This is a genomic window from Bacillus cereus, from assembly GCF_002567495.1.
GTDB classification, from domain to species: Bacteria; Bacillota; Bacilli; order Bacillales; family Bacillaceae_G; genus Bacillus_A; species Bacillus_A cereus_AQ.
In genome coordinates, this window is sequence record NZ_NVAP01000017.1 from 1 (window position 1) to 57671 (window position 57671).

Here is a 57671-nt window from a genome sequence, read left to right on the forward strand (position 1 = left end):
ACTATTCGGGTTCACTTCACATTGACTTTAGCGTGTTGTTTTTTTCTTTTTCAAATACTTTAAACCGAAGTATAGAGCAATAAAAAGAACTGCTCCTATAATTATGTAATGTGTATAATCAGATGCGTACTCTTTAATTTGTCGCCAATTCCCACCAAGTTTTTCACCTAAGTATATAAATAGAATTGACCATGGAATGATCGCTACAACCGTATAAAGTGTAAATAGTTTTAATGGCATCTTAGCTAGTCCTGCTGGAATAGAGATCGCATGACGTACTACTGGGATAAAACGTGCCGAAAAGATTACTCCCGCTCCGTAACGCTTAAACCAACCTTCCGCTATGTCTAAATGGTGTTTATTAATAAGTAGATATTTCCCATATTTCTCTACAACCGGACGCCCTCCGTAGTATCCAAGCCAGTATAAAAAGATTTGCGCTAAAGTACCACCAATAGTTCCGGCGATAACCGCACCCACAAAACTAATTTTACCATCTGCTACTAAAAAGCCAGCATACGAAAGTACAATTTCACTCGGGATAACTTCAATCATTAAAGCTAAAGCCACTCCGAAGTAACCTAAGCTTGCAAAAAATTGCAATAACTGATCTATTATATTTGCTAACATGTTCTTTTCTATCTCCTTTTTTCTTCACATACCATCCCATTATTACATAAAGGCTGCAATCTGCCAATATCTTCATTTCAACAATATGTACAATTGAAGCAGGATTAATCTATTATTTTTTCTTTCTGTGGGTCTTTCATGTAGGCAAACATTTCTTTAATTTGATTTTCTGTATTTCTAGCAATTGATAAATTAGGTAATTCATTTTCACCAAAAAACTCCACATCTTCTGTTTCAATGCTAGTTTTCTTTTCTCCACCAATAATCTCGCATCCAATGAAAATCTTATATACATGCGTCGCCGATGGAGATGGTTGATTTTTTTCTTTATCAAATATAGATAATAACTTAAAATGATCTACTTCATAGCCTGTCTCTTCTAAAACTTCTTTCGCTGCAACTTCTGTTGGCGTATAACCGACATCAGCCCATCCACCTGGCAATGCCCATTTCCCATCACTTTTTTCTTTCACAAATAATAGCTTTTCATTTTGAAAAACAACCGCTCTTATATCAACTTTAGGTGTTTGATAGCCTGTCTCACTTGCAAATAAGTTCTCTACAACTTCCCAATCTGTTTTCGTGTAATGTGACATCATTGAAATTGAAATATCCCGTAATTGTTGGAAACGTTCTATATCGTACACATCCTTAGAATACATTAAACCTGCTTGGGCTATAGATTGTATTTGTTTTACCCAATCAATCCATTTAATCGTCATCTCTACACAACCCCATTCTCTATCAAATAAATATTATTTCACTTTTTTGGTACACCTTTATTATACAAAAAAAGAGATTGATAATGTTCCAATCTCTTTCAAATTTAATCCAATTCATGTAAGTGGTCTTGTATATACTTTCTTCTTTTATTTATATATTCACAAATCATATCAGCCTCTTGATCAAATGTTTCTAATTTTTCTTTCATATATGGATCTTGTAGTAAATATGGACGAATCAACTCACACAACCCTTCTACTTTCGGTCTCATAAACGAAACTGTAAATTGGTCTTCTAATATTTCTTCTAAAATACTTCGATACTGCTTTCTAAATACAGGTATGTCTAACAACCTTGCACTTAACGTGTTATACCCTTGAATGCGAATATATTCATGATTAAGCGGTCTCCCTTGTACATCTCGCCCCCAAGTCGCATCATAATCCCACGGTATAACTTCAAATAAATTTGTCTCATCGTTATGATATAGTGCATAGTTATGAACGAAACCATCAAAGTTTTGCGTAAAAATAACTCCGGCTAACCATCGTAAATATTTATCTACATGTAGAAACTTCCCAATTTCTTTTTCATAATCTTCCCTCGACAAAGTATTCGCTTGAAATACAAATTCACTCAGTTGTTCTTCACTATTTTTATTCGAATATTTAAATTCATAACCCGCAAAGAGCTCTGTCTTAACATCTTTATCTCGCTCACTCATTAATGAAAAATTCGCATCATCATCTATCGCATAATAAATAGAACCACTCGGTAATCCTCTATTTTTCAAAAAGTTTTCATCAACCGATTCTAACTGTAAATACACACCTTGAATTTGACCATTAATTTTTATAAATACATGTTGTGATTTTGGTGAAAGTACACCAATATCATGAAAAAAATCTAAAGATAATTTATTTCGTATGAGAGACGGATCCATAAACTCCGAATTCAAATGAAACTCTTTCGCGCCTTGAAATTTTCTCGGTTTATAAAACATAACATGATAAGACTTTTTCTCAAATTCGCGAATATGAGCCCCTCGGTATACGATATCAATGTCATACTTCTTTTTTCCATAAGTTAATTTTGCTGGCACTGGACTATCTGACCAAATGTCCTTTTTCAATTCCACTAAGTACATTGGATGAACAAAAAAATCATATGAAGGCAGCATGTTTTCTCATCCCTTCTCAGTTCTCTTCCTTCAATGTATGCGCCTTGTCTTGTCCATACATCCGCTATCATCTATTTATATAAAATTACACTCTTGTCCTGTTCAGAAAGTCTTCATCTCTCATATCATGTTAAGGAAAAAGAATACCTTTTCACTTTAATACATGATAAGGAGGATTTCTATGAAACGTGATATTAGAAAAGCTGTCGAAGAAATCAAAAGTGCTGGGATGGAGGATTTCTTACACCAAGATCCAAGTACTTTTGAATGCGATGATGATAAATTCACTCATCATAATTGTACAACTGGATGTAAATGTACAACTGGGGGTAAATGTCCAAGAACAAGATGTACTCGCGTGAAACATTGTACTTTCGTTACAAAATGTACGCATGTAAAAAAATGGACATTTGTTACAAAATGTACTCGTGTACGTGTTCAAAAATGGACGTTCGTTACGAAAGTAACACGTAGAAAAGAATGCGTTTTAGTTACAAAACGTACTCGCAGAAAACATTGTACATTCATTACAAAATGCATACGCTTTGAAAAGAAATTTTTCTGGACAAAACGAAGTTTCTGTAAAAAATGCGAATTCTTCCCTAACAGACACGGTCACTCTTGTGATGACTCATGTGATCATGGTAAGGGTTGTCACGATGGCGGACATAAATTCCCATCTTGCAAAAATAAGAAATTCGATCACTTCTGGTATAAAAAACGTAATTGCTAGTTTTTATACCTACAAAAAAAGGCCGCTTTGCGGTCTTTTTTACATTTATTGAAAATGACTGATATCTGCAAATTGTTTTACTTCACCACAATCGTCATCAAACTCAATCACACTAAGACTAGCGCTATGCATAAATGGATCACCCCACACATTTTCTATTTCAATACCCGCAAAATGCCCTACAAGTAATTTCGCTGCCGCCGCATGGGAAACAATTAATATCTTATCTCCTTTATGCTTTTCTAAAAGAAGCTGCATCCCCTCAATTACTCTTTTATGAACGGCCTCAAAATTTTCTCCTGATGTTGATTGAAACAAATGTGGCTCATACCAAAACAATTGTATTTCTTCTGGGTATTGCCTTTCTATTTCATCGATTGTTTGTCCTTCCCATATACCCATGTTAATTTCATAAAAATGCTCATCCGCTATTATCGGTATATCACGTTCTCCCTTTATTAACTTTGCAGTATGAAGTGTCCTTTCACTCGGACTACTATAGATTACATGGATAGGTACGTCTTTCATTCGCTCTCCTAATTGTTTTGCTTGTAACATACCATTTTCAGTTAAAGCTGAATTTTTTCGTCCTTGCATTCGCTTCGCCACATTCCATTCTGTTTCACCGTGCCTTGTTACATATACAGTAGTTTTCATTTCTTATTCCCCCTTATTAGTTTGGTCTTAATTCCCATGGTTCTATTTGCCCCACAATCCATTCCGCTCGTTTACTTTCAATTCCTTTTATAATTCCATCCGCTATCTCTTCATTGGTAAGCCATCTTCCATATGTATCTTCTAAAATAAAACCTAATATAATTCTATAATAACTACATCGTGTATCACCTATTTTTTGTGCAGTCATACGCGATGCTTTACTTCCTAAAATATGAAATAGACGATATGTTTCAGACGACAATACTAGTTCTTTACAAATAATTGGTAACGCATGCTTTGCGCTTGAGTGTATCCATGCGACAACTAATGTTATCGGACCATTTTCCTCAACTGTACTTTTAATTGCTAGCTTTACATCGTCATCATTATGATAATCTAACGAAAGAGATGTGATATTTTCTGGTGTAGCACTCGCACGTTTAACATTTCCTAATTTCACTTCATCTCTTCCAATAATAGAAACATGATACCCTTGCTCACAAAGCCAAATAGAAACCTTTTTTAACATTCCTGTTCCACCAATTACAAGTGCATGCACATGCTATCCCTCCCTCCCTATTAAAGTGAAACTTTAATCAACTCGCACCAATCGTGCTTTTACAGGCAAGCTTTTCTCTCCCACCTACCACCAAATTACAAGTTGGGATTCTTACTGCCTGTTACAGCGGGATAAAATGTCATATGAGGTTTCTCATCTCTATAATAATTTAAACGGTCTTGCAGTGTCCCTGAATGAAACTCAAATTTATGACCGTCAGGATCAACAAAGTATATAGATTCGCAATCTCTTACATCGCGTTCTCTTCCTTTTAAAATAGGAACATCATTTTCTTCTAATCGCCGCATTAGACATTCAAAATCTTCTTGTTCAACAGAGAATGCCATGTGCGTATAAGATTGATGAATCTCATTTCTCGGAATATGTGTCTCTTCATTAAGTGCTATCCACACTCCACATATGTTAAAATACGCTAGTTTTCTTCCTTTAACTAATAATTCCCCTTCTAATACTTTTTCATAAAACATAATAGAGTTTTCTAAATTAGATACTGAAAAACAAAGATGATTGATTCCCCTCAACAAATATAATTCCTCCTTACACAAATAAAAGATGAGCGAAAATTCACTCATCTTTTATTATACTATTTTTTTGTAATATATGCCCATTTATAACTGAAGTCCCCACCAAACGTATGGTTAGCAATGCCTTTTACAAACGGCTTCTCTAAATAAGCTGTACTTTGTTGGTACGTTGGAGAAATTGCTGCATCTTGACCAATTAAGATTTTTTCAGCTTCTGCAAGTGCCTTCCAGCGTGCTGCGTCATCTTTTAATAGTTCTCCTTTTGATTTCGCTACTAAATCGTCATACTTTTGATTAGAATAATCCATTTCATTAAATGAGCTTCCTGTTACGAACATATCAATATAAGTCATTGGATCTGGATAATCAGGGCTCCATGCAGATAATGAGAATTCATATTGGAATTTCTTTTCTAAATCTAACTTCTGCTTGTATGGTTGTTGTTTCAAATTCACTTTAATACCTGGTAAGTTTTTCTCTAGTTCTTCTTTAATAAAGTCGCCCACTTTTTTACGGCTACCGTTATCATCGTTTAGTAATTCAACCGTAATTGTATCTTGACCAAGCTCTTTCTTCGCTTCTTCCCATAATTTTTTTGCTTTCTCTGCATTATCTTTACTATCACGGAAGTTTTTATTTACAGAGCGGAAGTCTTTACCATCCGGACCTGTCGTGAATTTTTCAGGTACTAAGAAATATGCTGGCAATGAACCGTCATTTAAAATGACATCAGCAATTCCTTTTTTATCGTATGCTAAATCAATCGCTTCACGAACCTTTTGATTTTTAAATGTTGCATTTTTTTGATTAAAGCGCAAGAAATACATACGCGGGTCTAACTTTGTTTTAAATTCATCTGGTTTATTCTTTTTATATTTATCAACAAATTCAGAAGTTAAAATAACTCGATCTGCTTGATCACTATCATATAAATTTACTCCCGTGCTTGTTTCCTTCACAATGCTTACATTAATTTCTTCTAACTTCACAGTATCTTTATCCCAATAATTAGGGTTTTTCTTTAACTGATAATTTTGTTCATGTTTCCATTGACTCATTGTAAATGGTCCATTATATAATAATTTATCTGCTTCTAATCCGTATTTATCTCCTTGTCCTTTCACATATTTTTCATTTAATGGGAAAAATGTAGGGAAGGACGTAAGTTCAAGAAAATAAGGTGCTGGTTGCTCTAATTCTACTACTAACGTTTTATCATCCTTCGCTTTAACACCCAATTGATCTAATGGTAATTCTCCTTTATTTACTTTCTGTGCATTTTTCACATCAAATAAAATGAATGCATATTCTGCCGCTGTTGCTTTATCTAATGTACGTTGCCATGCATATACAAAATCTTGCGCTCGAACTGGATCACCATTTGACCATTTCGCATCACGTAATTCAAATGTATATGTCTTTTTATCTTCACTAATCTTCACATCTTTTGCCATACCTGGTGTTGGTTTATTATCTTTATCTAGACGATATAAACCTTCCATTGCATTTACAAATACACGGAAAGATACAGAATCCGTTGATTTAGACGTATCCATTGAAGGAATTTCAGCTGTTTCTAGCAAATTTAAAACTTGTTTATCTGCCATTCCCTTATTCGATTCTTTCTGCGTTGTCGAAGCCTTCTCACCATTCCCACATCCTGCAACCAATACACTCGTCGTTAATGCAAGTGCAGCAATTGTTGTTGTCTTTCTCTTCATTCTTACTTCCCCCAATCTATATGTATAAGTTAAATCCTATATAATATATTTTATTATACAAAAGATTCTGATTATTTTAAATATTTATTTTAACAAACATAGGAAAAAGCGGTCAGAAATTTCTTTCCAGCCGCTTTGTTGAATAGCATTTACTTGTAATCCATCCTCTATATCAAATGGATTTTGGACCTTAAATATTTCTTCCATCATCTTCAAAAACTCTTCTTCATTTTTAGATTCACCGTTAACCGTAAGTGAGTATGGTTCCACTTCACCCAATTTATAATCGACAACAAATTGAATATTCACCTTTTGCCTTGGCGTCCCAGCGTTATATCCTTGAAATTCTACTAATTCTAATCCTTCCGTTCCACGATAATATATCCAACCTGAATTTTGAAAATAATTTTCGAAAGATTCACCTATTGAAAAGAAAGGATATTCATAAAGCGAGCTTGTACGAACTTTTTGAATAACATCTCGATCAGTCGGAAAAAAGAAATGGCTAAAAAATATGCTAGCAACTGCTAAAATAGTAACAATTGTCGCTCCCATTTTGCTCGTTCCGCCACTATCATGGATGAGATAGTTTGCAACTGATTCATCTTTTATTTCTCTTGCTTTTATTCGATATATACGTCTTTCCGCAAATTGATAGTATAATCCATTTGCAAAAATCCCCATTCCAAACAGAATAAAAATAAGTAATAAAAACGTAAGAGGTACCATATTAATGATTGGCAACGCTACATTAAATCCCATATAATACGAAAATGCATCACACGCTACTAATAACAACATAAATAAAGTAGCTGGTACATAATACTTACGATATCCTAGCCAACCTATATTGAAAATAGCAGCCCAACCATTCCAGCTCCACCTAGCAATCCGCTTATTCTCAAGCTCCCATTTCCTTTTGTAATACGGATATTGTCTCCCTACATATACTTCTAATTCTTTATCTATTAACGAGCTAGCTTCATCATGTTCATTATCCAAATTCCGCTGACAGCTTGCACAATTTAACTGTTCCTCCTCGCAAGGTTTTCCACAATTTATACATTTCAAAACAATCCCTCTTCCCATCCATACGTCATTTCAAAATACCTTCGTGTTTTAATAACCACTCTTTCCTCCATAAACCACCAGCATATCCAACAAGCTTTCCACTCTTCCCTATTACACGGTGACATGGAACGATTATTGAAATTGGATTCCGACTATTTGCCCCTCCTATCGCTCGTACAGCTTTTGTATTTCCAACCTTCTCTGCAATATCTAAATATGAAGCACTTACGCCGTACGGAATAGTATAGAGTGCATCCCATACATTTTTTTGAAATGCTGTTCCCTCAGCTGACAGTGGGACTGTAAACTCTTTTCTTTTTCCTTTAAAATATTCATCTAACTCATTTATACATTGTTCTATTATTTCATTTTTATTTTCTTCTTGTCGCTCATCAACAAATATAACAGACGTAATTCCTTCTTGATTCGCTTTAATTTCTAGCAAACCTAATTCGCTTTCATAATAAGCCTGGTACATATGTCATCCTCCAATTCAGTTCATATTAGTCATTGTAACATGAATAGACAAAATTTTTCGTATAAGCGTTTTATTAGAGAGACAAAAAAGAGAATGATAAAATATAAGAAAATTCAATCAAGGGGGCTATTTGATGAATTCCAAACTTTTTTCATCTTATACAATTAAGGACGTTACACTAAAAAATCGTATCGTTATGTCGCCTATGTGCATGTATTCATCGGAGAATGCGGATGGGCGCATTACGGATTTTCATCTCATTCATTACGGAACTCGCGCTGCTGGCCAAGTAGGTTTAGTTATGATTGAAGCAACTGCGGTGTTAGCTGAAGGACGAATTTCTAACAAAGACTTAGGCATCTGGGATGACAACCTAATTGAAGGCTTACATAAAACGACTACATTTATACATGGTAACGGTGCAAAAGCTGCCATTCAACTCGCTCACGCCGGAAGAAAGGCTGAATTAGATACGAAAGCTTTCGCACCTTCTGCAATCCCTTTTAATGATAGGATGAAAATACCAGTAGAAATGAATATACAGCAAATCAAAGAGACCATATTAGCTTTTCAGAAGGCCGCGTTACGTTCAAAACAAGCCGGATTTGATGTTATCGAACTACATGGCGCTCACGGTTACCTTATCAATGAATTCCTATCACCACTTACTAATAAACGATCGGATGAATACGGTGGCTCACCTGAAAACCGCTATCGTTTCTTACGCGAAATCATCGACTCTGTAAATGAAGTTTGGGACGGACCAATATTCGTTCGTATTTCAGCAAACGATTATCACCCTAACGGGCTAACGGTTCAAGATTACGTTCAGTATACAAAATGGATGAAAGAACAAGGAATTGATTTAATCGATTGTAGTTCTGGTGCAGTTGTACCAGCACATATTGATGTGTATCCTGGTTACCAAGTACAATATGCCAAACATATTAAAGAACATACTAAAATTGCAACTGGTGCAGTTGGATTGATTACGACTGGGTCACAAGCAGAGCAAATTTTAAATAATAACGAAGCGGATTTAATTTTCATCGGACGTGAGTTACTTCGCAATCCGTACTTCCCAAGAATAGCGGCTAATGAACTTGGCTTTGAATTACAAGAACCATATCAATACAAGCGAGCGCCCGGAAAAATCCATACGAATAAATAACACCAGGAATAATATGTAATACTGAATCTACAATCATTAAAGATATACTACAAGACAACTTATATTGTCTGATACGCCTATTTTCTTATATTTTTTATCACTACATTCAGTAAAACGCCAAATATATTGTTTCTATAATATTGAAAGAAATAATATAATTTTATTTTGATAGTTAAAACAACTATTATCCTTTTTTTAAATGTGCGACAGGATTGAAATCACACTCCATAATTAGGATATTAAGCAGAGTGACGAAAAAAAAACAATTTCTCAATTCAACTGAGAAATTGTTTTTTTATTAGTTTATTACCTCTGAAATTCAAGCGACTCTAAACATCTTTTATAAATACGAACGATGCGTTGGCCATGAACCTTGCAGTTTGCGAAGTTGTATAATTTGTCCTGTATGATATGCATCGTGCAAAAAGATATTCATATATTGTTGCCAAACTGGTAGAGAAGGCTTTGGTTGATCTAGTTCTGCTTCTTGAAGGAATTTTAATTCAGATTGTAAGGCATCATGTACTTGAAGTGTTCGCATCACCGTTTGTTGCCAAGCATCATCATCATCATTAAATCCGCCCTGGACAAAAGTGTCATCATTATTTTGTGGAGCAACAAAAGTGTCATCTTGACGTAAGCGAGAGAGTAACCGCTCTTTAAAGATTAGTAAATGGTTTACATTTTCCCAAATCGTATTACTGGTCTTTCCTTCTGGTTGCCAACATGCTTGTGCAGCAGTAAGATCCTTTAACGCTTCTGATATTGGTGGATACCACTCTTCTTCATAAAAAACTTGCTTAACTCCATTTTGCAACATTTCTTTTTTACTCATAAGTATAGCCTCCTTTTTACGCTCTCCTAAAAAATGCAGAAATATGATAGTAGTGTATTTTTAAATGAGCTAAAAAATTCTTATGAAACGAAAACATGCGATCGTATAACGTTGTAGCAAATGAGATCAATAACAACTTAGAAATGAAGAGTATTTGAGACGTATGAGGGATAAAAATAGACGTGATAAATTATCATGATAAAAGGAGTGGGATCCCCACTCCTTTTATCACTTTCCAATAATTATGAAAAAACATATATTTACTGTTCATTCACGACTTTATTTCTTTCGTTTTTCAGTAAAAATTATCCTTCTCGGTTATATTTATTCTATCGTTGTAATTTCATTTGAATTATAAGTATGGATACCCGATTCTTCTCGCAATGCAGTTATATACATCCCTTTTGCCACATCTTTAGCTGAAATTGGTTTATACTTTTTGAAAGCCCCTTTAAAGATAAACGGAATAATACGAGATAACTTTTCAGCCATTCGTTCGCCGAAACGAAACTCTTGTCGATTTCCTACTAATAATGATGGTCTAAAAATGTGAATACCACCAATCACTAACTTTTGCAATTCCTCTTCCATTTTCCCTTTCACTTGTGAATAAAAGAAAAATGATTTAGGATTCGCCCCCATAGAAGACACAACAAGGAAATTTTGCACCCCTTGTTTTTCAGCTAAACAAGCAGCTCGTAACGTATATTCATAATCTACTTTTTTAAAATTCGCCTTTGTTTTTGCTTTTTTTATTGTTGTTCCTAGGCAACTGAAAACATCATCCACAGCAAAGTACTCTTTATATTCCTCTAATACCGAAAAATCAACTTGTTTCTGCTGTAACTTCTCATGCTGCCATTGCATTGGTTCTCTTACAAAAATAGTAACCGAATCGTAGTAATCTGATTCAAGTAATAGACGCGTTATCTCTTGTCCAACTAAACCACTTGCACCAAGTATTAACGCTGTTCGCTTATTCATATATGCATATACCTCTTATTTTACTTTTCTCTCCTTAAGCAAAATAAAACTTCTAGGAGTTTCCTGTTCTTATTTTACCACAAGTAAAGCACTATGCGTACGCATAGTGCTTTACTCACTCTTTTTTCTCATCTCTCTCTCGTAATTTCGTTATTGTTGTAGCGTCCCCTAAATTACTTATTAATCTTCTTAAAAAAATTAACACAAAAGATAATGGCAATACTACCGCTAATATTAATAAAATAGCTTCCATTAAGTAATCCAAGCGCTCATCTCCCTCTTTACCCTCCTTTCAAATATATGAAAACAGCGTTGTCACATATGCATGCATTTGAAAAAATAATACACCTATATTTGACAACTTTATAACAAAAACAAATCGGAATGATTATTATTTATTGCAACTTTATTAAAGATGTATTATACTAGGTTCGCAAACTAAAACGTAATTATTCCGTTTTGTATTAAAATGATATTTTTCTTCCATAATTGGGGAAGATATATCCGTAAAAAAGAAAAGAGGAGAACTTCATGCCTAAAAGATTGACTATATTTTCATTCTTACTTATTTTTACCTTAATTTTCGCTGGCTGCTCAAATAAAAAAGAAAGTAATGCCAAGAAAGATGGAAAGCTAACAGTTTATACAACGATTTTCCCACTTGCTGATTTCGCAAAAAAAATCGGTGGCGACTATGTAAATGTTGAAGCAATTTACCCACCTGGTGCAGATTCACATACATTTGAACCGAGCCAAAAACAAACAGTACAAGTTGCAAAAGCCGATTTATTCGTTTATAACGGCGCTGAATTAGAACCATTTGCTGAAAAAATGGAGAAAACATTACAAAAAGAAAATGTTAAAATTGTAAATGCATCTAAAGGTATTGAGCTTCGCGCTTCTACTGAAGAAGAGCATCATGATCACGGAGATGGCCATAAAGAAGATGAACATCACCATGATAAAGACCCACACGTTTGGTTAGACCCTACTCTAGCAATGAAACAGGCGGAAAAAATTAAAAATGCACTTGTAGAATTACAACCTGATCATAAACAAGAGTTCGAAAAAAACTTCGCAGCACTTCAAACAAAATTTACTGATTTAGATGATCAATTTAAAGCAGCTGTTGCGAATGCAAAAACAAAAGAAATTTTAGTTTCTCATGCGGCTTATGGATACTGGGAACAACGCTATGGCCTGAAACAAATTGCTATCGCCGGTATTTCAGCTTCTGATGAACCATCTCAAAAACAGCTTGCTGACATTACGAAAACAGTAAAAGAACATAATCTAAAATATATTTTATTTGAAACATTCTCTACTCCAAAAGTAGCATCCGTAATTCAAAAAGAAACGGGTACAAACGTTTTACGCTTAAATCATCTTGCTACTATTTCTGAAGATGATGCGAAAAATAATAAAGATTACTTCACTTTAATGGAAGAAAACGTAAACACATTGAAAGAAGCAACAAACTAATCCATTATATTTTCTAGGCAGCTGAACCTGTTATTCAGCTGCCTTTTTATGTATTTCTCCTTGACTTGACCAAAATAACAAGTAAAATTATCCATATTAGCTTTAAGCTATACTATTTTAGAAGGTGAGTTGGAATTATGAATCTTCACATTTGTGAAGTAACAGCAAAAAATTGGCGTTCAGTAGTTGCTTTAAACGTCGCAAAAGATCAGCAACAATTTATTGAAAGTAACGCGTTTTCTTTAGCAGAATCATTATATGAAGGAAACGGAACGTCAGTAGGTTTATATGATGGAGAAACACTTGTTGGATACGCAATGTATGGGTGGTATTCAGAAAAACATAAAAGCGTATGGCTCGATCGCTTTATGATTGACCAACAATATCAAGGAAAAGGATACGCAAAACGTTTCCTACGCTTACTCATTCAGTTTTTACAACAACAATTTACATGTAAAATAATTTACTTAAGTTTACATCCAGACAACAAACATGCAATGGGACTATATGAATCATTCGGCTTCCGCTTAAATGGCGATATTGACGATGAAGGCCCAGTTGTAGGTGTTGTAATGGAATTACTTATAGATAAAATGAAACTTTAATCAATTTTACTACCCATTAACGTGGAATGAAAACAAAAGCCTGTGAAAACAGGCTTTTTATTATATATTTATCAATGTTATTCTATTTTTTATTTCTTTTCCTTATGTGCTTCGTCTTTACAATCCAGTATTATCGCCATACAGTGCTCATAAAAAAATAGGCCTGCAATTTACGCAGACTTATTTCACACACTCTTCAAAATGTTCTTGGAACCACTCTTTATTAATATCTCTTCCGATGAAAACAACTTCACTTACTCGCTCTTCTCCCTCTTGCCACTCTCTATCGTACGAAGCTGCAAATAACGTATGTACGCCTTGGAAAACGATACGTTTATCTACTCCGTCTATCGATAAAATTCCTTTGTAACGATATAAATGTTCCCCTAGCTCTTGGACGACAGCTGACATCCACTCATTAAGCTTTTGTAAATCTAGCGGACGTTCTTCACGTAACACAAACGATTTTACACCTTCTAGGTGGTTATGTTCTTTATGAGGGTAAATTTGCAACGTATCTCTCGTTTTAAACGTTTGAATTTGTAATAAAGATGGTATATCTACGTCACAGTTAGTTGCCTCGATTAACTTTGCAGTCGGGTTAATCCCTTGAATTTCATGCAAGAGATTTTCTTTCTTGCTCTCTTCAATTAAGTCTAATTTATTTACTAAAACGACATCAGCAAACGCAATTTGCTCTTTTGCTTCCAGCCCTTTTTCAAAATGTTTATGTATATGATAACTATCTACCACCGTTACAACACCGTTAATTTGGTATGCAGATTGAATGACTGGATCTAAAAAGAATGTTTGAATAATCGGCCCTGGATTTGCAAGGCCAGTCGTTTCAATTACTAAACCATCAAAATCCATTTTCCCTTCTGCTTTTACGTCCAGTAATTGTTTTAAAGCAACAAGTAAATCTTCACGTACAGTACAACATAGACAACCGTTTGTCATTTCCATAATTTCTTCTTCCACATTCATAATTAACTGATTATCAATGCCAATTTGTCCTATTTCATTTACAATCACCGCTAATTTCTTACCGTGATTTTCTGATAAAATACGATTTAATAAAGTCGTTTTCCCTGACCCAAGAAAACCCGTTAATATTGTTACTGGAATCATTTCGTACATCTCCTTATGGCTATATGTTTCTACATTATAGCATATAGAGAAAATCGTTTTTGTAGCAAAACATATTTATTGTATGTACGTCCCTCAAACTATATAATAATACGTAGTAAGAAAGCCTTTTCAAAATAATAATCATTCATCAAGGGGGTACTTATAATGGAACGAGTTCAAATGGCTGAAACGCTAGAATTCTCTCGTATTATTCAAGGATTTTGGCGTTTAGCAGAATGGAATATGACGAAACAAGAATTACTTTCTTTCATTGAAGATTGTATGGATATGGGAATTACTACTTTTGATCACGCTGATATTTATGGCGGATATACGTGTGAAGGGTTGTTTGGAGAAGCTTTACAATTAAAGCCTTCCTTACGTGAAAACATGCAAATTATTACAAAGTGTGGAATCGCTCCCCCATCACCGAAATTTCCAGAGCGATATGTTGCTCACTACAATACGAGTGCAGAGCACATTATTCAAAGTGCAGAAGCATCACTAAAAAATTTACATACAGATTATATTGACGTATTACTTATTCATCGTCCCGATCCTTTTATGGATCCAAATGAAGTGGCAAAGGCATTTTCACAATTAAAACAAGAAGGAAAAGTTCGTCACTTCGGTGTATCTAACTTCTTACCTTCACAATTTAATATGTTAAGTTCGTACTTAGATTTCCCGCTTATTACGAACCAAATTGAAGTTTCTGCATTGCAGCTTGAGCATTTTGAAAAAGGGACAATTGATTTATGCCAAGAAAAACGAATCAATCCAATGATTTGGTCACCTCTTGCTGGTGGGGAAATCTTTACTGGTCAATCAGAACGCGCCGTACGTGTACGTGAAACTGTGCAAAAAGTTGCTACTGAGCTAGGTGTTACTAGTATCGATACGGTTATGTATGCTTGGTTACTTGCGCATCCAGCTAACATGATGCCAATCGTTGGATCTGGTAAATTAGATCGTGTAAAAACGGCCGCTCTTGCTACAAACGTTAACTTAGATCGTCAACAATGGTTTACAATTTTCGAAAGCTCTAATGGACATCCTGTACCATAATACACAAAAAGAAGAGCTGTTTCTTTACAGCTCTTCTTTTTCATATGTATTTCTAGTCATGGCAAATACACACATATCCCTTAATCCATTTCCATCTACCGCTACACTCGCACTTTCAAATGTACCTTCTAACTTAAAGCCTAATTTCTCAGGTATTGCCCTACTCTTCTTATTTAAAGAATCACATCGAATTTCTACGCGATTTGCTTTTAGTTCAGAAAAAGCATAATCCGTTATACCCTTTGCAGCCTCTACCATATAGCCTTTTCCACTAAACCTTGAATCAATCCAATACCCAATTTCAAATTGAGGTATATCCCAATTAATACGATGCAATCCAGCGGATGCAATAAATTCACCTGTTTCTTTCGAAAATACTAGTAATCTTAAATCCTCACGTTGCAAAAATTGAATATGCGATTTTCTAATACTCTCTTCTATTTCTCCCTCTGTTTGCTCTTTTTGTGCAAAAACCATCCAAGGTTTTAGTTCTTGTATTGAAGCTTGAATTGCATCATATACAAATTTTCCATCTCCTGGTTTCGGCATTCGAATAAAAAGCCTGTCAGTATAAAATTCAGAAGGAAAATCGAATAATAACGGATTCACTGTAAACACTCCCTATAATTCTTTTATATATAATAATATCCATCTCAAGTTATATAGTAAAGAATTTTCTGAATTGAAAGCATTTTACTCATTCACTTCCATCGCTACACGAATTCCAGATTCAATCGCACCTTGAATCCATCCGTGATATAGCGTTGTATGATCTCCAGCGAAGAATATTCTCCCCTCTGGTTTGACAATCGCTGGCTGTAGCTCAGATTCTTGACCTGCTTGAAAAAGCGCAAATCCTCCAAGCGCATATGGATCCAATGTCCAACTTTTTGATATTCCAGATATGAACTCATCATACACTTGACCACCTAATATTGTTGCTAAGTTGTGTAATGCATAATAAATACGATCACCTTTTGATAAACCATCCCATAACAAAGCATCATAAGACCATGTATAACTACCTAACATCATAGCAGGTCCTTTTTCTCCAATCCCATGACTTGGATAATAGGCATAACGAATTGGCAAATCTGTTATAATCCTGCCACCTAATTGCCCTTGTTCTTCCCAAAATCGGCTTTTAAATTGAATTCCTATTTTCGTCGCAGGCATGTAATGCAATTCACGAATTGCTTTCCACTTTTCATGTGATATAGAATCAAACGGATCTACTTCTACAAAACGCATTGTCGAAAACGGGATGGTAACAATAACTAAATCTCCTGTAATACTACTATATTCAAAAGTTTCCTCGTTCCGATAGAAAGCTGTCACACCATTATCGTGTTGATGTAGCTTCATTAATTTTTGATTATATATAATATTTTCTTCTAATTGCGGTAAAAATGACTTTGGTAATCTATCATTCCCGCCCATAATTTCACAAAATCCGCTCTCCTCTTGCATAATGTATAGAAAGCGTAAAGTCTCTACAAACGACCGTTCCAAAAAACCTTCTAAATCTAATAGAACACCGATCATCTCAATTGTCACTGGCGAAAAGTAAGTATTATACTGATAAGGATGATACTTTAAAAATTGTCCTGTGGAATATCTCCCAAAATCCTTCACTACAATATCCCAATTTTTCTCTGGATTTCTTTTAATAAAATTTATTATCGGCTGTACTGCTAATAACAATAGTTCTTCAGACGTTTTCCCCACTTCGTTCATTTCCACAGGATACCTTAAAATGCTTGGATCCTTTTCATATTGTTTCAACGTCGTTTTCCGTCCATTTACATAGATAATATCCGCCTCATTCCTATTAATAAAAGGACTCACCTGTAGCCCAAATTTTCTTATATATGCCATCGTTAATTTATGCGAATACGGAATTCTCATTGCTCCAACATCTAAATATAATCCGGTATCTTCCACTCTGACTGTCTCTATACGACCACCTACCCGATTGTTGGCTTCAAAAATTTTCACATCATGTCCTGCAGCCTTTAATAAAGATGCTGAAACTAACCCAGCCATACCAGCCCCCACTACAATAATTTGTTTTGGACTTATCGTCTTCTTCAATCCTTTATTTATAACTTTTAACGCTTCACCCATTTCTGTGTTATACATTATATCTTTCTGCACAATTCCACCCCTTACTTCATCAAATGGACGTTAGTGGTTTAGTGCATTTTATTCATAAATCCCCATAAACATAACACCATTGCAATTTGAATATTCACTAAAAGTACATAAGAGACAGATTTCACATTTCTTTACGCTTCGTATAATATAGCAACTGCAAAGAAGGAGTGACTAAAAAATGAAACATACTTACGACTACCACGCTACAAAAAAGCATTTAGAATTAAAGAAACAAAACTTATGTAATAAACTTAGCAATACGAAACTATCTGAAACAGAACGCGAACAAATAAAACGTGAAATTGACAACTATGAATATATTTTAAATCTAGTCGAAATGAATCATTATGAACGAGGATTTTCTCGTTAAAAGCGGAAATGGGATTATCCACTTTTCATTTTGAGCATTTCACTACGCATTTTTCATAAGTAAATATATAATAGGATGTACATTAAGATTGAGAGGTATATTCTATGATCAAGTTAAGTGTATTAGACCAATCGCCTATTTCAGATGGTAGCACAGCAATCCAAGCTTTTTCACATACAGTTACGCTTGCACAAGAAGTTGAAAAACTCGGATTTACACGTTTTTGGGTATCCGAACATCATAATTCCGTAAGCTTAGCTGGTTCAAGTCCAGAAATACTTATTTCTCATATTGCCGCGAAAACGGACCGTATTAGAGTCGGTTCAGGTGGTGTTATGTTACCACATTATAGCCCATATAAAGTTGCTGAGAATTTCCGCGTTTTAGAAGCACTGTATCCAAATCGTATCGATCTCGGTGTTGGTAGAGCCCCTGGTGGTATGCCAATAGCAACTCGCGCACTTCAAGAAGGGAAAATGGTCTCACTTGATCAATATCCAGAACAAATTGCAGACGTTGCAATGTACATACATGATCAAGTACCAGAAAACCATCACTATGCAAACTTAAAAGCCACTCCAGTTATCCCAACATCTCCTGAAATGTGGATGCTCGGTTCTAGTGGAGAGAGCGCTAAAATTGCTGCAAACAACGGAGCTTCTTTCGCATTTGCGCAATTTATTAATGGCTTCGGAGGCCCTGAAGTTATGAGGGCTTACCAAGAACAATATCAGCCTTCATTTTTAGGAGATAAACCAAAGTCAATCGTTGCTATTTTTGTTATTTGCGGAGAAACAAATGAAGAAGCAGAAAAAATTGCTTCTAGTTTAGATTTATCAATCTTATTACTAGAGCAAGGAAAACGAACTACTGGTACACCTTCTATCGAAACTGCTCAAAATTATTCATACAGTGCTTATGATTTATTCCGTATAAAAGAAAATCGTCAACGTATGATTGTTGGTGATCCGTCTTCTGTAAAAGGAAAAATAATAAACTTAAGCAAAGCATACAATACTGACGAATTTATGATTGTCACGATTACTCATCAATTTGAACATAAATTAAATTCTTATCGCTTACTAGCAAATGCTTTTAATTTATAAATGTAAAAGGGAGATACATCAACTATGATGCATCTCCCTCTCTTATTACTTATTGTTTTCATTTCTTATATATTCAATAGCTTCTTTTAATAACTCATCAAAATTATTAGGATAATCATGAGCTAAGTTAGGTACAACTTTATACTTATGTTCTATGTTTTTCTCTCTTAATAATTGTACAAATTGCTGTGTGCATTCATAACTATCTTCATCTTGATCCCCGCACACTATATATCCTTTTATATGTTTATCTTGCAGCACACCCAATAACTCATCCCATTCTTCAATCTCGGGAAGCCATGGTGCCATAAAAATAAAACCATCCACATCTATACCTTTTTGTAAAATTGTATATAGAGCTACTCTTGCTCCTGCAGAAAAACCACCAATTATTACATTTTCTACTGTATGATTTTTTATAAATGTATTGTAATGTTCTTCTAATTCTTCTTTCCCTCTATGTATATCATCCCAAACAAATCCATCTGAAAACTGAATTTGTGAAGACTGTGGTAAAGCTAACGTATAATCTTGTATCAAAACTGATTTCCAATATGGCTCTACTATTTGTATATTTTCCTGGTCACCGTGTAATGTAAGTAGTAGATTTCCCTCTTTCTTGCTGTATTTATATTTCACGTCTGGTCTTTGCGTTTGATGTGCTACTTCTTCTCTTTCTTTACATAATTGAACCATTGTATGAAATTCTTCAAATTTATGCATTGATTTTAAATCATCGTCCGAAATTAAATACTCATTTCCATACCAGAGTCCCTTTTCTATAATGGCCTCTCTCATTAAATGTAATGCTTCTTTTTCAAGTCCCGATGCACTTGCGAGCGCATACTTAAAATTATATATTTGCGCCTCATTCCCTATTACACCTGTAGCATTTTCCATTATATAATTGTACGCTTCAAAACTTCCTTTATTTGCATAACAGCGTAACGTTTCATTTAATAATTGAATGTAAGTCATACTATTTTTCATATACCAATTCCCCCGAAACCTATTATAATATTTATTTTCCGAATCTTTATACCATTTTGTATAGCCCACGCTAACAATACCTTATTCTCAGAATGATGCTTAATAGTTACTCTTCCCTATCCAATATATTTAGTATAAATGATAATAAACTGAAAAATCAATATTTTAACAAATAAAAAAAAGACAACAATATATGTATTGTTGTTTTCATGACATCTACCCGCTCTTTTGTTTTTTTCTATCTGGTTTACTTGAAACTAAATAATGTTTTTCTGAAATATATAAGTCTCTTTTTAAGATACGATTTAAGTAAGGTCCTAGTTTCATTCCGCATATGAGGCGATCTTCGCTACCTTCAACAATTGGGAACATTTCTTTTTCTGTTACGTATTGATCTACTGCTTTTTGTACGACATCAATTTCTTTCACTAGGTTTAAATTTTCTTCTGTATGTTCAAATACCTCAAGCGTTTCCTTCGTTATGAGAAAATCATTTGTTGGAAATGCAGGTAAATACGGTTTTAACAAATCATAATTTACTGTATAATCGTCATTTACTAATACTGTATAAACGATATTAGCATTCGTTTCTAAAAACTGAGCCATCGCTTGTTCTAATTCATCTTTCGTAATTTCCCGCTCTTCTTTTCCAGTTCTGAAAAAGCGAAACATCGCATCGCCTCCTTTTTACTATATTATAGCATAAAAGAAAACTGAAAAATCATAAAAAAACCCATTGAAATAATTTTTCAATGGGTTTCTATATATATTTATTCTTATTTTAAGAACGCACTTAGCATCCATACATGTTGTTCTAATGTTGTATGAATTGCTAACAGCATGTCAGCTGATGTTTCATCGCCAGCTTCACCCGCAACTTCCATACCTTCTTTTAATTCTTGAATAAGTGCAGAATAATCATTCACTAATGTTTGCACCATTTCTTCTGCAGATTCTTTGCTTGTCCCTTCGCTCACACTAGATGTTGCAAGATATTCTTTCATTGTCGCTAATGGTTTACCTTCTAAAGCTAAAATACGTTCTGCTAACTCATCAATATACGTTCCAGCCTCATTATAAAACTCTTCAAATTTCTCATGTAATGTAAAGAAGTGTGGTCCTGTCACATACCAGTGATAATTATGTAGTTTCACATATAACACATTCCAGTTTGCTACCTGCTTGTTTAATACTTCCACAACATTTGTTTTCGTACTCATACAATCCACTCCTCTTATCATTTTGTAATGTTTATCTTTTAATAACCTAATTACATTTTACCATACATTCCCTTTCCTTTCGAATGATTGGCTTATATGTAACAAAGTTTTAACACCTTTAATATTTCCCTAATATCATTTAATTCATGTATTTTCTCAAACACTTCATACGTCTAATTGTCCAAGCTCATACATATGCATAATAGTACATCAAGCTCATCATAGTAGAAAGAGGGATAACATGGACAATCAACAATGGCAAGTAGCAAAGAAAGTAGCTGCTACTTATATCGGAACTGTCGTTGGAGCTGGATTTGCTACTGGACGAGAAATTGTTGAATTTTTCACAGTGAATGGATTCTACGGGACAATTGGCATATGTGTAAGTGGATTTTTTTTTATTTGGCTTGGCACAAAGATGATGTTACTTTCATCACAAATCGGGGCATTTTCAGCTCAAGAATTTAATAAATATTTATTTGGAGATGTATTTGGGAACGTTGTAAACACATTATTATTACTCGTTTTATTCGGCGTAACGAGCGTTATGTTATCAGGGGCTGGTGCAGTATTTGAAGAGCAACTTCGCTTACCAAGGCAACTCGGTATTCTTATTACAGTTATTGCTTGTCTCATTATAGGTGGCCGCGGATTACAAGGTGTTTTTGAAGTAAATACACTTGTCGTACCTATTATGATGATTTTTATTATCGGACTTGCTATTACAACCTTTTTTCACGGTACAACTTCTATTAATACTACTATTCCCGCAGAGAGCTGGAATATGAAATGGATTACTAGCCCGATTACATATGTCGCCTTAAACCTTTCTCTCGCCCAAAGCGTTCTCGTCCCATTAGCCAGTGAAGTAAAGGATCGAAAAGCCATTTTTTGGGGTGGAATTTTAGGTGGTGCTGGACTTTCTTTAATTTTATTATGCAGCCATTTAGCAATCTTATCAGTCGATCAATTTTATCAATATAACATCCCAATGGCTGAAGTCATAAGAAGATTTAATGCGACTTTTCACTTCTTCTTCGTTCTTATTATTTTCGGTGAAGTATTCACAACTTTAGTTGGTAATGTGTTCGGAATGACAAAACAGATGCAATCTATTACTGGGTGGAAAAATAACAATATTATTTTCTTCATTTTACTAATTAGTTATTGCTTTAGTTACATCGGTTACAGTGACTTACTTCACATTCTGTATCCTATCATCGGATGGGTAAGTATCGTTATACTTCCAATCATTGCGTTTAAACAACTTCAAAAAACATAAAAAGCATCCATATTATTGGATGCTTTTTTATGTTCATTCACAATCATCACATACTTCCCAGTACGGCCCCATTTCCAATGCTAAATATGGCTTTAATTGCAACCGAATCATTCGACTAGGCATACGCTCTAAAACAAATTGAATACCTTCTTCATCTTCGTCTAATTCAACTTTTGAAATCGCAATTCTTTGCATAGTCGTAATGGGAATTCCATCTTTATATAAAGTGATTTTCACCTCATCATATTCATTAAAATACAATTCGACACTCATTTGATTTTTCAGTATTTCATCAACAATTTTATATGTATCATTTTGTTCTTGGATTATATATTTCCATCCGCCTCTATCTTCTTTCGGAGCTGTTTGAAATAATGTCACCAAATCCTCGTATAGCATAAGATAACCCCTCTCTTACTAAAAAACGATGAGTATTTTATATACCCTTTATCTCTATCACTATCCATAGCTATTGTACCATATATCACCGTTCTTACCTTATTCATTTGCTTCATGAGTATATACAAAACACTTTATTCCATCTTCATTATTATGTAGCTTACTTCAACACTTCATACTCTCCGTAAATTTTTTAATAACATCAAAAGTTAATCAATAAAAATCCGCTCCTTCATCCACTCATTATTTGGTCACAACAAAAAAAGAGTGATTTATATCACTCCCCTTAAAAGAATTTCCCTGTAGCTGCTACTGCTAATACTACAATTAAAATGGTAAACAATAATGAGACCAGTAAACTAAAAATGGGTAATGCTTTCTTTTCATTCTTCTTAAATAATAACTTTAAACTAAGAAAAATATTTACTGGTACAAGTATAAAATAAAAATATTTAACAATTTGCACCGAGCTATTCGAAAGTGTTTTTAATATAAACACTTCAATTAGAAAAACAATAAAAAATGAAATACTTAGCCAAAATGAGACGTAACTAAGCCAAGAATGTCTTTTTGTCCCCCAATACACTCCCATAATACTCTCCTTTTATTTGTATTCTATAGGTTAATAATTATACACAAAGCTAACAAATACCTCTATTTTTCGACAAATATTATGCAAAGCACCATCTTAAAAGTCATAAGGGGACTCTACATCCTCATTTAATTTTACATAATAAAACAGACTATCCCAATAGCATACTGCTATTTTAGGGACAGCCTGTTCTCTGTTAAACTTTAAATCTGTCAATTAGCACTTGTAACTCTTCAGCCATTTGAGATAATGTGCCCGCAGCGGATCCAATTTCCTCCATAGAAGCTAGCTGTTCTTCAGCTGAAGCCGCAACATTTTGTGTGCTTGTCGCATTATTCTGTGCTGTCATTGCAATTTGTCCTACCGAGATAGATACTTCATTTGCCCCTTTTGACATTCCATTAGCTGTTTCAACCATCGTCTTAATTTGATTAGCTATTTCATTTGTAGATTGTAAAATTTCAGCAAAGTTTTGCTTCGTTTCATTTGCAATAACGAGTCCAGATTGAACTTCCTCATTTACATGATTCATAGATTTGACTGTCTTACCCATATCATCTTGTATTTCACATATTAATTTACTAATTTCACTAGAAGATACGCTAGACTGCTCTGCCAATTTACGTACTTCATCTGCAACGATTGCAAATCCTCTTCCGTGCTCACCGGCTCTTGCAGCTTCAATTGCCGCATTTAGAGCTAGAAGGTTTGTTTGATCTGCAATATTTTGAATTACTTCTAATATATCACCAATTTGTTTTGATTTATTATTTAGCAACTGTATAACTGCATCTGATTGTGAAACGGACTCTGCAATAGACTGCATCTGGTTTACTGTTCTTCCAACTAGTTTCCCACCATCTTCTGCTTTCTCACGAGTATGTGCAGAAGCCATATTAATAGATGATGAACTATTTGCTACATGCTGAATTCCTTCCGTTACATCAAATAGTAACATAGCACCATTTTCTACGCTTGTTGTTTGCGTCGTTGCCCCACTTGATATTTCATCCATTGCGATTGTAATTTGCTCAGTCGCTTCACTTGCTTGCCTTACACTTGCAGTTAGCTCTTCTGATGCCGCTGCAACATGCCCAGCTGAATCATTAATTCTTCCAATTAACGTCCGTAACGAATTCGTCATCTCATTAAAGCCTTTAGCAAGTTGGCCAATTTCATCATTAGAATGAATTTCGATTGTTTGCGTTAAATCCCCTTCACTTATTTCTTTAGAGGTAACAACTAATCTCTTTAAAGGCTTCGTAATGGAAAGTGTTACAAAATAAATAAGTGCCCCACCTACTACTAATGAGATAAGCATAACAATTAACATATTATAAAATACAGGTTGAGCAGCTTCAATTACTTCACTTGAGTACATCGTCCCACCAATTTTCCAACCTGTTTTTACATTTGTAGCAAATACCATATTCTTTTCACTACCGTCATAAGAATATGAAAAAGCACCGTGATTATCTTCATAAATTTTCTTTGCCCAAGAATCAGCTGCTTTTTCCCCTGATTTTTCTTGTGGATGAGCAATTATTTTTTGCTTTCCATCTAAAATGAACGCATATCCTTTTTTACCAATATTAATTAACTTTGATGTTTTTAATAAATTATCTAAACTTAAATCTAGCGCAACAACCCCATTTTTATCTTCTGTTTGTTTTGCAATCGTTACGACAATATGTCCATTTCCTTTTGCCTTATACGGCTCAGTAATTACAATACCACCTTGTTTTGCAACTGCATCTTTATACCAAGAACGCTCTGTTGGATCATAGTCTGCTGCCATTTGTATATTTGGTTCTTGCACAAATTTTTTATCATTTCCGGCAACGTATACTTGTTCAACATCTTTATTTAAATTTATATATTGAGATAACATTTTTCTTAATTCATCCTGATTATCTCCTTGATACATGTTCCCCTGAATCACTCGTGCAAAATTATTCACGTCATTAAATTTCGCATCAATCATTTGATTGATTAAATTATCCAGTATTTTTATATTGTCGTTAGCACTACTCTTAATTTGTGATTCAAAATTCTTTTTAGCTGTTTGATAAGACATGCCTCCGATAATAGACACAGCCGCAATTAAAATTACAAAAAATGAAATTAATAGCTTTTTGGCTACTTTCATATCACGAAACCAATTTAATAATTTACCCATTCCGCTCCTCCTGCCTTTCAAATTCAAAAAATAAATTTTTTATAAATATTTTCCATTTCCTAATTATTATTTTCATAACCTATTATGATGAATACTTTGTAAAGTTTAAACAAATAACTTCTGTTTGTCTATATATACGAATAATATTATTATAAAATTTACAAATATAAAAAACCAAAGGAGTAGCCCTTTGGTTTTTTATATTTTTTTATGCTGTTTAGAAAGCTTTTTCCACTTATCACGCTCTGCCCTTGCAAGAATAGCATCTTGTTTTCTCATAAAATACGCCAATTCTCTTTGTAATTTTTTATAGCTTCTCAAACGATCTATCGTAATAAGTCCGTTATCAACAGCACTATACACCGCGCATCCTGGTTCATTCTCATGTTTACAATCACGGAAACGGCATGTTGTCGCAAGTTCTTCAATATCAGAGAATGTTGTTTGAATCGCTTCGCTTCCTTCCCAAAGTTGCAATTCCCTCATGCCGGGAGTATCAATTACGAGAGCGCCACTTGGCAATTGGAATAACTCTCGATGCGTTGTCGTATGCCTCCCCCTACTATCTTCCTCACGTATATCTCCCGTTTTTGCTACATCAATTCCTATTAACGCATTTAACAAAGTAGACTTTCCTACCCCTGATGATCCAACTAAAGCAATTGTTTTCCCTGAAGAAACAAATTGTTTCAATGAATCAATACCTGTATGCTCTAAACTATCAACAACGAAAATAGGAACACCAATTGCTATAGCTTCCGTTTCTACAATTTTCTGTTCCACATCATTACATATACTACTCTTTGTTAAAACAATAACTGGTATTGCACCACTTTCATAAGCTAATAATAAATAACGTTCCATCCTTCTTACATTAAAATCATGATTAAGTGCATTCACTAAAAATAAATAATCTACATTTGCTGCTATTACTTGTTCTTCCGTTCGAGTACCAGCTTCTTGTCTAGAAAAAGAGCTTCTTCTCGGAAAAATACGATGAATGATAGCTTTCTTTTCATTCTCTATTTTCTTTATATACACCCAATCACCAACAGCTGGATAATCTCCCTTCGTTACTGCTTCATGCCGAAACTTTCCAGACAGTTCTGCCATATATTCACCATCATTACAAATAATTCGATATATATGCTTATGCTCAAGTAAAATACGCCCTACTTCAAAGTTCTCTACAGCTTGTTCCTCAAAAAAAGAATCCCAGCCATACGATTCTAAAATATTTTGATTCAAATTGATATCCTCCCTAGTTTAAGCTAAGTGGAAGGATAGTGCGCTCACTTATATCGTTTCGCCCTTTCCATCCACCTTTGTATTTGGTTTATTATTCATATAAGTTATTTTCGCCATAATACATCACCCCGTTCTTATTTTAATTACTCTCATTATATGGAATTCTCCTATAAAAAGCTACATCATTTAACGTAATTTTCAAATAACTTGTTTTTGAGCATTCTAATTTGTCCTCGGTGACTAATTTCATCTTCTAGCACATGAAACCAAAGATAGTGCTGGTTATATACTACACCGTTAGGCCACTTTCTTTCTGACATGAGCCACTCATTACCTTGTTCACTTAAATACTTCAGAGATTCTTCTCGAACACTTTGTAGAAGTTGTACATAATACTGTATTTCATGACCACAGATCGCTCTACCTGCTTCCCCTAAATACAATGCATCTTCCCATATTTCTAATTCTTCTTTTGTAAAGTCACGATCTTGAAATGAAATAAGCTGATGAACTTTTTCAATAGCTGCTATATGCTTTAATAAGGCGCCAATTGAATTTCCGCTGCTCTGCATAATTAAATCTAATTGCTCAACTGATAAATTTTTTACTTCGCCTAATGTTACAGCTCTCGTATGCTCAAGCATACTTACTAATTCCCCTATTTTTTTTGTATAACCATCTACACTTCTTATTCGATAATCTATATTCATATGACGCACCCCTTTCTGCATTCATATTATTGTAAAAATGATTCATATAATAGACTGAAATCTATCGAAATTTTCTGTTATAATTAAATTGAATACAAAATATACCCAAACAAACTTTCTCAATATGCTTATATGAAATATTAAAAGGAATCAATATAAAATAATCGAATCTTATTCACTAAAAGGAGTGGATTCGATGGAAATGTATCAATGGCTAACCGCTGTTCTCGTTGGTGGCATTACTGGCTTCGTTTCCCATCTAATCAATAACCAAGGTAAGTTATTGCTTCCACGCCGTTTGAAAACTTTTTTTCACTTTGGATTTTTAACTGATGTTTTTACCGGTAGCCTAGCTGCACTTCTTGGACTCGTTTTATTCGATGTCACCGCAATAAAAGAAATTATAAAAGTATCCATTGTAACTGCTATTTCCGGTCAAACTTTCTTACTACATCAAGCTCTTGGTGGCGAACAGGCTAAAAATACACAAATTGGGAAAGCTGATGAGAAGATTCAAGAAATTGACAAATTATTGCGACGTTAGTGTATACTTTCTTTTAAAATTATTGTTATAATGAGAAATAAATATTTTCTATTGCGTCGTTTGTCAGGAGAAAGGGTGTTTCGTATGACAAAAAAGAAAATAGAAGATTTCTTAACAAACTCCGAAAAAGAGGAACTGCTAGAAAACTATAAATGTTTACGAGAAGCCCGCACAAAAAGCGAAGCTAACTATTTTGGTGAAGCAGTAAACCATCTATTAAATAAAGCTAAACAACGAATTATTAAAGATGCAGGCATACATGATGAAAATGCCGCAACTGTTCAATCAAAAAGAAAAGCACTGTTTTAGTTAAAATAGCTAAAACAGTGCTTTTTATTTACAAAGATTTACACCATAAGCATTTTTCACATTACTTTCACATCTATTTCACAATTATAAGTAATCCTATATGTTATACTAAATACATCCTTTTCCAAGGAGCTATATGCCGATATATAAATCCCTATCTATATAGGGATTTTTTATTTCCCCAAAATTTTATCCCGCATTAACAGGCAGTAAAACCCCCCACATCAAAATTCAACGGAAGCAAGAAGTTAGGTGGGGGGCCCCACTGATTAAAGTTTCACTTTATTACAAATCCTTTTCAATAATACAGCTCAACAACGCGTTATTAAAAATGCAGGTATACATGCTGAAAATACAGCAACTATGCAATCAAAAAGAAAAGTACTTTTTAGACTTACCCTAAAAAATTGTTTTTTGATTTGCTAAAACTTTATGATGCAATTCCTTTTTCATTATCTTTACTAATGTTTTCACTTTTTCTAAACAGAAATAAAGCTACAACATATAATAACGCAGTAAAGCTACCTACTAGTATAAAATTGTGAGATGTTGCAAATAACATTCCTGCTATTACCGCACCAATCATTTGACCAATGTACATCGAGGCGTTAGCAAGGGCAGCACCTGTTCCTCTTGCTATAGCAGACATGTTTTGTAAGTGTCCCATCATTAATACAAACAAAATTCCGGTCACAAAAAATAAAACAAAGAAAAAGAATTCAACAAAAATAAGATTCTTTAAATAGGGAAGTATTACATATAACACTGCCGTAAATACAATTCCACCATAGAAAGAAAGATTGTATCCAATTTTATTTACGAGTCTAGGGCCAAAAATATTACCAGCTAAATTTCCTAATCCTACTACGAGCATAGCTGTACCTACTTCATGAACCTGTAAGCCAAATTGAATAGAAAGCCATACACCAAAAAATGAAAATGCAGCAAAATTTCCGGTTTGAAAAACAAAGTATGCAAAATAAGAAAGTGAAACCTTTGAATCTGTAAGTAATTGTTTATAACGCTTTAAAATAACTTTTTTATTTCCACCTATATGAACCGACTGTATTTCTGGTAATACAACATAAATAAGAATGACAAGTAGTGCTGATAATATACCAATAAAGTAGAATGGCATTGTATAATGTATCGTTGCTAAATAAGCTCCCATTGGCAGCCCTAAAATTTGAGAGATTGATAACCCTGCTGTTGCAACCCCAATTGCTTTCACAATTTTCTTTTTCTCTATAAGAAGCGGAATAGATGCCCACACTTGTGGAGATACAAAAGCTGCACTTACACCTGCTAAAAATCTAAATGTTAGCATCCATAAAAAACTCGGTGCAATTCCACACAAAAACGTACTTAACGCAAAAAAACTCATACCTAGTACCATCACTTTTTTTCTGTTTAATCCATCTGATATAGGACCAGCGATAAGCGCAAATCCAGCATACCCTAAAGCATACGAACTCACCATCCATCCTGACATCTCAGTTGAAACATGATACACCTGTTGTAATGTCGGCAAAAGTGGTGAAATCAAAAAAGTATCTGTACCGATCATAAACATTATCGTAAAAAACACAGCTAGTACTCTATTCATTTAGACCTTCTCCTTATATAAAAAGGGGGTACTATCTATCCCTCTTTTTCACTAATCTTCTAAAATAGATTGGATTTCTTTCATAACTTTTTCATTCAATGAAACGTCCACCGCTTTCACACTTTCTCTTATTTGCTCTGCCCGCTTTCCACCAGGTATAACAGTTTCAATTCCTTTTTTATTTAATAACCATGCTAATGCTAAATGAGACACTTCAATACCATTTTCTTTCGCTAGCCCTTTTAACTTTTCTACTTTCTTAAAGTTACTCTTATATGTATTTTCTTCAAATAGATTTACACTTTGGCGCCAATCGACTTCGTTTAATTTGAAATCTTCTGTATATTTACCACCTAATATTCCAAAAGCAAGAGGCCCATACGGAATAAATGAAATACCCGCTTCTATACAATACGGCAAAAGTTCTTCCTCAGCCGTACGTTCTAACATATTGTACGGTGATTGTACAACATCTATATGACCATGTTGGTTCGCTTTTTTTAATTGTTCTATGTTTACGTTCGATATTCCAATTGAACGAATTTTCCCTTCTTCTTTTAAACGAGTAAGCTCTCCGATTGAATCTATGTAACTTGTTTCAGGATTTGTAAAATGTAAATAATATAAATCAATATAATCAGTCTGTAATCTTCTTAAGCTATTTTCCACAGCATTTCTTAAATAACTTGGTTCATTGTTAATATAAATTTCTCCATTTAACAACGGTTGAATTCCACCTTTTGTAGCAAGTATAATCTCATGGCGTTTTCCCTTTAATACCTCTCCTACCAATTCCTCAGATCTACCGACACCATATGAATCTGCTGTATCAAAAAATGTAATCCCTTGCTGAATAGCTTCTTCTACTAATTGCTTTCCTTCTTTTTCATTCACATCAGCATATAAATTATGTCCCCCTACTGCATTTGTACCTAAACCCAGCCTTGAAATATTTAGTCCTGCCTTTTGCAATTTTGTATACTTCATTTTTTCTCCCCCTATATTTCTATTGTTCTAATATATTCGAACAATAGAAATATACCACTTTATATGTTATAGTGCAAATATCTTAACTTATACAAGTAGGTGAAATATGCGTACACTCTATCATCCAAATCGAGAAGAAATTCAATTTTCTTCTGTCTTATATGCACTTAGCGATCAAATTCGTTTACAAATTGTAAATATGTTACTAGAGAAAAATGAACAATCTTGTGGTGCTTTAAACATTCCCATTGCGAAATCAACTTTATCTCACCATTTCAAAGTATTACGTGAGTCAGGTGTTATGTACACGCGCCTTGAAGGAACACAACGTTTCATTTCAATTCGTGAAGAAGATTTAAATGCTAGATTCCCAGGTTTGTTACAAGTTGTATTACATGCGACAGAGCCATATTAAAAAACATCTNNAGATGTTTTTTAATATGGCTATTCTTTTAATAAATCTATTAATCCATTCCCTTCAGATGTACGTTCATATCCTAAAGGTACAGTTCTTTTAATGAGCTGCGCATATATTTCCGGCTCTGATAGCTTTCGACCGTATTCTCTCTCACACTGTTTAATAAGCAAAGCGAGCGCTCCAGCAACATACGGCGTCGCCATAGAGGTTCCACTTAACACAGCATATTTCCCATCTGGATACGTAGATAATATTTCATCACCTGGTGCTACTAAATCAATTTCTTGATTTGAATTACTAAAACATGCAATCTTCCGATCTAAATTAACAGCACCAACTTCAATTACCTCAGAGTAAGCACCTGGGAAATCTAGTTCTTCTGTTTCATCATCGCAATCTCCATTATTTCCAGCAGCACATACAACGAGAACATCCTGCTTTACCGCATTTTGAATTGCTTCATGTAATTCTGGAACATCTTGCGGACCACCAAGTGACATTGAAATAATTCTCACTTCCTCTTGATTCGGCCCTCTCCAATTTACAGCATAATGAATTGCCTCAATAATTTGCTCATAACTTCCAGAACCATCTCCCGCTAAAACTTTTAATACTAACATTTTAGCAAGTGGTGCAACTCCTAGTACACCGACACCATTTTCAGTCGCGGCAATCGTTCCCGCAACATGAGTACCATGTCCGTTATTATCAAGATACACATTTGGATCAGCTTCATAATCTTTTGTGAAATTTCTTCCGCCAATAATACGATCTTTTAAATCTATATGATTAGTGTCACACCCTGTATCTAATACGGCAACGACTACATCTTGCCCCTTCACACTCTTTTCCCATACTTGCGGAGCGTGAATAAGTTGTACACCTGGTGGAATTTCATTTACTTGTTCTACCACCTTATTTACGGTAAACGGAATCAATTGTATACCTTTTTGTTTATTCACTGTACTACTCATCGTAATCCCTCCTGAAAATGTATTATTTTCATTTCAGACCACTTTTGAATACGTGTAAATGTAACATTCGTTTTATTCTTTTTGTTTTCCTTCTTTTCAAATATTTCTCAACATCATTTACTAGCTCTATACTACTTTTTTATTTTCCCTATGAATTGTAGGAAGTACAAGCACGGGTCTCAACTAATAACCAAAATAAGAGGACCAATTAATGGTCCTCTTACAGTCTTTCAAAAGAATGATATGTAATTTGAAAAATAATATAAATTAAGACTAAACCTCACTCTTGTTTAAAAACTTTTCTATTTCTTTTACTAAATATTCCGCTCCCTCTATCCCAACAGTAATATTTCCATTTGCTAATGTAATATTCTGCCCTGAAACATCACCTGTGATTTGGCAAGCATTGTAAGGTTGATATTTTTGTAAAATGATTTTATCTGCTTCTACAAAAATTTCAAGCGGTGATTTGATTTGTATTCCCAATACATCGCGTAATTCTTTAGGAATAACAATTCGTCCTAATTCGTCTACTTTTCGAATAACTCCTGTTGCTTTCATATTTCTCCCCCCTTACTCTCTATTAATTTTTTCACCTCGCTTTTTCCATTTTATCACTTTTTGGCAATACTTGCCTCTTTTTAGAAAATTTTGTACTCAAGTTAAAAAAACACATTTAATGCATACGTAATCTCTCTTTCAATTGTTTTATATAACGGGATCTTATAAGTAAGAAGTATACAACTTGAATACCTATGAAAATACTTAATACAACTGTATTTTCTTTAAACAACGAGTACTCGAACATCTGCCCTAACGCAGTTAAGGCTACTGCCCCATGTAATGTTGCAACACCAATTGGAACGAAGAATAAAAGCGCTAATCGAATTGTAACTACCTTCGATAATTCCCCACTCGTCAATCCAACTTTTCGAATTATTTCGAAAAGTTGGACATCATCCTCCAAATCGGAGAATAAACGGAAGTAAAGGAAACTTCCTGCGCAAACGAAAAATACTATACCAATAAAGAAACCTACAAATAAAATTGGTCCTGCAATTTGTAAACTTTGGTTTTGTTCGTACTCTTCCGCACTAAACGTTGAATGTTCTTGATACGGTTTAATTTGATGCGTAAGCTCTTTACCGATTTCAATCTCATCTTTCGTTCTTTCAGTTTTATACATATAATCTTTTGTTTCTATAAATCCATCTCGTAATGAATCATATTGATTATTAGAGATTACATAAACATTTCCTCTTAATATTTTCCCCAATGAAGACGAAGTAACTTTTTTCACTTTTAAATGTTCATTCATATTAGGCAAAGTAATTTCTTTTCTTTCTTTCATGGTTGGTCCTGGTATTTCTGCTGACAAAAATAGAACCTCTTTATTTGATACACTATTAAATGGTTCTCCTGTTACATTCGCATATTCCTTATAATCTGATTCTTTTATAAAAATGGCACTTCTTAAAGACTGTTCCTCCGTGTTTTTCGTAGAAACATTTATTTTTGAAGCTACTATTTTATGTTTCTTTAGTCCTTTGTCAATCATTTGTATATGCTGTAATTCGTTACTATTTCCTTGCTTAGAGTGATAATGAAATGCAATTGGTCTCTCCATTATCCCTTTCGTCATGGATGCGAAGCCAACTAATGTACCTATTGCTGAAAATGCTACAGTAGAAATAATGGTTACAATAAAGAACATTCTTGCGTTATCTCTCATGCGGTACGCTAAATCTGATAACGTAATAATATTAGTCTGTGTCCAATAGAAACGTTTACTTTTTTTGCATAATCGAATAATAAAGACGCTCAGCTGCTTGTACAATAAATACGTACCAATAATGACTACCGTTGTAACAGGAATCATCATAATAAATACCATTGCGCCATGTGATAGAAGAGCCCCTACATAACCAGCACTAAGCAATACTACTGCTAATATTGAAGAAATTATTGATGCTTTCGGTTCCGGTTTCGCCTCTGCTGATCCTCTAAACAACTTCATAATCTTATTTTTACGGATCATTCCTGCACTAAACAATGATATGATCATAAATAATATAAAAAACATAATACTCGTTACAACAATTGCTTTCATCGGTATGTAATAGGATAAAGAGATATCTAGTTTCAATATCATCGGAGCGGCAAATATTAATATCCCTGAAAATAACATACCTGAAAGAATACCAAAAATAATTGCCCCTATTCCAATCATAATATTTTCAAAAAAGATAAGACGCTTTAATTGATATTTCGTCATACCTAACATCATTAAAATTCCTAGTTCACGCTTTCGCGTTTTTAAAAACATTCCCATCGAATATAAAATAAAGAAGAATGTAAATACGTAAATAATAGACTGTGCAAAAGACATACTTACGAATACGTACTGCCCTAATGCTCCAGCACTTAATGCCGGATGAAACGCAAAAAATGAATACACAAAAAAGGCCATAATAGCAAATGCACTACTCAAAAAATATGCTGAGTATGTCCGTCTATTTCGCGTTACATTCCGATATGCTAGTTCTCTAATGTTCATATTACTTCTCCGCCCTTCTACTATCTATGTTTTTATATTAGTAAAGTGCGGAAATACCTTCCATCGATTCAAATGACAAAAACCTTACATTTTTGAAAGGTTTAAAAAAATTGCTTATACGTAGTACTTTATTTATAATGACTACATTCATATTCATACACACATCCTATTGTATATTCGTTAGTTTTGCGAAATAATAAAGGATAGAAGTATGTACCAATATAATACATAAGATTTTTTACCGCTTTAATATGAATAGGAGGAAAACATAATGACATTACAAGAACAGATTATGCAAGCATTACATGTTCAGCCTGTAATTGATCCAAAAGTTGAAATTCGTAAACGAGTTGATTTCTTAAAAGATTATGTGAAAAAAACAGGTGCGAAAGGATTGGTACTTGGAATTAGCGGGGGCCAAGACTCTACATTAGCAGGACGCTTAGCACAGCTTGCAGTTGAAGAACTTCGTAACGAAGGTGGTAACGCAACGTTTTTCGCTGTACGTCTTCCTTATAAAATACAAAAAGATGAAGATGACGCACAATTAGCATTACAATTTATTCAAGCTGATCAATCTGCTGCATTTGATATTGCTTCAACCGTTGATGCTTTTTCAAATCAATATGAAAACTTATTGGGTGAATCATTAACAGATTTCAATAAAGGTAACGTGAAAGCACGTATCCGCATGGTTACTCAATATGCAATCGGTGGACAAAAAGGACTACTAGTTATCGGAACTGATCACGCTGCAGAAGCTGTAACAGGGTTCTTTACAAAATTCGGAGATGGTGGTGCAGACTTATTACCATTAACGGGATTAACGAAGCGCCAAGGACGCGCTCTATTACAAGAGTTAGGTGCAGACGAGCGACTTTACTTAAAAATGCCGACAGCTGATTTATTAGATGAAAAACCAGGTCAAGCTGATGAAACAGAGTTAGGTATTACTTATGATCAATTAGATGATTATTTAGAAGGTAAAGCAGTGCCAGCTGACGTTGCAAAAAAAATTGAAAAACGTTACACAGTGAGTGAGCATAAAAGACAAGTACCAGCATCCATGTTTGATGATTGGTGGAAATAAATAAAACATAAAAAAGAAGCTNNAGCTTCTTTTTTATGTTTTAACGATATACCCCTACTCTTTTCTCCAATAAATCTTGCAGGCAATCTTCATGTTGTTTACAAAATAACGGCGGCATGTCGTCTAACGGGAAAAATTGCAAATCTAACGTTTCATCACCGTCTACTTTGTTCTCCCCTCCGGTAATTGAGCATGAAAAGACTATCACAATTGACTGGGCTCTGTCTCCATTTGGATATGTTTGAAAATATTTTGTATACACCCCAATAAGTTCATTTATTTCTACATCATATCCTGTTTCTTCCTTTATTTCTCGAATCGCAGTTTCTGCGGCAGATTCTCCGATTTCCATTGCACCGCCAGGAAATCCCCAAGCGTTAAAATCACCTCTTTTTTGCAGTAATACTTCTCCATGTTCATTCAACACACAACCACCCGCAAAATTTAAAAAAACACAGTCGTGCCCCACTTTTTCACGTAATTCTTTTATATAATTGGCCATTCTCTTTCCCCTTTTCATACTTCTTCTATCGCTATTTCTTATCTTTTTCAAGCAATTCAATAATTCGATCTAGCTTCTGGTTCATATTAATTACATGGTGTTTCTTTGCAGCGCTGCTTTGTAATACTCTTCTAATAAACAAAGTAAATGATATGAAAAACAAAACGATAAGTCCGATTACTAAACAAGTATATATCAATGTAAATATATTACTTTCGAACAAGTTCATTTAGCATTCACATCCTCTCTTTTTAATTCTAACATATAATTCAAAATCTTCCAAAATGATTAATGAATATAAAAAGAGCACCTATTACAGATGCTCTTCTTCATTAATTAGTACGTAAATGTGATTGTCGCTAATGAATAACCGGCCATCGCACTATATGGTGCTACTTGATAAGAGACACGCTTTGCACCTTTTGGCCAATTTATTTCATTTAATACTTTCTTTATATCTTGCATTGTTCCATCCATGGACTGCTTATATCGTACTTCTACTTTTTCTGGTTTAGCTGCGAATTGTTGCTGTAACTTTTTCTTAAATTCATTATAATTTTCTGTTCCGTATTGTGCAGATAAGTATTGTAAATTTGTTTCTTTTAACATTTGTTCATATGCAACAGTTTTTGAACTACCAGCTTTTATTTTGTTTGTTAATTCGTTAAAGTAGCTTGTAGTTGCTGCTGGATATTTACTACGATCCCAGTCGTGGTCTTTACTTAATTGCTCGTCAGACATATTAAAATATGAATATGTTACACGACCAGCTTTATCTGGTACTGGATCATCAAACGTCGTATCCAGATGGTACCATTTGTTTTCAATGTTCACTAAATTCCATGCGTGAGCTTGTCCATTTCCTGTACCTGTTACAATATGATTTTGAATACCTGCTTCTTTTAACAATTCATATGTTAATAGTGTATATCCTTGGCAAACGGCAGAACGATTTGCTAACGCTTCATATGCTGTATATGCTTGATAAGACGTATCATAAGATACGTGTTTTACAACGTAATCATGAATGGCTTTTACTTTCTCATGCTCATCCATCCCTGGTTGTATAATTGTTCCAATAATTGTTTTCGCCTGAGCTTTTACATATTGTGTTTGTTCTTTTGATTCACGATATTTCACTTGTAGTGTAAACGTATAGTTCCCTGGTAGCCCTTTAATAGAATATCTAGTAGACGCTACATTATATTTTACATACTCATCTGCATCTACAATTTTATTAAACTCGCCATACAATTGATCCATAATATTTCTAGCATTTCTATCTTTTGTTTTATATGTGATTGTAATATTTTCTTCTCGATTATCAATCTGTTTTTTTAATTCTTTCCTGAAATCATTTAACAACTTTTCATCTGATTGTGTTGTCGCTACAGTTGGATTCGTAGCTGCATAAGATACAGATGACGCATTTAAGCCCCCCATTACAATAGTTGAACAAAGTGCGGCAGCTGTCACATACTTACTTGTCTTTCCCATCTCGTCACTCCTTATATTCTATAACTATACGAAAAAGTATCGTATAGTTTCAGAGTATACAATACTTTTTCGTATAGGTCATATGAGATTATGCATATTAATTAATTCACATAAAGAGGTTGTTCTTTTTAAAAGAACAACCTCTTTTCATTAGCAAGTTTGCAATACGCAGCATGTATTTTCAAAACGTCGATTTTTCAAATCTTCATTACTAATAGAGAAATATAGCATCCCTAGTTCTCCCCAAACCATATTACAATTTTTATGATCTGAATCAATTTGGAATAAAAGGGTCATTTGCTGCGGATCTACTCCCATATATTCTCCTGTCTCATATAACACTTCTTCTTGTACAGAGAATGGCTCACCAAACATTTGATGGTTATCGTAGTTATCCGGAATTAGCTCTTCAAGTAATTGTAAGAAACGATCTGAATCAACCTCATTTTCAATGAAAAGCTCTGGTAATTTGTATGTCAGTTCAAAAGTAATTGCACACTGGTTATATTTCGCTTGTATTTCATTTGCTTTTCGTAATTGTTCTACGGGAACATCATAATAAAGTACACGACCAGCTTCGACCAGATTCACATCTTCTTCAAAATAATTTTCAATGCTAAAGAAATATAACATCCCCGTCTTAGGAAGATTGTGATCCATACCAACGTTTTGTAAATCACTTAAGTTAAATTGCGCGATGAATTGTAACGGATTTCCTTTATACTTTGGATATTCAAACGAAGCTGGTAAATCAGGAACTCCCCCCATTTTCGAACTACCTATCGCAATAGTTTCCTGCTGCTTTGGCACAATTTTTATACAAGGAAATACAGTATTAATAAGTTCCTCTTTCAAATGTGTTAGTTCATATTTATCAATTAATACTTCAATTTTTTTATTCATAAATTCTCCTTACATTTACATACTTATTTATATCATAGTACAAAGATTATACTTCATTCTTTATAAAATCAACAAGCCTCCCAAAAAACGGGCTTATCCTTCGTACGCGAACTAGTTTAAAACAGCATACTATACATTGTTCCTACAAACACGATAGTTCTTTAGTTCTTCCAGTACATTTTCCCCTCGTTCATTTTCATTTTTAATATAAGGAGGAATTCCACATGGGTTACGGATATAGTTGCGGCGGTTACGGTTACGGCGGTAGCTGTGGTGGTTGTGGTTACGGAGGTTTCGCTTTATTAATCGTTTTATTCATCCTTCTAATCATCATCGGAGCTAGCTGTTGGGGCGGCTTTGTAGGCTGCTAGTAAACTTAAAAACTATTGTAAAAAAGCACGTACAATACGTGCTTTTTTTCCATTTCCAAATCTTTTATTCGAAAGGAAGTATGTTTAATGAAGATCGATGGTGTTTTTGAAGGAGGCGGTGTACGCGGTATTGCGCATGTTGGAGCAATTTGCGCGTTAGCCGAAAAAGGTTATGACTGGGAACGTGTAGCTGGAACATCAGCTGGTGCAATTATCGCAGCACTTTTAGCTGCAGGATATTCTTGTTCCGAGCTAAAAACCATAATAACTGATATCGACTATAACAAATTTATGAAGAAAACCTTTATTGACAGGATCCCCATTATTGGAAAAGGATTAAGTGCATGGACTACTCTAGGTATTTACTCTAATGTATTTATAGAAGAATGGATTGAAGAATTACTTCGAAAAAAAGGGGTTCATTTATTTACTGATTTGCCAGATCTAAACAAACTCAAAATCATCGCCTCTGATATCAGTAATGGTAAGATGGTTGTCTTTCCTGATGACTTACCAAACTACGGATTTTTAAATTATCGCTTCTCTATCGCTAAGGCAGTAAGAATGAGTAGTACAATCCCTTTCTTCTTTGAACCTGTCAAATGGAGAACTCCAAAATGGAAGCAGCCTTGTTATATGGTTGATGGGGGAATTTTAAGTAATTATCCAATTTGGATTTTCGACTCACCAACCGCTCCACGTTGGCCGACTTTCGGATTTCATTTTGTAAAAGATGAGATTCAAGCTGATCCTGCCCACTATAGCGAGCCTATATCCATGTTCAAAGGACTATTTAAAACAATGATGCAAGCACATGATTTACGTCATTTAGATAAGGAATCAAAAGCAAGAACCATTACAATTCCAACAGGAACGATTACAAGTACGAACTTTGAGCTGACAAAGGAAGAAAAAGAATGGCTTTACAATTCTGGTTATAACTCCGCTAATAAATTTTTACAATCTTGGAATTTCAGGCAATATATTGATGAATATAGAAAAGGAAATCAAGACCGAAAGACAAATCGTTTTTTCCGCCAACTTGACTCATAATATTATTATTTTGCATACAAAAACGTTTAACAAATTCATAGTAAATAAGCCTAGTAATTTCTTATATTACTAGGCTTATTTACTTCCTATATAAACTCACTTATTGTTTAAGGGTAAGTTAATCCTTCAGCTTCTTCCTCAGTAATAACTGTATAACGATTTCCCGTTCTTAATCCTAACAGTTCTGCTTTTTCAATTGCTTCTTGCTTTGTTTCTGCATAAGCAGCTAAGTATTTATGTCCATCGATAATTTGACAAATTACATATTGTTTCATTACTTTCTCCTTTTACAATTTAATTAATTGCGCTACCTTTTTTATGCCTATTTCAATCTCTTCTAACGTTGCATATGAATATGATAGGCGTAAAAATTGATTTGCACTTCTATCATACAAAGTACCTGGGTTTAATAAAACCTTTTCTTGCAGCGCTTTATCAAATAAACTACGATGGGAAATGGGTACTTTTATATGTACCCATATATAAAACCCACCTGTTGGTTCATGCCATGTTGCTATTTCACGAAAATATTTATCTAACATTAGTAACATAAAATCTCTTCGCTTTTTCAATTCACTTCTTACAAATTGTAAATGCTCATCATATAGACCATTTGTAAACCACTCTGCTGCAATTTGCTGGGATATAGAGCTTGAACCATAATCTGTTTGCATTTTTATGTCTGACAATCTTTGAATTACTGGCTCAGGTCCAACAATCCATCCAATTCTTAAACCTGGACTAATTACTTTAGACATGCTTCCAATATGTAGTACGATTCCATTTTTATCATAGGATTTTAAAGGTTTCAAACAAGGTGCCTCAAACCATAAGTCTTGATACACTGCGTCCTCTATAATAGGCAATCCAATTTCATTACATATTTCCATCACTTCTGTTCGCTTCTTATCATTCATACTAAAATTCGTCGGATTATGAAAAGACGGGATTGTATATAATATAGAGGCATTGAATTGCTTCTTATATTTCGCAATATATGATGTATGTAACCCACTCTCATCCATCGGCATTCCAATTAAACGTATTCCTGCTGATTGGAAAACATTGAGAGAGTATAAATATGATGGTTTTTCTAATAAAATTGATGCCCCTTTCGGAAGAAGCCCCATAGAAATAAGTTGCAGTGCTTGAATTGCTCCTGAAACAATTAATATAGAGTCGGGAGATACATATACACCATGCCCTTTTAAATAGTCAGCAATCTTTTCCCTTAAATAAAGATTTCCTTTCGGCTCTTCATACCCAAGTGTCACATTTGACTTTAAAAGCTTATTCATAATTTCTTTCATCTTTTTCTCAGGTAATAGACTTGGCGCAAGCTCACCTGTTCCTAGCCGAATTACATGTGGATAAAATTCAGCTTGATTAATCTCTTGAATGGCAGGAAGATTCGGATAATGCACTCCCGTTTCTACATAAATTCTCCAATTAGGAGGCGGAGCGTATGTTGAAGTATTTTCGTTATGATTTACAACAATTGTCCCCTTCCGACCGTTGCCTTCAATATATCCTTTTGCCACTAATTCATCAAAAGCCATTACAATTGTACTTCGATTCACACCAAATGTATGCGCCAAATCTCTTTGCGAAGGTAATTTCGTTCCAACTGTCCATTCTCCATTAACAATTCTTTCTTTTATATACGTTTCTATTTGTTTATACAAAGGAGTCGCTAGAGACATATTAGGCTTCCAAACTAATCTTTCCATCATATATCACCTTACATTCTTTTTGGTTGGTAACCTCCCCAACCATATGGATGGATACAAATTTTCATTTCTTCTATACAATATACACTATCATAATACATTAAAGTAGGAGGGAATATGATGAGTGAAGCGATTATTCATGGTATCATTCTTGCATTTGGCCTTATCATTCCATTAGGTGTTCAAAATGTTTTTGTCTTTAACCAAGGTGCGAGCCAACCAAACATTTGGAGGGCAGCCCCTGTCGTATTAACTGCCTCAATATGTGATACGTTGCTTATATTAATTGCAGTTCAAGGTGTCTCCCTTGTACTCCTTACTTTTTCTTGGCTAACTAACACGTTATATATAATTGGATTTTTCTTTCTCCTATATATGGGCTTTATTATTTGGAGAAGTAACCCTACCAATGATGTAAAACAAGAAAACAGTATGCCTTTAAAAAAACAAATACTTTTCGCTGCATCAGTTTCGTTATTAAATCCACATGCAATTTTAGATACAATCGGTGTAATTGGAACAAATTCTATCCAGTACATAGGAAGTGAAAAATGGGCTTTCACCTTTGCAACTATTATCGTTTCTTGGATTTGGTTTATAAGCTTAGCTTTATCTGGAAAATTTTTAAAAAAGGTAGACTCGACTGGAAAAACAATCGTATTATTAAATAAATTTTCAGGACTCATCATATGGGGAGTTGCTCTTTATATGTTAAAACAAGTTATTCTTTCTAACTAAATAAAGAGAACCACATGTTAATTACACATCCTATGGTTCTCTTTCAAATTATGAAGTCGGTTCCGATTTCTGTTGTACCATCTTTGTATCTTTTGCTGGTTTAATCCAAATGATTGCTATAACAGCGCCAATGGCAGCGAAAATACTTGTCACATAAAACACTTCATGGTCCGCCCCTTTCATAAAAAAAGAATATAGGGGTGGTCCAGCTGCTACACCAATAAATCGCATTGAACTATAAAATGAAGTAACCGTTCCTCTCTGCTCCTTTTCAATCCCTTGTGTAATTAGAGCGTCTAAGCACGGAAGAGCCATACCAATTCCTATTCCCATTATAACGAGACAAAGAAGTAGTAAATAGATTCCTTTTATAAATAAAGGGATTATGACTGATGCAGCGGCCAGTAAAAAACCAATATAAATACACTTTTTCATAACATTTTGATTATCTCCAATTTTTTTACCGGCCAGATAGGAACTTAGGGATAGTACAAGTAAGGGAATGGCAAGTACACAACCTTTCCATATACCATGAATGTCATACTTTGACTCCAATATTGTAGACAAATAAAAGAGAATTCCGAATAAAATAAGCATAATAATTGCACCTAGTACAAAAATGGCAATTAACCACCTTCCCTTTTCTCGAAACGTAGAGATAATAGATTGAATAAACTCTTTTAGTGGTGGTACTTCTCCTTCTTGTTTTTTTGCTTTTACTAATACCAGCAATAAAACAATCGATAAGATACATAAAACTGGAATCGCCCAAAATGGTAAGAACCATACAATAGCGGCTAAAGCAGATCCTAAAATAGGGCTGAGCACTTTCCCAAATGTATTGGATGTCTCAATAATCCCTAAGCCCGTACTAACTTGTTTTTCATCTTTGTATAAATCACCAACACATGGTATAACAACCGGCATCGCACCAGCAGCACCAATGCCTTGAATCGCTCTACCGATAAGTATCCAGTTGTATGGATTATCAACTTTCCACGACACCCAACCTGTTATCGCACCCCCGATAGCTGCTATCAGTAAACTTGGAACCATTACCATCTTTCTTCCCCATCTATCTGATAAATAACCAGCAATCGGTATAAGTAAAATCGCAATGATCGAGTAAATTGTAATAATCATGGATACTTGAAACGATGAAATATGTAATTTCTTTTCAATTGTCGGCAAGATTGGAATGAGCATTGAATTCCCTAATGTCATGACAAGTGGAACTGATGCAAGCGCAATTAAACAACAGTTTTCTTTTTTTAACATGTTGATTTCGGAACCTTTCATCATATATTTCTTACCATATAATAGCCCTGCTGGAACATAATTTTCATTCCACCAGGGCTATTACATCTTTACTACTTCCCATTCACAACAAAAGAAATTGGGTAAAATATAGTATTACTTCTATTCTTTGAATTCTGTTCACTATATATCCATACCAATTAATTGAAAAAAAAAGAAAGGAAGAATCCTCCCTTTCTCCTATAACCTTCTACATTTAGCGAGTATATCCGCCACCAAGCTGTTGTTCTGCCATCGCTACTAGGCGTTTTGTGATTTCACCGCCTACAGAACCGTTTGCACGTGAAGAAGTATCAGCTCCAAGTTGTACACCGAACTCTTGTGCAATTTCATACTTCATTTGATCTAAAGCTGCTTGTGCTCCATGTGATGCTAATTGATTAGAATTACGATTTCTAGCCATTACCAATCACCTCCTTATTTATATATAAATTGTGTCAAATCCGAATTTAAATACATGGTAATTTTTGGTTATTTTTTACAGTAAAAAAAGAGCCTCTATACGAGACTCTCACATCATTTCACATTACGAAGTTACTACTTCTAAATTTCTATTTATTAATACTTTCATTTCTTCTTTTAATACCTCTTTTGAGTTATGTCCAAACCACTCTAACGAAGCAAAGAGATTCGTATCTCTCACTTCCTGAATAATCTCATCATAATTTACAATACCTTCAAATAACGGAACCATACCAATACGACTTCCCGCTGCAGCATATACATTATTCGGTTCGAACACATGCAAATAATCCGCTGAAGATATATTCTTAAAATGGTAATGTAATGTCCACGGCTTCAATCGATGGAAACTGTCTATTGGATCTGCGCCTGACTCCCATATATGAAGAAAATCAAGATTTATTTTTAAATTCGAATGATTTACTTCTTTTAATAATTCTATAGTAGAAGGCAATGTGTCCGTTAGTGTATTGGGATGTGTTTCTAACAGTACATACATATTGTGCTGAGCAAACACATCACAAATCTTACGTATTCGCTTCACATACTCTTTCCTCTCTTGTTCCGAGAATTCCTCGCTCCCTTTTTGCCCAGCAAACGTACGAATTTTATTCGTATTAAACCAATTAGCTAGTATTACAAGTTGTTCACTTTTCTCTATCGTTTTTTCAAAATCTGCTGATAATGATATATCTAAGTAATCACTTATCATCGTAATTTCTAAGTTTTTATCCTTTAGAAAATTCAATTCTCTTTCTGTCGTTTCACGTTCTTGCATATACAAATTTTGTGCATGAGTCCCCCACAATTCAATTCCTTCAAAACCGTTTTCATATGCAAATTGAACAATATCAGTAAATGAAATTAATTGATGACGAAATGAAATGGTACATAGCGAATATTTCATAGCTTTAAACTCCCCTATCTTAAATTCAGTTAGCTTCTTAAAAAGTTACGACAGACTGATTTGTTTTCATACCTTTCCATGATAGAAACTGTCTCTCTAATTCCTTCTTAATCTGCAGCTCAATTGCATTCATTTCATCCAGTTTTTCAATAATCGATACTAGCATATCTTTATTGTTCGTCATCGCCATTTTAATTGCACGATACTGTACATTTGTAAATCCTTGCACAATATCCTCTATCCGATCACACCAATAATCAAATTCTTCCTCCGAATATTGCAACGCTTCACGGAAGTATGCAAAGGCATGCTCATAACTATATTTACGAATTGCAAGTACTGGTATTTGTTTTACTGCCGCTACAAGCTTAGAAAGCGAGTACCCATCTTCCTCATTTGCCATCTTTACAATTAAATTTTTCAGCTCCATAGTCAGTTCATTGTCGTTCTTTTTGAATGTCTCTGTGAAATAACTAGCTACTATTTCTTGTGTTGGCTCCCCAATTCCTTCTACATCAATGAAATACCCTCCACCAAATGGGTTATTTTTAACAGAGTGAAGCACTTTTTCTCTTTCCATATTTCCTTCCCAGCGAAAATCAGGATCTAACATAAACCACTCTTCTTCTTTCTCTGTCTTTGATATCATTAAATAGTGTGGAAACGGTTTTTGATGAAATTTATTTTCCCTCTCTGGTAATAGAGACATATCAACCATTACAATGACATAACGATTTTCCGGCTTATTTTCTACTAATTCTAAAAACGTTTCTACATTGCTATCTTTATCTCTTGCATGATCATACCATTCGTTCACTTTAATACCGTACAATTTTTCAAACCAAAGTAAATAATGATCATGGTTAATGTTTTCAGAGTGATACGAAATAATTCCGCCTTCTGTTATATCAAAATCTCCATCCCATAGTCCAAAATAAAATGGACGAAAATCAATATCGCTACGCCTTTTTATAATTTCACAAAAACAACTCACTAAACAATGCACTTTAATTGAAGTCATACTCTCATCCACTTTCCTAAAGGCTAGTTATTCACATTTGCTTCCTGTAACGGCCGTAATTCCTCCATAAAATCAAGCAAAGATCCTACAGTAAGAAATGCCTTTGGATCTACCTCATCCTCTGGAACGCATAGCTTTAAATCCATTTCTATGTATACAATGAGCTGCAACATCATTACCGAATCTATATATAAATCTTGATTTAAGCGCATCGTTTCTTCTAAATACGTTACATTTTTCAGTTCCATTTTTTCTACCATAATTTTTAACACTTCATTCTTTAACGCTTCTCGTCTCATGTTGTAACCTCTCCCATCTCTAGTAACTTTCTACTTACTTTTCCAGTTTTATTTTTCGGAATTTCAGTTACACTTTCAATTTCATGAGGAACTTTATAAGAAGGTAAGTGCTGAATACACCATTCTCTTATTTGCACCGGATCAATATGAGAAATCACTTTCGCTTTAACTATTTCGCCCATCACAGGATGTTTCCCTCGATATACAATTGCCTCTTGAACACCTTCCAATCGAAGCATCGTTTCTTCTACCTCTATAGGAAAGACTTTTAATCCTGAAACGTTAATTACATCGTCCATACGCCCCATAAAATGAATGCCATGCTCAGATTTATATCCTAAATCTTTCGTGAAAATTTCCTTATCGTTAATTTTCACTACAATTTCTTCCGGTGCATTTTCATCTGAACCTATGCTTATACTCGTATGAGGTAGAGGGTTTCCTAAATCTAAATGGCTTTTCATATCATGACATATACTAATACAGCCTGCTTCAGAACAACCGTATTGCTGCATCATATATGTTGTCATTTCTTTTAGTTTATAAAATAATGCTTCTGGCAAAGGCGATCCTGATGTCATAATTTTATGAAACTGAAACGTCCCTAATGGAAAACTCCCCATAATGTGTAACATAAGTGGTACCGCATATATGATATGTTTTTCTGTATTGCGAACTATATTTAATGCAAATTTAGGGTTTTTATTCGTAATGATTATAGGCTGGCTCCCCCTCTTAATTGCAGATAACGTACCACATATTAGTCCGTATGAATGTGAAACAGGTGCCATAACGATTGGCACTTCATCTACTTCACAGTTTAAAGCTTCATTATAGGCAGTAATTTCTGTATCAACTTCCGTCCATGCTCTACGAATCAGTTTCGGTTCTCCCGTAGTTCCCGAACTATATTGCAATAAAGAAGGCTCTTCTAGTAAAAAGTTCACTACTTCTAATTTTGTAAAACCAGCATATTCTCCATATAAAATCCCTACACAATTTGCACGCTTTGCCATTTCAATAGCCGTTTCTTTTGGCGTATCTTCATGTATAAGTAATACTGATGATCTCTTTTCTTTTAAGAAAAACACAAGCGTAATAATATCGAATGGATCTTTCAAACAAAGCGCAAACCTATTTCCTTCTGCTTCTTGAAATTGTTCCATTTCCTCGTAAACTTGTAATCTCAAATCAAAATCACTTTTGCTATACTCTTGTTTATCAACGATTAGCATAATTTCCCCCTGTAACAACTGATTTTTGTTTCATAAGTTGTCTTGCTCTATACAATGGATTTGGAACTTCATGAACAAGCGATTCCACATCCATATATAATCGACGTTTCGTTAATTGCTCAGCATAGAATGCAGGTGCATATAATTGAATATTTTCAAATCTATCTTTCAAATGTGGATATATTCTTAAATGATTTTCAATTTCTTCAACAACCATCATCCAAAAGCGTTCTTCTTGCAATCCATATTCATCCGCAAGTACGAACGCTAATTCTCCTAAATTAAACAGGAAAAGTGCATCTAACACCATCTCTTGCAAACATTCGATGCGATCCATTTCAAAGAAATCATTCATTTTTCCATCCGCATATGTTTTATACATTTTAGTAAAGTCAGGGCATTTTTCAACTTCTTTCAAGTATGGACGATAAAACTCAATCCCTTCATGAAAGTCCTTTAATGCAATACGGACAGGTACCCCTTCTTTATGGACTAGAATCATATTTTGCCCATGTGATTCTAATGCGATGCCATGCTCTACAACAAGATGTATAACTGGTATTATCGCTTTTTGAATAAGTAATTGTAGCCAATCCTTCATTCCATGTTTGTTCAACCATGCGTCAATAATTGGTGTACCATCTTTCGTTTTAGCGTATAAACCATTAAAAGGAATTGCATCCTCTTGTGCATCTAAATACTTGTGAAGGCTTTCGCGCCAAATACATCCTAATGAACCATATATAGCTTTCTTTTTCGTGTCATACGTTACACTTGAAAACTCATTTAACAATATTAAACGTGCTTCATCCCTTAAATAGACGTCATTACTTACAACATCATTTAACCAATTTGATATTGCTGGTGCACTCACAACAGAATATGGTTTCAGCGTACGAAGTGTTGAGGTGTTGAGTAAATTCATCGATAATTTAACGTACGGCTTCTTTGGACTCGTACTATTTCTTAACGTTCTCATTGACTGTTGCGCGCAATAATCATCCTTTGATGTTCCTAAATAAATAATAAATTTACTCTGTATATGATCCGCATAATTCGAAATGATGAAATTCTCCCACTGCCAAGGATGAACAGGTATAAACACGTACTGTTTTGGATTACACCCCTCATTGAGAATTCGTTCCGTATACTTTTCTAATTTACGCTCGCCAATCTCCTCTTTTAAAAGGTTGCTATACATCACTTCATTCTCATAACCTACAGTCGCATAATTCTTATGCGCTGCAATCCAGATGAGTTTTATTGGCTGTATAAATTCATATCCATATTGAAAATTGTCACGATATTGAAATCCAACACGTGCTTTATAACTAGGATGATATGGGTGGCCGTCTATTAAATGGCTTTCAAACTCATCGTAAGATTTTTGAATGTATTCTTCCTTATTATTTCTTTCATATTGTGCAATCGTGTCTTTAAATATTGTTTGTTCTAATTCATAAATAAAAGAATCTAATTTAGTTTGTTCTACGCTAACAACCCGAAAAACTTCTTCTAGAAATTGCGAGACCGATTGTATTTCTTGCTGTTCATCTTGGACTCTTACGATTAATGAATCTAAAGAAATACGTCCAAATGTCATCCGTTCCCTGCCATAGCATTTGTACGTGACACTTTTGTTTTCTTCATCAAGTCCTTGTATTATAAAAAGAATTTGTTCTTCCTTTTCTATGCGAACCGGTGTAATAATCCCCTCATACATTAACGATTCTACCAATTGACGTAGCACTCTTCTTCGCACTGAAATGTAATCTTCTGATTCGAGCGCCTTCAATATTTTCGTATGATACATGTCCACTCTCATAAAACCCTCCACTTTATGACGAAATACCATTATTTGTATTACGTGAAATTTTAACGCTATTTACGAACGAACAGCCACTTCTCTAACGAGTGGATTATGTACTTGCACATAAATTGCTTGCTCTAATGGATTACTTAACTCATCGACATCGAAAAATCTCGTTAATAAATTCGCTTTACATGCCAATTTATCTTCGTCCAACAATTCTCTTAAAAATGTTGAAGGTTCCCGGTTATATGGAAGGAATGATTCAAGTACAGACCTTAATTCCGAGAGAAGAATTTCCTCCTTAATTAATTCTGCTGTACCAAAACCATTAATGAGGCCAAACATATGATTGAAAATTAAGTAGTAACGAAATCTCTCATCCACAATATAGTCGTCATATAGATTTCCGGTACGTTCTCCAATACCAGCTAATTCATTATTAAGCTTCTCTTTCATTGAATTACAGAAATAAAACCCTTGATTATCACGGAAATAATATTTTACCGGATAACCATCCTTTAGCTGAACAACGCTATTTTGCTGATGAGCTTCTAATGCAACACCATACTGTAAATACATCCATACCATTGGCTTTAAAGAAATATTCATATATCGTCTAAACCAATCTAAACTTACTTCTTCACAGCTTCTACTTTCCAAATCTGCTAGGCGATGAATAATATTCGATAACCGAGTACGTTCCCCAGGTATAGCGTCTTGAACTAGCCCAGCAATTAATGTAGCATCATTTGCATGTTCACTATAAAAAGGATTCTCACGAATAATCACTTCAAATCCAGATTCTCGTGTTCCATAATTTAATGTAATAAAAGCTGGATCACAAATAAAATCAAAGCCTGGAAATCTTTCTCGTACTTCACCAATAGCCGTATTTAACATTTCTTTCCCTTCAAGACCACTCTCAAGTTCTTTCAGTTTATTAATACGCATTGAATTCGTTACTTTCACCGGAAACGAAAACTTAAGCATATACTTTGAATCGGGATGATATAGCGTCCTTAGTGATGATGTTGCCATATAATACTTACCTACAGGGCCAATATACTCAAGCAATTCTTGAACTATCCAATCTTGTACGTAAGCTTGATGCAAGAGCCATTCTGCCTGAAGCGGATGAATTGGAATTAATGCATATTGATCTTCCTTACAGTACTTCGCTATAAATTCCTTACTAACCATCTCATCATTACTTAATTCTTCTTTTATAATCGTTGTTGTAGAATCTGATAATAATGATTTTTCATTTACTATACTTTTATGGGCCCGAAAATAATGAAGCTGGCATTCTCCTTTTAATTCTGGAGAATACATTGCATTTTTCCAATCCACTATCCCCTGTCTACTCTTTGGTGTAGGATGAGTTAAATGCCCAAATAATAAAGACTGCTCCGCTTCTATAAAAGTTGTATGGAAACCGTATAATGCGGATGTATCTTCTATTCTCTCTTTTGTAAATTCCTCAATATTTTGACAACTACGAATGACTCGAAGCATAAGTTCCGCAGGATTCGTCCCTTCTCCGTAGTTGATAGACATCTCTTTTATTAAAAATGTAATAACTGTAACGTAATCTGCTTTCATAACAGAATTACTATCTCCAATTTGGTAATAAAATTGCTCTCCAAACAAATGACGATTTGTTGATGATTTATATATAACTTCTCCATACAAAATAACGTTCTGTGCCGATAGCCGACAACATAAATATGTGGGGACTGTATCTCTATTCAACGTATTACTGAAGATAATCTTCATTCTTTCATCCTCTGTAATCCATTCTCCACTCCCTGTTTCTCTTAAATAACAGTTTAAAAAGCTTTGTAATGTTGCATGTTCTGCGATTTGTTTCGCATGCTGCATGTTGGTCCTCCTCTTTATATTAAAGCTATCGAAATTTTATATAATAAACGATAATTGAATGTCGTTATCAATTATGATTCTAATTGATAATGATATTCAATTCAATAGTATATTTCAGAATTTTTTTATCTGATTTAATTTTCATTGTTTTCTCTCTTTTCTTTAATCTGGTTAAAAATACACGAAAAAAATACTCAGTTTCAAACTACATACTTACTATTTTTCATTAGTAATCTATCCAAAATGGTTAAACAAAAGAGGTATACCTTAATTGGTATACCTCTTTCAAACATAAAGTTTACATAATAATATTATTTATATTTCTCCAACAATACGCTGTTTCTTCTACCTGTAATCTCTCTAAAAATTTCGTATCAATTTTTTCAGGGTTAAATTTTTCATAAAACTTTTTAGAAGGATTATTTGTAACGACCCAGACTAAAAGAGATTGCATATCATTCTTTACACATTCTGATACTAACGCTTGAAATAATTTTCGGCCTATTTTCAATCCTTGATACTGTTGTAAAAGGTAAATCGCATATAATTCCCCATCACAATTATATGCACCGCTTCTTTCAACTCCCCCGTCAATGAATCCGATTATTGTTCCATCTAACGTCTCTGCTACAAATCTATATTGGTATTTATCTTCTTGTTTAAAAATGTTTTCCCATTGTTTTTCTCGTTGCTCATATGTTATATTTTCTAAAATTTCGTTAGCGAATATCCCTTTATACGTTGTTTTCCAGCTATCAACGTGTACCTTTGCTATACCCGGTATATCATCTTTTATCGCTCTTCTAATATGTATCTCCATCATTTTCTCCCCCTTGTTTACTCATCATTATATCAATTCCCCCCCTTAAAAATCCAAATAAAAAAGAGTGAATTCACTTCACTCTTTTTCCCCCTACAATTATCTACTTTCAACTTCAACTGAAACAACACGCTCAATCTCTTTTAGTGAACTATATAACTCAGTGGTATATAAATCTTCTGGGGCTAAAATAACCATCTCTAATTGCTGAAATGCCCCGTTATCAATGTCTTTAATCTTCACGCGTTTCACATGCATACCTAAATTTTTAATTTGCTTAAATATACCATCTAGCTCATGATGCTCTTTTACAGTAATTTTTATAGATAAGTCCTTTTGTCTTAATGAGTAAGGTCCTGCAATTTTCACAAGGTGAGGAAGTACATTAATAGCTAAAATAATTAAAACCATAGCAACTGTCGCTTGTAAATAAAATCCCGCACCAATTGCAATCCCTAAAGCTGAAGCAGCCCACACCATAGAAGCTGTCGTTAATCCAGAAATAACGTCATTACTTCTTCGTAAAATGACACCTGCGCCAAGAAAACCAATTCCACTAACAATTTGAGCAGCAAGTCGCATCGGATCCATATTTGTATGTCCTGGAACAGAATATACATTCACAGATTCAATTGAAACCATCGTAATTAAACAGCTTGCTACAGAAATAACCATACTTGTTTTCACACCGAGCGGTTTATTCTTTAGTTGCCTATCTATCCCGATGAATAATCCTAAAAAGAGTGCTAAACCTAATTTGAGTAAAAATTCATATGACATATTTCATTCTCCTTACTTTACAATGTCGAACAATTCACTATAACTCTTTTATGATATCAATTCCAGTCTTTTCTATTCATGTAACGACGAAAGCCGGAAAAACATTCTCAAGGATGTTTCTCCGGCTTTTTATTCCGATTAAGATTTTTATTTATTTTTGTTCTTTAATCTTAATCTGTGCGTCTTTGTAAAATGCTAATTTGTTGTCATTATACTCTTTTGTAAATTTGTTAAACTGTTCTTTCGACTTTTGTGCTTCCACATTTAATTCATTAACAGTTTTAACTTTTTCGCCAATCTCTTTTAATTTCGTTTCTTTTACTTTTAATTTTTCATACAGTTCTTTTTCAGTCGCTAACACTTTCGTATAATTTTCATTCATCTTTTGGAATGCATCATAACGATTCTTATACGACTCTTCTACTACTTTTGCTTGTTTTTGTAACTTCTTATCTTCAAGCTTCTCTATATTACTTTGAACAGATTTCGTTTCCTTCTGTGCTTTTTCTAGCATTTCTTTTTCACTTTTCAATACTTTTTCACGATCATCTACATTTGCAGTAGCTTGCTCTAGTTTCTTCATAACTGCTTCATTATGATCTTTGCCTTCTTGCAAAATTTGAGAATATAATTCTTGACCTTGTTTCTCTAACTGCTCTAATTTTTTTGCTTCATCCACTAAAGATTTTTCTTGTGTTGCTGCTGTTTCAAAAGCTGTATATAAATTTTCTTCTGGCTTTTCACCGAAACAACCTGTTAACAAGCCTACTGATAATGCTCCAACTACTGCTACTTTTCCATACTTCAACGTCAATTCCTCCATTACATACGATTATCATGCCAGAAGTTCACTGGGAAGTGACTCTCTTCATGATAAGCTTCAAACTCATAACCCTTTTCTTTTAGCCCCTTTAAAATTGCTGGTACAGCAGCAACTGATTGCGGGTGAATATCATGCATTAAAATTACTTCCTGCGGTTTTGTTGCATTCGTTAATACATTTTGAGCAATTTGTGCTGCAGCTGCATCAACTGGCATTTTATTATATTTCCAATCTAATGAATCAATTGTCCAATCCCATACTTTAAATCCGCCTTCTACCACTTTATTTCGAAGACCTTCATTCAATCCAGGCATCGAACCATATGGAGGACGTGTTAATTTAGGTGATTTCCCAATAATATTAGCGATTAAGCCTTGATCTTCTTTCATCTCATTTACATACTCGCCATTTTTATATAACTTTGCGAAATTATGTGTCATACTATGCATGCCTACATAATGCCCCTCAGCATTTTCACGTTTCACTAAATCAGGAAATTCTTTTACATTCGCTCCAATTAAAAAGAACGTCGCCTTCGCATCATGTTGTTTTAACGTATTTAATAATTCAGCCGTATATTTCCCTGGCCCATCGTCAAATGTAAGATAAGCAACTTTTCTTTCTTTTCCATTAAAACGACTTGGTGCCGTTTTATTCATTTCAACTTTCGGCTGTTCACTTGCAAGCTGCACTACATTTTCTTGTTTCGCAACAGCTTTTGCTGGTGAAGTAATTGATTGGAACATGAAATACCCAATAGCTACTGCGGCAATCGCTATTAAAACGGCTGCTATTTGTTTAATTTTTAAAGCTTTTTCCATTCTATCGAATTCCTCTCCCTGTTAATCTTATATATATAAATCGCCCAATATAATTATACATCTATTTATTTTTATTTCACCATATAAACAGATTTTTTGTATTATAATGGGAGTTTTATCAAAAGTATTGTTCCATTTTCTTATAAGACTAAACGTATCTCCTTGAAGCTCCACCTTTTTTTAACGATAGCTAAACCAATACTTACACCTGTTGCATGATTACTAATCTGGTAAAATAGCTGGTCAATATATGATAAATGCTCTTTAGCAATTACTATTCCTTCGTCTTTCACCTTGATCGCCTCAATGTGTATGAATATGTAATTGCATTTTGAACAGTCTTTCTTTAGCCTATTCCAATTTCTCACGAATTCAATTTGTTCTATAGTAGTGATACATTGAGTTTCTTTCTCTTCAACTTTAGGAGTTAATTTCCAAATCGTCTCCTCTAGTATATCTTATAATTACACCTTTTGTTTATATAAATTAAAATGATTTTAGTATAATTTTTCTAAAACAATAAAGCGTTATTGAAAAGTTGCTAATCCATTTCAAAAAAAAGATTGGCAAAAGCCAATCTTTTTTATTATTCGTTTCGAACAGGTTTTGGCGTTACACCTAAATGGTCATTTAATTTTTTTGAAATATCCTTTACATTTTTTTCATTTGGAATGTAATAATAAATACCACCGATACGTTTATCTGTACCTTCTATTTGCATTTTTTCCATTTCCAAATTAGATCCTGCCATATTTTTTGTAATGGCAAGCATATCGTCGAATGTTAAGTTCGTTTTCATGTTTTTATCAACCGCATCTAGTAATGATCCCATTTTGCTGATTGATTGAACAGACATCGCTTTTTTAGCAATTGCTTCTATTACAAGTTGCTGTCTTTGACCACGCATTGCATCACTATCGATTTTACGCGTTCTTGCAAGTGCAAGTGCTTGTTCTCCATTTAAATGTTGGTAACCTTTTTCTAAATGGATCATACCAGCTTGGTCTTTACTATCTTGTTCAGTGAAAGTAACTGGTACATCAATATCAATACCACCAATTGAATCGACAATTTGTACGAATGATTCAAAGTTAAACTTCACATAATAATCAACAGGAACATTTAAAAATCTTTCCACCGTATCTCGTGTACTTTCCACGCCACCAAATACGTGAGCATGAGTGATTTTATCTAATTTTTTTCTAGTTGGAATATAAACACGTGAATCACGTGGAATGCTTACTAGCTTAACAGACTTATCATCTTTATTAATTGTTGCTAATAAAAGTGCATCTGTTCGAACCGCTTCGCCATATTGGCTTTTTCTCATTTCACTTCCATCTACACCCATAATTAATATTGAAATATTATCCTTTAAAGGTTCAACTTCTTTATCACGCTTTGATGACTTATCAATTTTTGCATACGCATCACTTACAACAGCTTTTGCTTTGTTATATATAAACGAACCATATCCTACTCCTCCAAAAATAAGTAGGAAAAATGGAATTAATATGAACCATTTCATTGACTTTCTTTTAGAACGCTTTTTATTACTTCTCGTATTTTGTTCTAATTCAGAGCTCATACCCATTCGCCTCTCTTTCTCTTTACCAAGTATAATGTAAGTCTATTTATCTTCATATTGAATTTCCTTTCAGTAACCTTACAATTTTGTAAGGTTACTACTTAAACCCAATATGTATTCCATTTCACATTATACTCTCGTACTTATTTTTGGCAAGTCACTATTTACCAATTTCAAAAATTTAGCACTTCGCAACATGTGAATTTACAAATTTATTGACTCGTTCATTTTAAATTAGGATGTTTTTCCCTAACAAACGATAAAATAAGGAGTCCCGCTAGTTATGAAATCTCTATGGATACAGTATATTTCACATTATTATTTCTCAAACGGCGTATACATGCTTTTCTTCCCCTGATTATAAATGAAAGCCGACTTTGCTTTTATTTTCGTTTTTTCTACTTCTCTATCTTCATTTGAGAAGTTCACAATAATTTTAATATCTTTTCCATAAGAAACAGATTGTACTAGCTTATCTTCTGACAAATATGCAAAATTCGTCATCTCTTCTTTTACTGCTTTTTCATGAACTTCATTCCAAACTTTTAGATGCTCTGTAATTTCCTTTTTATGCTTATTCCACTCTGCTTCATCTAAATGGTACAACGGAGGAACATTATACAATATTTCAGACAGCATTCGATTTCCAACTTCATCTTTTACTTTTAAACTTCCCCATTCCCAATGATGCGTTGTAATAACGGAATCGTTGTATACTAATTTATATAATGGTACCGAATATACTGGATTTAAATATACTTGTTTATATTCTTCTTTCAATGGCACTTGTTTTGCATAT

At 34.1% G+C, this 57671-nt stretch carries 63 protein-coding genes (1 of these 63 running past the window's edge); 15 read left to right on the plus strand and 48 right to left on the minus strand.

From position 1 onward, the window contains the following. Positions 1 to 27 precede the first annotated feature (27 nt). The 3 genes from COK05_RS07885 to cotH all read right to left on the minus strand — a co-directional run bounded on the left by COK05_RS07885 (position 28) and on the right by cotH (position 2533). Positions 28 to 630: a DedA family protein gene (locus COK05_RS07885; protein WP_000880690.1), complete on the minus strand. Its 603-nt coding sequence runs from the start codon at positions 628 to 630 to the stop codon at positions 28 to 30. Between the two features lie 104 nt (positions 631 to 734). Continuing rightward, positions 735 to 1352: an NUDIX hydrolase N-terminal domain-containing protein gene (locus COK05_RS07890; RefSeq protein ID WP_098612141.1), complete on the minus strand. Its 618-nt coding sequence runs from the start codon at positions 1350 to 1352 to the stop codon at positions 735 to 737. Positions 1353 to 1456: 104 nt separating this feature from the next. After that, on the minus strand, positions 1457 to 2533 hold the full coding sequence (gene cotH / locus COK05_RS07895; RefSeq protein WP_098612142.1) for a spore coat protein CotH: 1077 nt from the start codon (positions 2531 to 2533) through the stop codon (positions 1457 to 1459). Between the two features lie 181 nt (positions 2534 to 2714). Between cotH and exsB the strand changes: the two genes are divergently transcribed. Then, the gene (exsB, locus tag COK05_RS07900; RefSeq protein ID WP_098612143.1) at positions 2715 to 3266 is read left to right on the plus strand and encodes an exosporium protein ExsB; all 552 of its coding nucleotides are present in this window, start codon (positions 2715 to 2717) and stop codon (positions 3264 to 3266) included. A 45-nt stretch (positions 3267 to 3311) separates the two neighbouring features. Here the strand turns inward: exsB and COK05_RS07905 are convergent, their stop codons facing one another. The 6 genes from COK05_RS07905 to COK05_RS07930 all read right to left on the minus strand — a co-directional run bounded on the left by COK05_RS07905 (position 3312) and on the right by COK05_RS07930 (position 8297). Then, positions 3312 to 3923, minus strand: a complete 612-nt coding sequence (locus tag COK05_RS07905; protein ID WP_098612144.1) for a phosphoserine phosphatase 1 — start codon at positions 3921 to 3923, stop codon at positions 3312 to 3314. A gap of 16 nt (positions 3924 to 3939) precedes the next feature. Further along, positions 3940 to 4482, minus strand: a complete 543-nt coding sequence (locus COK05_RS07910) for a short-chain dehydrogenase (RefSeq protein WP_098612145.1) — start codon at positions 4480 to 4482, stop codon at positions 3940 to 3942. 95 nt (positions 4483 to 4577) lie between these two features. Continuing rightward, positions 4578 to 5027: a FosBx1 family fosfomycin resistance bacillithiol transferase gene (gene fosB / locus COK05_RS07915; RefSeq protein ID WP_098612146.1), complete on the minus strand. Its 450-nt coding sequence runs from the start codon at positions 5025 to 5027 to the stop codon at positions 4578 to 4580. 59 nt (positions 5028 to 5086) lie between these two features. Next, on the minus strand, positions 5087 to 6748 hold the full coding sequence (locus COK05_RS07920; protein WP_098612147.1) for a peptide ABC transporter substrate-binding protein: 1662 nt from the start codon (positions 6746 to 6748) through the stop codon (positions 5087 to 5089). An 84-nt stretch (positions 6749 to 6832) separates the two neighbouring features. Beyond that, the gene (locus tag COK05_RS07925) at positions 6833 to 7837 is read right to left on the minus strand and encodes a DUF2628 domain-containing protein (RefSeq protein WP_098612148.1); all 1005 of its coding nucleotides are present in this window, start codon (positions 7835 to 7837) and stop codon (positions 6833 to 6835) included. 7 nt (positions 7838 to 7844) lie between these two features. Continuing rightward, positions 7845 to 8297, minus strand: coding sequence for a methylated-DNA--[protein]-cysteine S-methyltransferase (locus tag COK05_RS07930; RefSeq protein WP_098612149.1), 453 nt, complete (start codon positions 8295 to 8297; stop codon positions 7845 to 7847). A gap of 133 nt (positions 8298 to 8430) precedes the next feature. Between COK05_RS07930 and namA the strand changes: the two genes are divergently transcribed. Further along, entirely contained in the window at positions 8431 to 9468 is a 1038-nt protein-coding gene (gene namA, locus COK05_RS07935) for an NADPH dehydrogenase NamA (RefSeq protein ID WP_098612150.1), read from the plus strand. Between the two features lie 340 nt (positions 9469 to 9808). Here namA and COK05_RS07940 read toward each other — a convergent pair whose 3' ends face one another. The 3 genes from COK05_RS07940 to COK05_RS31275 all read right to left on the minus strand — a co-directional run bounded on the left by COK05_RS07940 (position 9809) and on the right by COK05_RS31275 (position 11552). Further along, complete coding sequence (locus tag COK05_RS07940) at positions 9809 to 10303, minus strand: DinB family protein (RefSeq protein ID WP_098612151.1); 495 nt, start codon at positions 10301 to 10303, stop codon at positions 9809 to 9811. Positions 10304 to 10627: 324 nt separating this feature from the next. Beyond that, positions 10628 to 11287: an oxidoreductase gene (locus tag COK05_RS07945; protein ID WP_098612152.1), complete on the minus strand. Its 660-nt coding sequence runs from the start codon at positions 11285 to 11287 to the stop codon at positions 10628 to 10630. Positions 11288 to 11402: 115 nt separating this feature from the next. Beyond that, positions 11403 to 11552 carry a hypothetical protein gene (locus COK05_RS31275; protein WP_176539420.1) on the minus strand — a complete coding sequence of 50 codons (150 nt, stop codon included), beginning with the start codon at positions 11550 to 11552 and terminating at the stop codon, positions 11403 to 11405. Between the two features lie 266 nt (positions 11553 to 11818). Here COK05_RS31275 and COK05_RS07955 point away from each other — a divergent pair, with 266 nt between their 5' ends. Together COK05_RS07955 and COK05_RS07960 are read left to right on the plus strand one after the other, a co-directional pair. After that, positions 11819 to 12769 carry a metal ABC transporter substrate-binding protein gene (locus COK05_RS07955; protein WP_098612154.1) on the plus strand — a complete coding sequence of 317 codons (951 nt, stop codon included), beginning with the start codon at positions 11819 to 11821 and terminating at the stop codon, positions 12767 to 12769. 137 nt (positions 12770 to 12906) lie between these two features. Next, positions 12907 to 13374 (plus strand): GNAT family N-acetyltransferase, encoded by a 468-nt coding sequence (locus tag COK05_RS07960; RefSeq protein ID WP_098612155.1) that lies wholly within the window; start codon positions 12907 to 12909, stop codon positions 13372 to 13374. A gap of 180 nt (positions 13375 to 13554) precedes the next feature. Here COK05_RS07960 and COK05_RS07965 read toward each other — a convergent pair whose 3' ends face one another. Continuing rightward, positions 13555 to 14505, minus strand: coding sequence for a CobW family GTP-binding protein (locus COK05_RS07965; protein WP_098612156.1), 951 nt, complete (start codon positions 14503 to 14505; stop codon positions 13555 to 13557). Positions 14506 to 14670: 165 nt separating this feature from the next. Here COK05_RS07965 and COK05_RS07970 point away from each other — a divergent pair, with 165 nt between their 5' ends. Next, positions 14671 to 15573, plus strand: coding sequence for an aldo/keto reductase (locus COK05_RS07970; RefSeq protein WP_098612157.1), 903 nt, complete (start codon positions 14671 to 14673; stop codon positions 15571 to 15573). Positions 15574 to 15597: 24 nt separating this feature from the next. Here the strand turns inward: COK05_RS07970 and COK05_RS07975 are convergent, their stop codons facing one another. Both COK05_RS07975 and COK05_RS07980 read right to left on the minus strand, forming a co-directional pair. Further along, positions 15598 to 16182 (minus strand): GNAT family N-acetyltransferase, encoded by a 585-nt coding sequence (locus tag COK05_RS07975; protein ID WP_098612158.1) that lies wholly within the window; start codon positions 16180 to 16182, stop codon positions 15598 to 15600. A gap of 84 nt (positions 16183 to 16266) precedes the next feature. After that, a complete protein-coding gene (locus COK05_RS07980) occupies positions 16267 to 17730 on the minus strand; it encodes a flavin monoamine oxidase family protein (RefSeq protein ID WP_141538953.1) in 1464 nt (487 codons plus the stop codon). A 178-nt stretch (positions 17731 to 17908) separates the two neighbouring features. Between COK05_RS07980 and COK05_RS07985 the strand changes: the two genes are divergently transcribed. Beyond that, a complete protein-coding gene (locus tag COK05_RS07985) occupies positions 17909 to 18100 on the plus strand; it encodes a DUF3896 family protein (protein ID WP_098612159.1) in 192 nt (63 codons plus the stop codon). A 104-nt stretch (positions 18101 to 18204) separates the two neighbouring features. Next, positions 18205 to 19206 (plus strand): LLM class flavin-dependent oxidoreductase, encoded by a 1002-nt coding sequence (locus COK05_RS07990; protein ID WP_098612160.1) that lies wholly within the window; start codon positions 18205 to 18207, stop codon positions 19204 to 19206. A gap of 45 nt (positions 19207 to 19251) precedes the next feature. Here the strand turns inward: COK05_RS07990 and COK05_RS07995 are convergent, their stop codons facing one another. The 3 genes from COK05_RS07995 to COK05_RS08005 form a co-directional block, all read right to left on the minus strand. Beyond that, entirely contained in the window at positions 19252 to 20196 is a 945-nt protein-coding gene (locus COK05_RS07995; RefSeq protein ID WP_098612161.1) for an alpha/beta hydrolase, read from the minus strand. 216 nt (positions 20197 to 20412) lie between these two features. Further along, on the minus strand, positions 20413 to 20868 hold the full coding sequence (locus tag COK05_RS08000) for a DUF3939 domain-containing protein (protein ID WP_098612162.1): 456 nt from the start codon (positions 20866 to 20868) through the stop codon (positions 20413 to 20415). Between the two features lie 104 nt (positions 20869 to 20972). After that, positions 20973 to 21416 (minus strand): Dps family protein, encoded by a 444-nt coding sequence (locus tag COK05_RS08005; protein ID WP_000105199.1) that lies wholly within the window; start codon positions 21414 to 21416, stop codon positions 20973 to 20975. A gap of 241 nt (positions 21417 to 21657) precedes the next feature. Between COK05_RS08005 and COK05_RS08010 the strand changes: the two genes are divergently transcribed. Continuing rightward, complete coding sequence (locus tag COK05_RS08010) at positions 21658 to 22698, plus strand: YkvI family membrane protein (RefSeq protein WP_098612163.1); 1041 nt, start codon at positions 21658 to 21660, stop codon at positions 22696 to 22698. Positions 22699 to 22731: 33 nt separating this feature from the next. On the opposite strand, the gene COK05_RS08015 is transcribed toward COK05_RS08010, so the two are convergent. From COK05_RS08015 to COK05_RS08040, 5 genes are all read right to left on the minus strand, one after another. Then, the gene (locus tag COK05_RS08015; RefSeq protein ID WP_098612164.1) at positions 22732 to 23097 is read right to left on the minus strand and encodes a DUF3979 family protein; all 366 of its coding nucleotides are present in this window, start codon (positions 23095 to 23097) and stop codon (positions 22732 to 22734) included. 286 nt (positions 23098 to 23383) lie between these two features. Then, positions 23384 to 23689, minus strand: a complete 306-nt coding sequence (locus COK05_RS08020; protein WP_098612165.1) for a hypothetical protein — start codon at positions 23687 to 23689, stop codon at positions 23384 to 23386. Between the two features lie 196 nt (positions 23690 to 23885). Continuing rightward, the gene (locus tag COK05_RS08030; protein WP_098612167.1) at positions 23886 to 25868 is read right to left on the minus strand and encodes a HAMP domain-containing methyl-accepting chemotaxis protein; all 1983 of its coding nucleotides are present in this window, start codon (positions 25866 to 25868) and stop codon (positions 23886 to 23888) included. A 198-nt stretch (positions 25869 to 26066) separates the two neighbouring features. Further along, entirely contained in the window at positions 26067 to 27116 is a 1050-nt protein-coding gene (gene rsgA, locus COK05_RS08035) for a ribosome small subunit-dependent GTPase A (protein ID WP_098612168.1), read from the minus strand. Positions 27117 to 27298: 182 nt separating this feature from the next. Further along, positions 27299 to 27826, minus strand: a complete 528-nt coding sequence (locus COK05_RS08040; protein ID WP_001018102.1) for a DinB family protein — start codon at positions 27824 to 27826, stop codon at positions 27299 to 27301. 196 nt (positions 27827 to 28022) lie between these two features. On the opposite strand from COK05_RS08040, the gene COK05_RS08045 reads away from it, so the two are divergent. Further along, complete coding sequence (locus tag COK05_RS08045; RefSeq protein ID WP_000426321.1) at positions 28023 to 28370, plus strand: DUF4257 domain-containing protein; 348 nt, start codon at positions 28023 to 28025, stop codon at positions 28368 to 28370. 84 nt (positions 28371 to 28454) lie between these two features. Further along, positions 28455 to 28679 (plus strand): hypothetical protein, encoded by a 225-nt coding sequence (locus COK05_RS08050; RefSeq protein WP_000162602.1) that lies wholly within the window; start codon positions 28455 to 28457, stop codon positions 28677 to 28679. Between the two features lie 430 nt (positions 28680 to 29109). On the opposite strand, the gene COK05_RS08055 is transcribed toward COK05_RS08050, so the two are convergent. Continuing rightward, positions 29110 to 30285 carry an MFS transporter gene (locus COK05_RS08055; protein ID WP_098612169.1) on the minus strand — a complete coding sequence of 392 codons (1176 nt, stop codon included), beginning with the start codon at positions 30283 to 30285 and terminating at the stop codon, positions 29110 to 29112. 51 nt (positions 30286 to 30336) lie between these two features. Next, positions 30337 to 31272, minus strand: coding sequence for an aldo/keto reductase (locus COK05_RS08060; RefSeq protein WP_098612170.1), 936 nt, complete (start codon positions 31270 to 31272; stop codon positions 30337 to 30339). A gap of 106 nt (positions 31273 to 31378) precedes the next feature. Between COK05_RS08060 and COK05_RS08065 the strand changes: the two genes are divergently transcribed. Continuing rightward, on the plus strand, positions 31379 to 31687 hold the full coding sequence (locus COK05_RS08065; protein ID WP_001259903.1) for an ArsR/SmtB family transcription factor: 309 nt from the start codon (positions 31379 to 31381) through the stop codon (positions 31685 to 31687). 29 nt (positions 31688 to 31716) lie between these two features. Here the strand turns inward: COK05_RS08065 and COK05_RS08070 are convergent, their stop codons facing one another. From COK05_RS08070 to COK05_RS08080, 3 genes are all read right to left on the minus strand, one after another. Continuing rightward, positions 31717 to 32664 carry a serine protease gene (locus tag COK05_RS08070; protein WP_098612171.1) on the minus strand — a complete coding sequence of 316 codons (948 nt, stop codon included), beginning with the start codon at positions 32662 to 32664 and terminating at the stop codon, positions 31717 to 31719. A 273-nt stretch (positions 32665 to 32937) separates the two neighbouring features. After that, positions 32938 to 33225, minus strand: a complete 288-nt coding sequence (locus tag COK05_RS08075; protein WP_000648325.1) for an AbrB/MazE/SpoVT family DNA-binding domain-containing protein — start codon at positions 33223 to 33225, stop codon at positions 32938 to 32940. Positions 33226 to 33340: 115 nt separating this feature from the next. Next, positions 33341 to 35221: an FtsX-like permease family protein gene (locus COK05_RS08080; RefSeq protein ID WP_098612172.1), complete on the minus strand. Its 1881-nt coding sequence runs from the start codon at positions 35219 to 35221 to the stop codon at positions 33341 to 33343. A 271-nt stretch (positions 35222 to 35492) separates the two neighbouring features. On the opposite strand from COK05_RS08080, the gene nadE reads away from it, so the two are divergent. After that, a complete protein-coding gene (gene nadE / locus COK05_RS08085) occupies positions 35493 to 36311 on the plus strand; it encodes an ammonia-dependent NAD(+) synthetase (protein ID WP_098612173.1) in 819 nt (272 codons plus the stop codon). Positions 36312 to 36351: 40 nt separating this feature from the next. Here the strand turns inward: nadE and COK05_RS08090 are convergent, their stop codons facing one another. The 4 genes from COK05_RS08090 to COK05_RS08105 all read right to left on the minus strand — a co-directional run bounded on the left by COK05_RS08090 (position 36352) and on the right by COK05_RS08105 (position 39213). Continuing rightward, positions 36352 to 36813, minus strand: coding sequence for an NUDIX hydrolase (locus tag COK05_RS08090; RefSeq protein WP_098612174.1), 462 nt, complete (start codon positions 36811 to 36813; stop codon positions 36352 to 36354). Between the two features lie 31 nt (positions 36814 to 36844). Continuing rightward, on the minus strand, positions 36845 to 37042 hold the full coding sequence (locus COK05_RS08095) for a DUF4083 domain-containing protein (protein WP_001048102.1): 198 nt from the start codon (positions 37040 to 37042) through the stop codon (positions 36845 to 36847). A 107-nt stretch (positions 37043 to 37149) separates the two neighbouring features. Next, the gene (locus tag COK05_RS08100; RefSeq protein ID WP_098612175.1) at positions 37150 to 38310 is read right to left on the minus strand and encodes a transglutaminase domain-containing protein; all 1161 of its coding nucleotides are present in this window, start codon (positions 38308 to 38310) and stop codon (positions 37150 to 37152) included. Between the two features lie 150 nt (positions 38311 to 38460). Further along, positions 38461 to 39213 (minus strand): YwqG family protein, encoded by a 753-nt coding sequence (locus COK05_RS08105; protein WP_098612176.1) that lies wholly within the window; start codon positions 39211 to 39213, stop codon positions 38461 to 38463. A gap of 224 nt (positions 39214 to 39437) precedes the next feature. Between COK05_RS08105 and COK05_RS08110 the strand changes: the two genes are divergently transcribed. Beyond that, positions 39438 to 39584: a YjcZ family sporulation protein gene (locus COK05_RS08110; protein ID WP_000540425.1), complete on the plus strand. Its 147-nt coding sequence runs from the start codon at positions 39438 to 39440 to the stop codon at positions 39582 to 39584. Positions 39585 to 39671: 87 nt separating this feature from the next. Next, entirely contained in the window at positions 39672 to 40637 is a 966-nt protein-coding gene (locus tag COK05_RS08115; protein WP_098612177.1) for a patatin-like phospholipase family protein, read from the plus strand. A 107-nt stretch (positions 40638 to 40744) separates the two neighbouring features. On the opposite strand, the gene COK05_RS08120 is transcribed toward COK05_RS08115, so the two are convergent. Both COK05_RS08120 and COK05_RS08125 read right to left on the minus strand, forming a co-directional pair. Continuing rightward, positions 40745 to 40912: a DUF3933 family protein gene (locus COK05_RS08120; RefSeq protein ID WP_098612178.1), complete on the minus strand. Its 168-nt coding sequence runs from the start codon at positions 40910 to 40912 to the stop codon at positions 40745 to 40747. Between the two features lie 12 nt (positions 40913 to 40924). After that, positions 40925 to 42367: an aminotransferase-like domain-containing protein gene (locus COK05_RS08125; RefSeq protein ID WP_098612179.1), complete on the minus strand. Its 1443-nt coding sequence runs from the start codon at positions 42365 to 42367 to the stop codon at positions 40925 to 40927. A 120-nt stretch (positions 42368 to 42487) separates the two neighbouring features. Here COK05_RS08125 and COK05_RS08130 point away from each other — a divergent pair, with 120 nt between their 5' ends. Next, positions 42488 to 43105 (plus strand): LysE/ArgO family amino acid transporter, encoded by a 618-nt coding sequence (locus COK05_RS08130; protein WP_098612180.1) that lies wholly within the window; start codon positions 42488 to 42490, stop codon positions 43103 to 43105. 48 nt (positions 43106 to 43153) lie between these two features. On the opposite strand, the gene COK05_RS08135 is transcribed toward COK05_RS08130, so the two are convergent. From COK05_RS08135 to COK05_RS08200, 14 genes are all read right to left on the minus strand, one after another. After that, a complete protein-coding gene (locus tag COK05_RS08135) occupies positions 43154 to 44383 on the minus strand; it encodes an MFS transporter (protein ID WP_141538958.1) in 1230 nt (409 codons plus the stop codon). Between the two features lie 235 nt (positions 44384 to 44618). Further along, on the minus strand, positions 44619 to 44825 hold the full coding sequence (locus COK05_RS08140) for an alpha/beta-type small acid-soluble spore protein (protein WP_000113545.1): 207 nt from the start codon (positions 44823 to 44825) through the stop codon (positions 44619 to 44621). Positions 44826 to 44948: 123 nt separating this feature from the next. Next, positions 44949 to 45791 (minus strand): sugar phosphate isomerase/epimerase family protein, encoded by an 843-nt coding sequence (locus COK05_RS08145; protein ID WP_098612182.1) that lies wholly within the window; start codon positions 45789 to 45791, stop codon positions 44949 to 44951. Positions 45792 to 45828: 37 nt separating this feature from the next. Next, the gene (locus COK05_RS08150; protein WP_141538954.1) at positions 45829 to 46812 is read right to left on the minus strand and encodes a DUF6005 family protein; all 984 of its coding nucleotides are present in this window, start codon (positions 46810 to 46812) and stop codon (positions 45829 to 45831) included. 23 nt (positions 46813 to 46835) lie between these two features. Next, complete coding sequence (gene asbD, locus COK05_RS08155; RefSeq protein ID WP_098612184.1) at positions 46836 to 47111, minus strand: petrobactin biosynthesis protein AsbD; 276 nt, start codon at positions 47109 to 47111, stop codon at positions 46836 to 46838. After that, entirely contained in the window at positions 47108 to 48346 is a 1239-nt protein-coding gene (locus COK05_RS08160) for an AMP-binding protein (RefSeq protein WP_098612185.1), read from the minus strand. The genes asbD and COK05_RS08160 overlap by 4 nt, the downstream gene beginning before the upstream one ends. Beyond that, complete coding sequence (locus tag COK05_RS08165; protein WP_141538956.1) at positions 48333 to 50171, minus strand: IucA/IucC family protein; 1839 nt, start codon at positions 50169 to 50171, stop codon at positions 48333 to 48335. The genes COK05_RS08160 and COK05_RS08165 overlap by 14 nt, the downstream gene beginning before the upstream one ends. 60 nt (positions 50172 to 50231) lie before the next feature. Beyond that, positions 50232 to 52040, minus strand: coding sequence for an IucA/IucC family protein (locus COK05_RS08170; protein ID WP_098612186.1), 1809 nt, complete (start codon positions 52038 to 52040; stop codon positions 50232 to 50234). 298 nt (positions 52041 to 52338) lie between these two features. Continuing rightward, complete coding sequence (locus COK05_RS08175; protein WP_141538957.1) at positions 52339 to 52860, minus strand: GNAT family N-acetyltransferase; 522 nt, start codon at positions 52858 to 52860, stop codon at positions 52339 to 52341. 99 nt (positions 52861 to 52959) lie between these two features. Further along, entirely contained in the window at positions 52960 to 53640 is a 681-nt protein-coding gene (locus COK05_RS08180) for an MgtC/SapB family protein (RefSeq protein ID WP_098612188.1), read from the minus strand. A 151-nt stretch (positions 53641 to 53791) separates the two neighbouring features. Continuing rightward, positions 53792 to 54448: a YkyA family protein gene (locus COK05_RS08185; protein WP_098612189.1), complete on the minus strand. Its 657-nt coding sequence runs from the start codon at positions 54446 to 54448 to the stop codon at positions 53792 to 53794. A 14-nt stretch (positions 54449 to 54462) separates the two neighbouring features. Beyond that, the gene (locus COK05_RS08190; RefSeq protein ID WP_098612190.1) at positions 54463 to 55284 is read right to left on the minus strand and encodes a peptidoglycan-N-acetylglucosamine deacetylase; all 822 of its coding nucleotides are present in this window, start codon (positions 55282 to 55284) and stop codon (positions 54463 to 54465) included. A gap of 586 nt (positions 55285 to 55870) precedes the next feature. Then, positions 55871 to 56872, minus strand: coding sequence for an LCP family protein (locus tag COK05_RS08195; RefSeq protein WP_098612198.1), 1002 nt, complete (start codon positions 56870 to 56872; stop codon positions 55871 to 55873). 318 nt (positions 56873 to 57190) lie between these two features. Continuing rightward, positions 57191 to 57671 carry the 3' end of a glycoside hydrolase gene (locus COK05_RS08200; protein WP_098612191.1) on the minus strand. 1823 nt of this gene lie beyond the right edge of the window, so the window shows 481 of its 2304 coding nt (coding positions 1824–2304); the start codon falls outside the window, past its right edge; it ends in the stop codon at positions 57191 to 57193.

Excerpts from the sequence above, each read along its gene's own strand:
- COK05_RS07925 (WP_098612148.1), bottom strand. The coding sequence starts at position 7,837 with ATGGGAAGAGGGATTGTTTTGAAATGTATAAATTGTGGAAAACCTTGC.
- COK05_RS08040 (WP_001018102.1), bottom strand. The coding sequence starts at position 27,826 with ATGAATATAGATTATCGAATAAGAAGTGTAGATGGTTATACAAAAAAA.
- COK05_RS07885 (WP_000880690.1), bottom strand. The coding sequence starts at position 630 with ATGTTAGCAAATATAATAGATCAGTTATTGCAATTTTTTGCAAGCTTA.
- COK05_RS08045 (WP_000426321.1), top strand. The coding sequence starts at position 28,023 with ATGGAAATGTATCAATGGCTAACCGCTGTTCTCGTTGGTGGCATTACT.
- COK05_RS07940 (WP_098612151.1), bottom strand. The coding sequence starts at position 10,303 with ATGAGTAAAAAAGAAATGTTGCAAAATGGAGTTAAGCAAGTTTTTTAT.
- COK05_RS07890 (WP_098612141.1), bottom strand. The coding sequence starts at position 1,352 with ATGACGATTAAATGGATTGATTGGGTAAAACAAATACAATCTATAGCC.
- COK05_RS08150 (WP_141538954.1), bottom strand. The coding sequence starts at position 46,812 with ATGACTTCAATTAAAGTGCATTGTTTAGTGAGTTGTTTTTGTGAAATT.
- COK05_RS08160 (WP_098612185.1), bottom strand. The coding sequence starts at position 48,346 with ATGCTAATCGTTGATAAACAAGAGTATAGCAAAAGTGATTTTGATTTG.
- COK05_RS07970 (WP_098612157.1), top strand. The coding sequence starts at position 14,671 with ATGGAACGAGTTCAAATGGCTGAAACGCTAGAATTCTCTCGTATTATT.
- COK05_RS08065 (WP_001259903.1), top strand. The coding sequence starts at position 31,379 with ATGCGTACACTCTATCATCCAAATCGAGAAGAAATTCAATTTTCTTCT.
- COK05_RS08135 (WP_141538958.1), bottom strand. The coding sequence starts at position 44,383 with ATGTTAAAAAAAGAAAACTGTTGTTTAATTGCGCTTGCATCAGTTCCA.
- COK05_RS08030 (WP_098612167.1), bottom strand. The coding sequence starts at position 25,868 with ATGGGTAAATTATTAAATTGGTTTCGTGATATGAAAGTAGCCAAAAAG.
- COK05_RS08175 (WP_141538957.1), bottom strand. The coding sequence starts at position 52,860 with ATGGAGATACATATTAGAAGAGCGATAAAAGATGATATACCGGGTATA.
- COK05_RS08125 (WP_098612179.1), bottom strand. The coding sequence starts at position 42,367 with ATGGAAAGATTAGTTTGGAAGCCTAATATGTCTCTAGCGACTCCTTTG.
- asbD (WP_098612184.1), bottom strand. The coding sequence starts at position 47,111 with ATGAGACGAGAAGCGTTAAAGAATGAAGTGTTAAAAATTATGGTAGAA.
- COK05_RS08165 (WP_141538956.1), bottom strand. The coding sequence starts at position 50,171 with ATGAGAGTGGACATGTATCATACGAAAATATTGAAGGCGCTCGAATCA.
- COK05_RS08110 (WP_000540425.1), top strand. The coding sequence starts at position 39,438 with ATGGGTTACGGATATAGTTGCGGCGGTTACGGTTACGGCGGTAGCTGT.
- COK05_RS08010 (WP_098612163.1), top strand. The coding sequence starts at position 21,658 with ATGGACAATCAACAATGGCAAGTAGCAAAGAAAGTAGCTGCTACTTAT.
- COK05_RS07955 (WP_098612154.1), top strand. The coding sequence starts at position 11,819 with ATGCCTAAAAGATTGACTATATTTTCATTCTTACTTATTTTTACCTTA.
- COK05_RS08115 (WP_098612177.1), top strand. The coding sequence starts at position 39,672 with ATGAAGATCGATGGTGTTTTTGAAGGAGGCGGTGTACGCGGTATTGCG.
- COK05_RS08075 (WP_000648325.1), bottom strand. The coding sequence starts at position 33,225 with ATGAAAGCAACAGGAGTTATTCGAAAAGTAGACGAATTAGGACGAATT.
- COK05_RS07930 (WP_098612149.1), bottom strand. The coding sequence starts at position 8,297 with ATGTACCAGGCTTATTATGAAAGCGAATTAGGTTTGCTAGAAATTAAA.
- COK05_RS08090 (WP_098612174.1), bottom strand. The coding sequence starts at position 36,813 with ATGGCCAATTATATAAAAGAATTACGTGAAAAAGTGGGGCACGACTGT.
- COK05_RS08060 (WP_098612170.1), bottom strand. The coding sequence starts at position 31,272 with ATGAAGTATACAAAATTGCAAAAGGCAGGACTAAATATTTCAAGGCTG.
- COK05_RS08095 (WP_001048102.1), bottom strand. The coding sequence starts at position 37,042 with ATGAACTTGTTCGAAAGTAATATATTTACATTGATATATACTTGTTTA.
- COK05_RS08140 (WP_000113545.1), bottom strand. The coding sequence starts at position 44,825 with ATGGCTAGAAATCGTAATTCTAATCAATTAGCATCACATGGAGCACAA.
- cotH (WP_098612142.1), bottom strand. The coding sequence starts at position 2,533 with ATGCTGCCTTCATATGATTTTTTTGTTCATCCAATGTACTTAGTGGAA.
- COK05_RS07920 (WP_098612147.1), bottom strand. The coding sequence starts at position 6,748 with ATGAAGAGAAAGACAACAACAATTGCTGCACTTGCATTAACGACGAGT.
- nadE (WP_098612173.1), top strand. The coding sequence starts at position 35,493 with ATGACATTACAAGAACAGATTATGCAAGCATTACATGTTCAGCCTGTA.
- COK05_RS08015 (WP_098612164.1), bottom strand. The coding sequence starts at position 23,097 with ATGCTATACGAGGATTTGGTGACATTATTTCAAACAGCTCCGAAAGAA.
- COK05_RS08130 (WP_098612180.1), top strand. The coding sequence starts at position 42,488 with ATGAGTGAAGCGATTATTCATGGTATCATTCTTGCATTTGGCCTTATC.
- COK05_RS08020 (WP_098612165.1), bottom strand. The coding sequence starts at position 23,689 with ATGGGAGTGTATTGGGGGACAAAAAGACATTCTTGGCTTAGTTACGTC.
- COK05_RS08195 (WP_098612198.1), bottom strand. The coding sequence starts at position 56,872 with ATGAGCTCTGAATTAGAACAAAATACGAGAAGTAATAAAAAGCGTTCT.
- COK05_RS07965 (WP_098612156.1), bottom strand. The coding sequence starts at position 14,505 with ATGATTCCAGTAACAATATTAACGGGTTTTCTTGGGTCAGGGAAAACG.
- COK05_RS07985 (WP_098612159.1), top strand. The coding sequence starts at position 17,909 with ATGAAACATACTTACGACTACCACGCTACAAAAAAGCATTTAGAATTA.
- COK05_RS08170 (WP_098612186.1), bottom strand. The coding sequence starts at position 52,040 with ATGCAGCATGCGAAACAAATCGCAGAACATGCAACATTACAAAGCTTT.
- COK05_RS08050 (WP_000162602.1), top strand. The coding sequence starts at position 28,455 with ATGACAAAAAAGAAAATAGAAGATTTCTTAACAAACTCCGAAAAAGAG.
- COK05_RS08005 (WP_000105199.1), bottom strand. The coding sequence starts at position 21,416 with ATGAGTACGAAAACAAATGTTGTGGAAGTATTAAACAAGCAGGTAGCA.
- COK05_RS07990 (WP_098612160.1), top strand. The coding sequence starts at position 18,205 with ATGATCAAGTTAAGTGTATTAGACCAATCGCCTATTTCAGATGGTAGC.
- COK05_RS08180 (WP_098612188.1), bottom strand. The coding sequence starts at position 53,640 with ATGTCATATGAATTTTTACTCAAATTAGGTTTAGCACTCTTTTTAGGA.
- COK05_RS08145 (WP_098612182.1), bottom strand. The coding sequence starts at position 45,791 with ATGAAATATTCGCTATGTACCATTTCATTTCGTCATCAATTAATTTCA.
- COK05_RS08105 (WP_098612176.1), bottom strand. The coding sequence starts at position 39,213 with ATGAATAAAAAAATTGAAGTATTAATTGATAAATATGAACTAACACAT.
- COK05_RS07905 (WP_098612144.1), bottom strand. The coding sequence starts at position 3,923 with ATGAAAACTACTGTATATGTAACAAGGCACGGTGAAACAGAATGGAAT.
- COK05_RS07945 (WP_098612152.1), bottom strand. The coding sequence starts at position 11,287 with ATGAATAAGCGAACAGCGTTAATACTTGGTGCAAGTGGTTTAGTTGGA.
- COK05_RS07960 (WP_098612155.1), top strand. The coding sequence starts at position 12,907 with ATGAATCTTCACATTTGTGAAGTAACAGCAAAAAATTGGCGTTCAGTA.
- COK05_RS08120 (WP_098612178.1), bottom strand. The coding sequence starts at position 40,912 with ATGAAACAATATGTAATTTGTCAAATTATCGATGGACATAAATACTTA.
- exsB (WP_098612143.1), top strand. The coding sequence starts at position 2,715 with ATGAAACGTGATATTAGAAAAGCTGTCGAAGAAATCAAAAGTGCTGGG.
- COK05_RS08055 (WP_098612169.1), bottom strand. The coding sequence starts at position 30,285 with ATGAATAGAGTACTAGCTGTGTTTTTTACGATAATGTTTATGATCGGT.
- COK05_RS08080 (WP_098612172.1), bottom strand. The coding sequence starts at position 35,221 with ATGAACATTAGAGAACTAGCATATCGGAATGTAACGCGAAATAGACGG.
- namA (WP_098612150.1), top strand. The coding sequence starts at position 8,431 with ATGAATTCCAAACTTTTTTCATCTTATACAATTAAGGACGTTACACTA.
- COK05_RS08190 (WP_098612190.1), bottom strand. The coding sequence starts at position 55,284 with ATGGAAAAAGCTTTAAAAATTAAACAAATAGCAGCCGTTTTAATAGCG.
- COK05_RS08000 (WP_098612162.1), bottom strand. The coding sequence starts at position 20,868 with ATGTTTCGCTTTTTCAGAACTGGAAAAGAAGAGCGGGAAATTACGAAA.
- COK05_RS08100 (WP_098612175.1), bottom strand. The coding sequence starts at position 38,310 with ATGGGAAAGACAAGTAAGTATGTGACAGCTGCCGCACTTTGTTCAACT.
- COK05_RS08070 (WP_098612171.1), bottom strand. The coding sequence starts at position 32,664 with ATGAGTAGTACAGTGAATAAACAAAAAGGTATACAATTGATTCCGTTT.
- COK05_RS07995 (WP_098612161.1), bottom strand. The coding sequence starts at position 20,196 with ATGAAAAATAGTATGACTTACATTCAATTATTAAATGAAACGTTACGC.